This is a genomic window from Pseudoalteromonas sp. SG43-3, from assembly GCF_014164385.1.
GTDB classification, from domain to species: Bacteria; Pseudomonadota; Gammaproteobacteria; order Enterobacterales; family Alteromonadaceae; genus Pseudoalteromonas; species Pseudoalteromonas distincta.
Genome location: NZ_JACJFC010000005.1, coordinates 1 through 57,671, shown reverse-complemented (window position 1 = coordinate 57,671; position 57,671 = coordinate 1). Strand labels below are relative to the sequence as shown.

Annotated in this window: 51 protein-coding genes (1 of these 51 running past the window's edge); 37 read left to right on the top strand and 14 right to left on the bottom strand. The window is 39.3% G+C overall.

Going from position 1 to position 57,671, the window contains the following annotated elements:
* From folA to H5157_RS05840, 4 genes are all read left to right on the top strand, one after another.
* A protein-coding gene (gene folA / locus H5157_RS05855) for a type 3 dihydrofolate reductase (protein WP_182715894.1) crosses the window boundary here: on the top strand, window positions 1-334 show its 3' portion. Its footprint begins 158 nt before the window's first position; 334 of the gene's 492 nt are visible here — the last part of the coding sequence; its start codon lies off the left edge, out of view; it ends in the stop codon at window positions 332-334.
* A 78-nt stretch (window positions 335-412) separates the two neighbouring features.
* A complete protein-coding gene (locus H5157_RS05850; RefSeq protein WP_024594810.1) occupies window positions 413-790 on the top strand; it encodes a DUF3718 domain-containing protein in 378 nt (125 codons plus the stop codon).
* 448 nt (window positions 791-1,238) lie between these two features.
* Window positions 1,239-2,123 (top strand): UTP--glucose-1-phosphate uridylyltransferase GalU, encoded by an 885-nt coding sequence (gene galU / locus H5157_RS05845; protein WP_165744542.1) that lies wholly within the window; start codon window positions 1,239-1,241, stop codon window positions 2,121-2,123.
* A gap of 132 nt (window positions 2,124-2,255) precedes the next feature.
* On the top strand, window positions 2,256-2,729 hold the full coding sequence (locus H5157_RS05840) for a peroxiredoxin (RefSeq protein ID WP_024594812.1): 474 nt from the start codon (window positions 2,256-2,258) through the stop codon (window positions 2,727-2,729).
* Window positions 2,730-2,834: 105 nt separating this feature from the next.
* Here the strand turns inward: H5157_RS05840 and H5157_RS05835 are convergent, their stop codons facing one another.
* Entirely contained in the window at window positions 2,835-4,961 is a 2,127-nt protein-coding gene (locus H5157_RS05835) for a S8 family peptidase (RefSeq protein ID WP_154903589.1), read from the bottom strand.
* A gap of 328 nt (window positions 4,962-5,289) precedes the next feature.
* Here H5157_RS05835 and H5157_RS05830 point away from each other — a divergent pair, with 328 nt between their 5' ends.
* Window positions 5,290-6,474, top strand: a complete 1,185-nt coding sequence (locus H5157_RS05830; RefSeq protein WP_024595536.1) for an NAD(P)/FAD-dependent oxidoreductase — start codon at window positions 5,290-5,292, stop codon at window positions 6,472-6,474.
* Between the two features lie 2 nt (window positions 6,475-6,476).
* On the opposite strand, the gene H5157_RS05825 is transcribed toward H5157_RS05830, so the two are convergent.
* The 4 genes from H5157_RS05825 to coaBC all read right to left on the bottom strand — a co-directional run bounded on the left by H5157_RS05825 (window position 6,477) and on the right by coaBC (window position 12,633).
* Window positions 6,477-7,580 carry a GGDEF domain-containing protein gene (locus tag H5157_RS05825; RefSeq protein ID WP_182724352.1) on the bottom strand — a complete coding sequence of 368 codons (1,104 nt, stop codon included), beginning with the start codon at window positions 7,578-7,580 and terminating at the stop codon, window positions 6,477-6,479.
* Between the two features lie 251 nt (window positions 7,581-7,831).
* On the bottom strand, window positions 7,832-10,600 hold the full coding sequence (locus H5157_RS05820) for a prolyl oligopeptidase family serine peptidase (RefSeq protein WP_182724351.1): 2,769 nt from the start codon (window positions 10,598-10,600) through the stop codon (window positions 7,832-7,834).
* Between the two features lie 140 nt (window positions 10,601-10,740).
* Window positions 10,741-11,328: a nucleoid occlusion factor SlmA gene (gene slmA, locus H5157_RS05815; protein ID WP_004335558.1), complete on the bottom strand. Its 588-nt coding sequence runs from the start codon at window positions 11,326-11,328 to the stop codon at window positions 10,741-10,743.
* 111 nt (window positions 11,329-11,439) lie between these two features.
* A complete protein-coding gene (gene coaBC / locus H5157_RS05810) occupies window positions 11,440-12,633 on the bottom strand; it encodes a bifunctional phosphopantothenoylcysteine decarboxylase/phosphopantothenate--cysteine ligase CoaBC (protein WP_182724350.1) in 1,194 nt (397 codons plus the stop codon).
* Between the two features lie 144 nt (window positions 12,634-12,777).
* Here coaBC and radC point away from each other — a divergent pair, with 144 nt between their 5' ends.
* The 3 genes from radC to rpmG all read left to right on the top strand — a co-directional run bounded on the left by radC (window position 12,778) and on the right by rpmG (window position 14,130).
* Entirely contained in the window at window positions 12,778-13,452 is a 675-nt protein-coding gene (gene radC / locus H5157_RS05805) for a DNA repair protein RadC (protein ID WP_024590645.1), read from the top strand.
* 274 nt (window positions 13,453-13,726) lie between these two features.
* Window positions 13,727-13,963, top strand: a complete 237-nt coding sequence (gene rpmB / locus H5157_RS05800) for a 50S ribosomal protein L28 (protein WP_004335549.1) — start codon at window positions 13,727-13,729, stop codon at window positions 13,961-13,963.
* 11 nt (window positions 13,964-13,974) lie between these two features.
* Complete coding sequence (rpmG, locus tag H5157_RS05795; protein WP_004335545.1) at window positions 13,975-14,130, top strand: 50S ribosomal protein L33; 156 nt, start codon at window positions 13,975-13,977, stop codon at window positions 14,128-14,130.
* A gap of 201 nt (window positions 14,131-14,331) precedes the next feature.
* Here the strand turns inward: rpmG and H5157_RS05790 are convergent, their stop codons facing one another.
* Window positions 14,332-15,258: a manganese-dependent inorganic pyrophosphatase gene (locus H5157_RS05790; RefSeq protein ID WP_004335532.1), complete on the bottom strand. Its 927-nt coding sequence runs from the start codon at window positions 15,256-15,258 to the stop codon at window positions 14,332-14,334.
* A gap of 118 nt (window positions 15,259-15,376) precedes the next feature.
* On the opposite strand from H5157_RS05790, the gene H5157_RS05785 reads away from it, so the two are divergent.
* Together H5157_RS05785 and mutM are read left to right on the top strand one after the other, a co-directional pair.
* Window positions 15,377-15,892: a hypothetical protein gene (locus tag H5157_RS05785; protein ID WP_004335529.1), complete on the top strand. Its 516-nt coding sequence runs from the start codon at window positions 15,377-15,379 to the stop codon at window positions 15,890-15,892.
* The gene (gene mutM / locus H5157_RS05780; RefSeq protein ID WP_182720744.1) at window positions 15,892-16,701 is read left to right on the top strand and encodes a bifunctional DNA-formamidopyrimidine glycosylase/DNA-(apurinic or apyrimidinic site) lyase; all 810 of its coding nucleotides are present in this window, start codon (window positions 15,892-15,894) and stop codon (window positions 16,699-16,701) included. The genes H5157_RS05785 and mutM overlap by 1 nt, the downstream gene beginning before the upstream one ends.
* A gap of 69 nt (window positions 16,702-16,770) precedes the next feature.
* Here the strand turns inward: mutM and H5157_RS05775 are convergent, their stop codons facing one another.
* The 4 genes from H5157_RS05775 to H5157_RS05760 are packed head-to-tail and all read right to left on the bottom strand — an operon-like array spanning window position 16,771 to window position 20,318.
* On the bottom strand, window positions 16,771-17,271 hold the full coding sequence (locus tag H5157_RS05775) for a DUF3299 domain-containing protein (RefSeq protein WP_004335523.1): 501 nt from the start codon (window positions 17,269-17,271) through the stop codon (window positions 16,771-16,773).
* Between the two features lie 14 nt (window positions 17,272-17,285).
* Entirely contained in the window at window positions 17,286-18,545 is a 1,260-nt protein-coding gene (locus tag H5157_RS05770) for an ABC transporter permease (RefSeq protein ID WP_182724349.1), read from the bottom strand.
* The gene (locus tag H5157_RS05765; RefSeq protein WP_024597019.1) at window positions 18,542-19,240 is read right to left on the bottom strand and encodes an ABC transporter ATP-binding protein; all 699 of its coding nucleotides are present in this window, start codon (window positions 19,238-19,240) and stop codon (window positions 18,542-18,544) included. The genes H5157_RS05770 and H5157_RS05765 overlap by 4 nt, the downstream gene beginning before the upstream one ends.
* 7 nt (window positions 19,241-19,247) lie before the next feature.
* Window positions 19,248-20,318 (bottom strand): CDP-glycerol glycerophosphotransferase family protein, encoded by a 1,071-nt coding sequence (locus H5157_RS05760; RefSeq protein ID WP_182695555.1) that lies wholly within the window; start codon window positions 20,316-20,318, stop codon window positions 19,248-19,250.
* 178 nt (window positions 20,319-20,496) lie between these two features.
* On the opposite strand from H5157_RS05760, the gene H5157_RS05755 reads away from it, so the two are divergent.
* The 7 genes from H5157_RS05755 (at window position 20,497) to H5157_RS05725 (ending at window position 28,037) form a co-directional block, all read left to right on the top strand.
* On the top strand, window positions 20,497-21,600 hold the full coding sequence (locus tag H5157_RS05755; RefSeq protein ID WP_182724348.1) for a phosphoribosylaminoimidazolesuccinocarboxamide synthase: 1,104 nt from the start codon (window positions 20,497-20,499) through the stop codon (window positions 21,598-21,600).
* A 122-nt stretch (window positions 21,601-21,722) separates the two neighbouring features.
* The gene (locus H5157_RS05750) at window positions 21,723-22,385 is read left to right on the top strand and encodes a methylamine utilization protein (RefSeq protein WP_182194018.1); all 663 of its coding nucleotides are present in this window, start codon (window positions 21,723-21,725) and stop codon (window positions 22,383-22,385) included.
* On the top strand, window positions 22,378-24,693 hold the full coding sequence (locus H5157_RS05745; protein WP_182712864.1) for an EAL domain-containing protein: 2,316 nt from the start codon (window positions 22,378-22,380) through the stop codon (window positions 24,691-24,693). The genes H5157_RS05750 and H5157_RS05745 overlap by 8 nt, the downstream gene beginning before the upstream one ends.
* Window positions 24,680-25,513, top strand: coding sequence for a DUF3034 family protein (locus H5157_RS05740; RefSeq protein ID WP_182716626.1), 834 nt, complete (start codon window positions 24,680-24,682; stop codon window positions 25,511-25,513). The genes H5157_RS05745 and H5157_RS05740 overlap by 14 nt, the downstream gene beginning before the upstream one ends.
* Complete coding sequence (locus tag H5157_RS05735) at window positions 25,513-25,932, top strand: group 1 truncated hemoglobin (protein WP_182716625.1); 420 nt, start codon at window positions 25,513-25,515, stop codon at window positions 25,930-25,932. The genes H5157_RS05740 and H5157_RS05735 overlap by 1 nt, the downstream gene beginning before the upstream one ends.
* A gap of 177 nt (window positions 25,933-26,109) precedes the next feature.
* On the top strand, window positions 26,110-27,204 hold the full coding sequence (locus H5157_RS05730) for a capsular biosynthesis protein (protein ID WP_259399350.1): 1,095 nt from the start codon (window positions 26,110-26,112) through the stop codon (window positions 27,202-27,204).
* Entirely contained in the window at window positions 27,204-28,037 is an 834-nt protein-coding gene (locus H5157_RS05725; RefSeq protein WP_182724346.1) for a sulfurtransferase, read from the top strand. Before H5157_RS05730 ends, H5157_RS05725 begins: the two co-directional genes overlap by 1 nt.
* A 594-nt stretch (window positions 28,038-28,631) precedes the next feature.
* Here H5157_RS05725 and H5157_RS05720 read toward each other — a convergent pair.
* Complete coding sequence (locus tag H5157_RS05720; RefSeq protein WP_182724345.1) at window positions 28,632-28,991, bottom strand: DUF5522 domain-containing protein; 360 nt, start codon at window positions 28,989-28,991, stop codon at window positions 28,632-28,634.
* A gap of 43 nt (window positions 28,992-29,034) precedes the next feature.
* On the opposite strand from H5157_RS05720, the gene H5157_RS05715 reads away from it, so the two are divergent.
* Window positions 29,035-29,361 (top strand): hypothetical protein, encoded by a 327-nt coding sequence (locus tag H5157_RS05715; protein ID WP_182724344.1) that lies wholly within the window; start codon window positions 29,035-29,037, stop codon window positions 29,359-29,361.
* Between the two features lie 94 nt (window positions 29,362-29,455).
* Here H5157_RS05715 and H5157_RS05710 read toward each other — a convergent pair whose 3' ends face one another.
* Window positions 29,456-30,424: a class 1 fructose-bisphosphatase gene (locus H5157_RS05710; protein WP_033038639.1), complete on the bottom strand. Its 969-nt coding sequence runs from the start codon at window positions 30,422-30,424 to the stop codon at window positions 29,456-29,458.
* A 154-nt stretch (window positions 30,425-30,578) separates the two neighbouring features.
* Between H5157_RS05710 and H5157_RS05705 the strand changes: the two genes are divergently transcribed.
* Window positions 30,579-33,008: a zinc-dependent metalloprotease gene (locus tag H5157_RS05705; protein ID WP_182724343.1), complete on the top strand. Its 2,430-nt coding sequence runs from the start codon at window positions 30,579-30,581 to the stop codon at window positions 33,006-33,008.
* A gap of 98 nt (window positions 33,009-33,106) precedes the next feature.
* Here H5157_RS05705 and H5157_RS05700 read toward each other — a convergent pair whose 3' ends face one another.
* Both H5157_RS05700 and rapA read right to left on the bottom strand, forming a co-directional pair.
* Window positions 33,107-33,880, bottom strand: a complete 774-nt coding sequence (locus H5157_RS05700) for a YggN family protein (protein WP_024595182.1) — start codon at window positions 33,878-33,880, stop codon at window positions 33,107-33,109.
* A gap of 326 nt (window positions 33,881-34,206) precedes the next feature.
* On the bottom strand, window positions 34,207-37,101 hold the full coding sequence (rapA, locus tag H5157_RS05695; protein ID WP_182724342.1) for an RNA polymerase-associated protein RapA: 2,895 nt from the start codon (window positions 37,099-37,101) through the stop codon (window positions 34,207-34,209).
* Window positions 37,102-37,406: 305 nt separating this feature from the next.
* Between rapA and H5157_RS05690 the strand changes: the two genes are divergently transcribed.
* From H5157_RS05690 to H5157_RS05605, 18 genes are all read left to right on the top strand, one after another.
* Window positions 37,407-38,774, top strand: a complete 1,368-nt coding sequence (locus tag H5157_RS05690; RefSeq protein WP_182724341.1) for a PhoH family protein — start codon at window positions 37,407-37,409, stop codon at window positions 38,772-38,774.
* Complete coding sequence (locus tag H5157_RS05685) at window positions 38,771-40,153, top strand: PhoH family protein (protein ID WP_008464132.1); 1,383 nt, start codon at window positions 38,771-38,773, stop codon at window positions 40,151-40,153. Before H5157_RS05690 ends, H5157_RS05685 begins: the two co-directional genes overlap by 4 nt.
* A 192-nt stretch (window positions 40,154-40,345) precedes the next feature.
* The gene (locus H5157_RS05680; protein ID WP_024595179.1) at window positions 40,346-40,708 is read left to right on the top strand and encodes a hypothetical protein; all 363 of its coding nucleotides are present in this window, start codon (window positions 40,346-40,348) and stop codon (window positions 40,706-40,708) included.
* A gap of 208 nt (window positions 40,709-40,916) precedes the next feature.
* Window positions 40,917-41,954 (top strand): hypothetical protein, encoded by a 1,038-nt coding sequence (locus H5157_RS05675; RefSeq protein ID WP_013465892.1) that lies wholly within the window; start codon window positions 40,917-40,919, stop codon window positions 41,952-41,954.
* Window positions 41,951-42,268: a hypothetical protein gene (locus H5157_RS05670; protein ID WP_182724340.1), complete on the top strand. Its 318-nt coding sequence runs from the start codon at window positions 41,951-41,953 to the stop codon at window positions 42,266-42,268. The genes H5157_RS05675 and H5157_RS05670 overlap by 4 nt, the downstream gene beginning before the upstream one ends.
* Window positions 42,269-42,280: 12 nt before the next feature.
* Window positions 42,281-42,628, top strand: coding sequence for a hypothetical protein (locus tag H5157_RS05665; RefSeq protein ID WP_016899198.1), 348 nt, complete (start codon window positions 42,281-42,283; stop codon window positions 42,626-42,628).
* Window positions 42,629-42,786: 158 nt separating this feature from the next.
* Window positions 42,787-43,164 carry a hypothetical protein gene (locus H5157_RS05660; RefSeq protein ID WP_182724339.1) on the top strand — a complete coding sequence of 126 codons (378 nt, stop codon included), beginning with the start codon at window positions 42,787-42,789 and terminating at the stop codon, window positions 43,162-43,164.
* A 107-nt stretch (window positions 43,165-43,271) separates the two neighbouring features.
* Window positions 43,272-43,769 carry a DUF411 domain-containing protein gene (locus H5157_RS05655; RefSeq protein ID WP_036956660.1) on the top strand — a complete coding sequence of 166 codons (498 nt, stop codon included), beginning with the start codon at window positions 43,272-43,274 and terminating at the stop codon, window positions 43,767-43,769.
* Window positions 43,769-45,196 carry a TolC family protein gene (locus H5157_RS05650; protein WP_182724338.1) on the top strand — a complete coding sequence of 476 codons (1,428 nt, stop codon included), beginning with the start codon at window positions 43,769-43,771 and terminating at the stop codon, window positions 45,194-45,196. The genes H5157_RS05655 and H5157_RS05650 overlap by 1 nt, the downstream gene beginning before the upstream one ends.
* Window positions 45,196-46,938 (top strand): efflux RND transporter periplasmic adaptor subunit, encoded by a 1,743-nt coding sequence (locus H5157_RS05645; RefSeq protein ID WP_004589254.1) that lies wholly within the window; start codon window positions 45,196-45,198, stop codon window positions 46,936-46,938. Before H5157_RS05650 ends, H5157_RS05645 begins: the two co-directional genes overlap by 1 nt.
* Window positions 46,939-46,952: 14 nt before the next feature.
* The gene (locus tag H5157_RS05640) at window positions 46,953-50,117 is read left to right on the top strand and encodes an efflux RND transporter permease subunit (RefSeq protein ID WP_004589255.1); all 3,165 of its coding nucleotides are present in this window, start codon (window positions 46,953-46,955) and stop codon (window positions 50,115-50,117) included.
* A 79-nt stretch (window positions 50,118-50,196) separates the two neighbouring features.
* A complete protein-coding gene (locus H5157_RS05635; RefSeq protein WP_223230573.1) occupies window positions 50,197-50,817 on the top strand; it encodes a PepSY domain-containing protein in 621 nt (206 codons plus the stop codon).
* Window positions 50,817-52,649 carry a 2Fe-2S iron-sulfur cluster-binding protein gene (locus H5157_RS05630; RefSeq protein ID WP_024596190.1) on the top strand — a complete coding sequence of 611 codons (1,833 nt, stop codon included), beginning with the start codon at window positions 50,817-50,819 and terminating at the stop codon, window positions 52,647-52,649. Before H5157_RS05635 ends, H5157_RS05630 begins: the two co-directional genes overlap by 1 nt.
* 24 nt (window positions 52,650-52,673) lie before the next feature.
* Window positions 52,674-53,021, top strand: coding sequence for a copper resistance CopC family protein (locus H5157_RS05625; protein WP_004589258.1), 348 nt, complete (start codon window positions 52,674-52,676; stop codon window positions 53,019-53,021).
* 19 nt (window positions 53,022-53,040) lie between these two features.
* On the top strand, window positions 53,041-53,928 hold the full coding sequence (locus H5157_RS05620) for a copper resistance D family protein (RefSeq protein WP_024596191.1): 888 nt from the start codon (window positions 53,041-53,043) through the stop codon (window positions 53,926-53,928).
* Between the two features lie 15 nt (window positions 53,929-53,943).
* Window positions 53,944-54,414: a DUF4440 domain-containing protein gene (locus H5157_RS05615; protein ID WP_024596192.1), complete on the top strand. Its 471-nt coding sequence runs from the start codon at window positions 53,944-53,946 to the stop codon at window positions 54,412-54,414.
* A 27-nt stretch (window positions 54,415-54,441) separates the two neighbouring features.
* The gene (locus H5157_RS05610) at window positions 54,442-56,265 is read left to right on the top strand and encodes a copper resistance system multicopper oxidase (protein WP_182724337.1); all 1,824 of its coding nucleotides are present in this window, start codon (window positions 54,442-54,444) and stop codon (window positions 56,263-56,265) included.
* Window positions 56,262-57,122: a copper resistance protein B gene (locus tag H5157_RS05605; protein WP_182724336.1), complete on the top strand. Its 861-nt coding sequence runs from the start codon at window positions 56,262-56,264 to the stop codon at window positions 57,120-57,122. The genes H5157_RS05610 and H5157_RS05605 overlap by 4 nt, the downstream gene beginning before the upstream one ends.
* The last annotated feature ends 549 nt before the right edge of the window (window positions 57,123-57,671 follow it).

Here is a 57,671-nt window from a genome sequence, read left to right as displayed (position 1 = left end):
TCCATTACCTGGGCGCCGTAATATTATTATTACTCGAAACAGCGAATATACTGCACAGGGTATTGAAGTAGTAACTACGCCAGATGCTGCATTAGAACTCGTTACTACTGCTGAAGAAGTAATGATTATTGGTGGTGGTAATATCTATGAGCAATTTTTACCAAAAGCAGAACGCCTGTATCTAACTTTTATTGATTTAGATGTTAAAGGCGATACACAGTTTCCAGATTACAATAAAGTTGCTAATTGGTACGTGAAAGAAGAGCAAGAAAAGCATCCGGATGACAAGAATTTATCTAGTTATAAATTCGTAACTTTATATAAAGAACGTTAACATTATTGCGTAAATTTTGATAGATTGATATAATATTCGATAGTCTATATAAGAACAAAGTATTATAAAGGGTTTGTCATGTTTAAATTACCAAAGCTAGTTGCACTTACTGCCGTTGTAGCTGTTAGTTCGTTTTCGTATACAGCACCTGTAAATGCTGAAGATCAATTAGCAGTATCTATTTGTGAATATATTGCGGCAGACGATAAAAACCGATTACGCAGCAAGCTTAAAAGCTCTCGTGTAAAAATTCGTAATATTTATGATGCAGTACAATGTAATGGTAATAACTTATTACGTCATGCTGTTGCTAGTAATGCAGTAGATACTGGTGAGTATATAGTTAAAAACTTATCAAAAAGTGCGTTAACAGATGGTGCTGATATTGCTTGGGCTGAAGGGAATTTTGCCAGCTCACCGCTTATTGCAGTAATTAAAGAGCGTGCAGGTCTTTAATTATAAAAAGGTTTTGTAACGCGACCTTTAGTTAGAAATTTATTGGTCTGGGTTTGTTATTTATAGCAAACCCAGGCTTTTTTCGTTTAGCTAATGTAATCTCACCCCACAACAAAATCATTAATAAACTTCATAACTTACCTGCTCATTTTAAATAACCAAAAATGTAGAGTCTCTGTTTAATAAACAGCTTCAAATTTACTTCTTCAAAAGAGGTAACTTTATTCAGCTGGTATCTATTTTGTATCTGCTAGTTTGTACCAATACGCAATAATAGTTAATTATTTTGCGGGGCTAAACGTGTCGCACCTGTGTTAAAAAATTCTCATTTAGAACAACTAAGTAGCGAATTTTTTGCCTAGCTATCAACACGTTTTTCCATCCTAAAAATAGATCACTTAATTAAGCGAATTGATATTATTTACAAACTTAATCACTAAGGACAGATATGAAAGCTGTAATTCCAGTAGCTGGCTTAGGGACGAGAATGCTCCCTATGACAAAAGCTATCCCAAAAGAAATGCTCCCAATAGTCGATAAGCCTCTAATTCAATATATTGTCAGCGAATGTGTGTCCGCTGGTATTAAAGATATTGTGTTAGTTACGCATAGCTCTAAAAATGCAATCGAAAACCACTTTGATACAAGTTATGAACTAGAAGCGACTCTTGAGAAGCGTGTTAAACGAGCTTTATTAGATGAAATTCGCTCTATTTGTCCAAATGATGTAACTATTATGAGTGTACGCCAAGGTGAAGCTAAAGGGCTAGGGCATGCTATTTTATGCGCTAAACCAATAGTTGGTGATAACAACTTTGTTGTGCTCCTGCCTGATGTGATACTTGATGCCTATACTGCGGATCAAGAAACTGAAAACTTAGCGGCCATGATTAAACGCTTTAAAGAAACTCAAGCAAGCCAAATAATGCTTGAGCCAGTAGCTAAAGAAGACGTTAGTAAATATGGTATTGCGGATATTAATGGGGTTGATCTAATGCCAGGCAAAAGTGCTGCAATAAAAGCAATGGTTGAAAAACCTGATGCAGATTTAGCGCCTTCTAACCTAGCTGTTGTAGGGCGATATGTACTGAGTAAGAACATTTGGCCTCTACTTGCAAAAACGTCTGTAGGTGCTGGCGGTGAAATACAACTTACAGATTCTATTGACGCATTAATGGCACAAGAAACCGTTGAAGCATTTCATATGAGTGGTCGCTCTCACGATTGTGGAGATAAGTTAGGTTACTTAAAAGCAATTGTTGAGTACAGTCTGCGAGATGAAAAGCTAGGTAATGATTTTTCAAGTTTTATAAATGATTTGAATTTACCTTAATACAGAGCGTATTCTTCGTTCTATGGTAGGCTATTTTGAGCTACTAAGTTAGCCGTACTTTTTATACCTAGTAGTGTAGGCTACGTAGTACGATTGTTACTTATTCTGTATTAATCTTTTCAAGGAATTACCATGATTGAGCAAGGCCAAGAATTACCAGCAGTGACGTTAACGCAATTAACTGACGACGGTATGCAATCTCTTACAAATAAAGAATTGTTTGAAGGTAAAAAAGTCGTGTTATTTGCAGTACCTGGTGCGTTTACACCAACGTGTTCAAATGCCCATTTACCTGAATTTATTACCCTTGCTGATAAAATTAAAGCAAAAGGTGTTGATGCTATTTACTGTGTATCTGTTAATGATGCATTTGTTATGAAAGCATGGGGTGACTCACAAAACGCGCAAGAAATTACAATGCTTGGGGATGGCGATGGAAGTTTCACTAAATCTTTAGGGCTTGATAAAGATACTGCTAGTTTTGGTGGTATACGTTCAACGCGTTACGCTATGATTATTGAAAATGCGCTAGTAACAGGTTTATTTGTAGAACAAGACAAAGAGTTTGTTGTAAGCCGCGCAGAATCAGTACTAGAGAAGCTATAACAGTAATAAAGTGTAGATTTTAGCTTTAACTAATCTGCTAGTTATTATTGAAAAACCGATGTTGGCAACAACATCGGTTTTTTTATTAAAGGCCCAAACTTTAAATTACGGTTGGTATTGCCCGCTAAGCGTTAAACCAGAGAAAGTGCTATAAGCGTTAACGCTTAAGTGCCAAGTACCAGCTTGTGGATTAGTAAATGTACATGTTTCTGCATTGCCATTTTTATAAGGGCGGCAATCGTATGAGCTTGCTGTTGGTTGGCTACCGTATTTTACAAATAAATCAGCATCGCCACTGCCACCCGATGTTGTTACTGTAAACGTAGTCATTCCAGCTGGTACATCTAACGTGTAATGTTTCCACTGCCCAGTATTGGCTGACACATCGCTTATAGTGCCGCCACCTGCTTGTGGAGTACCTGAACCGCCACCCGATGATGAACCACCAGTAATATTACCTACTAAGCTAACAGCTGAATACGCAGAGTAGCCGTTAAGCATTACGTGGTAAGTTCCCGCAGTAGGGTTATCAATAGAACACTCTTCGCTATTACCGCCTTTATATGGACGACAATCATAGGTAGTAGTTGTAGGTTTACTGCCTGCACGTACGTATAAATCAGCATCGCCAGTACCACCACTCATAGTGAATGTTACGTTAGTTGCACCGCTTGGTACTGTCATCGTGTAAAATGCTTGTGCATTTGCAGCCCCACTTAAACCTGTTTTAGCTTCACCATTAATAAGCTCGCTATCGCCACCGGTAGGTGGAGTAGTGCCGCCACTTGCTGCTGCAACAGCTGCGGCAGCATCAACAATACCCGTACCACAGCTAGTACATGTTGCAGGGAACGAACGGGTAGTTGATTTTAAAATACTTTCTATTTCGTCAGGCGTTGCATCTGGCTTTGCTTGCTTAATAAGTGCCGCAACACCTGCTACGTGGGGCGCAGCCATTGATGTACCTTGTGAAAAGCCATAGCTGTCGCTTGAAGGTGTAGACGAACCTGAATTGTAAGTTGATAGAACGCCTTCAGAGTCGTTTGCAAAGCTTTGTGCGCCACCTGGTGCTGCAACATCAATATTGCTACCGTAGTTTGAGTAATAAGCTCTGCCGCCATTACGGCCCACTGAGGCTACGTTTACTACACCGTTACAGTTACCTGGGTTGTAGTTTGCTGAGTTATCGTTATCGTTACCTGCAGCAATAACTACCACAGTGCCGTTACTACGTGCTGTGTTAATTGCATTTTGAGTTGTAGAGCTACATGAACCGCTCCCACCTAAACTCATATTAATTACATCAGCAGGGTTTGAGTTAGCAGGAATACCTGAAACACTTCCACCAGATGCCCAAATAATACCGTCTGCAATATCAGAGGTTAAACCACCACACTTACCTAGTACACGAACAGGCACTACTTTTGCGTTATAAGCTACGCCTGCAACACCTTCACCGTTATTGGTTACCGCAGCAACTGTGCCTGCTACGTGCGTGCCATGCCAGCTAGAGTTTTGTGCACCGTTAGTACCACATTCATTCGCAGCAACTGCATCACCAGGATCACGTGCATCGCTATCGCGACCACCACCGTCATTAGCTACCGAAAGGTTAGAGATCATATCGTAACCCGGTAAAATATTAGCGTTTAAATCAGCATGAGGGCGGTAGCCCGTATCTAGTACAGCTACAACTACACCGCTACCCGTTGCGGTATCCCATGCGGTCGGTAAGTTTAAACCACCGGCTTGCTCGTAGTAGTGCCATTGGTCATCAAAACGTGGATCGTTAGGAGTTGAAAACGGCTTTAGCATTTGATCCACTTCAATGTATTCAACATTGCCAGAATCAACCATTTCTTGCATAAACTCTTGGGCCTCAGCCGCACTTAATTTTTTATCAGCACGCATTACGTGATGATTATTAAGTGCCATTGCACGAACGTATTTTGCTTTTACTTTGCCTTTTTTAGAAGCGAAGTTTTTAACAAAGCTTTGTGCGCGCTTTTTCATGCTAGCTGGGCTTGCGTCTGCAGTTGAGAGGCTCGCCATTTCGTTATTATTTTTATATTTAATAATGAACTGAGTTTCGAAACCGCCTTGGCTTTGTAGTTTAGCCGATGTTTCAGCCATTGAACTTGAAACTGATTGAGCCATGCCAGATGTTGCAGCAAAAAGCGTACTAACTGTAATTGCAATTGCGCATCTTTTAAAAGTTTTACTTGTTGTCATAATTATCCCTAGATTTTTATTTATTATTTCGTGATGTAGGATCACGATGCGGGAACAAAAGTAAACTATCTGTTAACTAGGTTAAAATATCAATTTATTATGTACCTCTTTCATTTAGTTATAACTCAGGTTTTTAGCGGTTTACTCGTTGTTTAGTATTTGTCATATGAATTAAAAATAAGTATAAAGGGTTGGTTTATTGTGCGGGTAATTATTCCCGACTTATTACTGATGCGTTTTTGTTGTGTTATTGCTAATAATTTAAATGCTACGTTGTTAGCTATCAAACTTTGCTATAATCGGAAAAATTTTTTAGTAGGGTAAAATAATGAGTCAAGTAGATGTAATTGTAATAGGTGCGGGAGCTGCAGGATTAATGTGTGCAGCGCAAGCTGGATACCGTGGCCGAAGCGTTACAGTACTTGATATGGGGAAAAAACCAGGTCGTAAAATTTTAATAAGTGGTGGTGGGCGTTGTAATTTTACAAATGAAAACGCAACCCCTGATAACTACTTATGCGCAAATGCTCATTTTGTTAAATCATGTTTAAGTCGCTATACACAGCATGACTTTATTGAGCTGGTAGACAGACATGGCTTGGCGTATCACCATAAAACACTAGGTCAGCTTTTTTGCGATAACAATGCACAAGACATTGTTGATATTTTACTGACCGAATGTGAATGGGCCGGGGTAAATATAAAACTACGCAGTGAAGTGATCAGCGTATCAAAAACCGAAACCGGCTATAGCGTTACCACAGAGCAAGAAACCTTAAGCTGTGAGTCGTTAGTTATAGCATCAGGTGGCTTAACTATGCCAAAACTAGGGGCTACACCAATAGGTTATAAAATTGCAGAGCAGTTTGGCTTAAGCGTGTTACCAACTATGGCTGCACTTGTGCCGTTTACTTTGCATCAGCATGATAAAGAGCGTTTTGAAGGGCTCTCGGGAATTAGTATCCCTTGTGAAGTTTCAAGCGAAGACGGCACCGTATTTAAAGAAAACATCCTCTTTACTCACCGAGGGTTATCGGGCCCAGCAATATTGCAAATAAGCTCATTTTGGCGAGCAGGGCAGGCTGTAACTATAAACTTATTACCTGAAATTGATTTAAGGCAGCAACTTGCTGATTGGCGAGAAACGCAAGCCCAAAAGTCCTTAAAAAATAGCCTTGCAACTATTTTACCTAAACGCTTTATAGAAATACTGCACGAAAGCAAAGCGATACCAGATTGTAATATTAATCAGCTTACCCATGCTCAAATAAATGAGTTAGTAAATTATATTCATGCGTGGCAAATTAAACCCAATGGCACAGAAGGTTATAGAACAGCAGAAGTAACATTGGGCGGTGTAGATACCGACGAGTTGAGCTCAAAAACCTTTGAAGCTAAAAAAGCTAAAGGCCTATACTTTATAGGCGAAGTAACTGACGTAACAGGGTGGCTTGGAGGCTACAACTTCCAATATGCGTGGAGCTGTGGATTTGCTTGTGGGCAGCACGCTTAAGTTTAGGCTATAAACCCATCTAAGTAAGTTGATTGAGCGATAACGGTTGAATCGTTATCGCTAACACATACTTTATTGCGTCCATTATTTTTAGCCTTATATAGCGCTGTATCAGCCCGCTCCAGTAGTTTTAGCACTGTATCGTCTTTTTGTATCGTTGCTAATCCAATACTTATAGTAAATGCTACATTTGTAACTGTGTTTTCGGCAATATACTTTATCAGGTCATCGGCTTTTTTAGCGCTATCATTTAAAGAGGTGTTGGATAAAATAATAGTGAATTCTTCTCCACCCCATCGCGCAATAAGTGCGTCATTTCCCATACGGCTTTTTAATATTTTTGCAAATTCAGTTAGCACGTTATCACCAACCAAATGCCCGTAGGTATCGTTTATATTTTTGAAGTGATCTATATCGCAAATAAGTAAGCAATGTGGGGTTTTAAAAACGTCATTTTTAGCAATTAACTGTGATAATTCAAAATCAAATTTTTGCCTGTTATAAAGCCCCGTTAACTTATCGGTTTCTGCTAAGTGTTGAATTTCTAAGTTACGGATAGATAATCGAGTGTATGCCGAAAACCGTGTTTTTTCGTAAAACCTAAAAATTAAAATATGAGCAAGGCTTACCTCTATAAGATTAAATAAAGAGCCTAAGCCAATTGTTACAGTTTGCTGTTGTTGTAAATACACAAGATACGCACAAATAGCAAAAGCGACTGCACTAAATAGGCTTCCCCAGTTTCTTCCAACTAAAAAAAAGCTAAAAGGCGGGATTAACGTCGCCCAAAATAAAGAATGCGCATGCCCACCTACAGAAACCACAAACATCATTATTAAGCTAACGACCATAAGGGTAACAGCCCACGCTGCTGCATTTACGTTGGCTGTTTTATTAAACCAAGTATAAATACCTAACGATATCGTAAGTCCTAAGGCATCAATTAAAGCAATGTCATAGCTTTTAAAATAAAAAAGATTGAGGAGTGTTAAAACTAAAAAGTAACATGTAGTTATTAGTAAAGAGTGGGCTATTAAGCGAGTACGCCAAAAATCCTTATGGTCTTTTGGGTATTGTGGAAACTCTTTGTACCAAAAACCTAGCATAATGAACGACTCTTTAACCTCTGAATTTAGTGATTATTACTTATATTAGGCTTTTATTATAGTTTTTTACTTTGATTAAAACGCTTATATACGGTGGTGTTTATAAAAGTTTAAAGATCATTACAGCATTTTTCAAAGGTATGAAGGACTAGGTAGTGACTGATTACTTAAATGTAATATGCCTCGCCTTGATTTAATTGACGCAGAGCTCGCCGTTATCGCTTACGTAGAGCTCTGAATAAATGCTATATCTATTCCTCTATAAATGCTTCGCCTTGTGTCATCCACTTAGCAGCAGGTTTGCCTTTTAAGTAATGATCAAAGTACTGCATCATACGCACTGAAAAATCGACCTGATTAGGAAACTTTTTCAAGTGGTGTGGTTCACCTTCGTATTGTAAAAAGGTTGCATCTTTACCTGCGCGACGAAGCGCTAAGTAGTACTGCACGCCTTCGTGCCAAGGCACTGCATCGTCTTTATCGCCAAACATAATTAAAATAGGGGTATTTACTTTATCTGCAAAAAACACCGGTGAGTTTTCTATGTACAGCTCTGGTGCTTCAAATAAGTTTTTACCTATACGGCTTTGCCCTGTTTCGTATTGAAACTGACGAGCAAGACCTGATTTCAAACGTATGCCACTGTAAGCACTGGTCATGTTTGATACTGGCGCGCCAGATACAACCGCTTTAAACATATCTGTTTGGGTTATCATAAACGCACTTTGATAGCCTGCCCAAGAGTGACCTTGTAAGCCTATTTTATCTGGGTCGGCTATGCCTAAATCTATTAATTTTTGGGTGGCGTTGATCATGGTTTGCGTTGACGATTTACCCGGGTGACCTATTTCAAAACGAATGTCAGGTAAAAATACCGCATAACCGTTTGAGGTAAACATAGGGAAATTAGGGCGATGGTTTAATTCCATTTTAGGAAAATCAAACATGCGTTGACTCATGTAACGATAAAAATACACAACCACAGGTACTTTATCGCCTTTTTTATATCCCGCTGGTTTTATTAATACACCTTGTAAATCTTCACCGTCAAAGCCTTTATAGCTTATTAGTTCTGGCTTTTCGCTCCAGGCAAAATTACTAATTTGTGGGTTTAGCGTGGTCACTTGTTTTGGTGAACTAAAGCTAAAATCTGTTTGGTAGTAATCAGGAAATTGGCTATAAGTTTGCGAGGTAAATAAGTACTTGTCAGCCTTTTTGGCTTTTTTAACCATATCAAAGCGTTTATCACCGCTAAGCACCTTAGTTAGTGTGTTAGTGGTTAAGTCGAGCTTTGCAACTTCGCTTTGTTTAGTTTGTAAGTTAATAGCAGAGACAAGTAATGTATCGCCTTTTTTAAAGCCCACTTGGGTTTTATCAAGCTTAATAACACGGTACTGCGTATTGCTTTGCTTACCATTAGTTAGGCGTTTAGCTTGCTGCGTTTTTACGTCAAATGCCCAAATATCGTATTTACTATAAGCAAGCACTTGGCTGCTATCGGTCATCCAACCAGCAAAACCATAACCAGGTTGAGTAGATGGGTAGTCGTGTTTATCATCAGCAAAGGTTGCCTGAATCGCTTTTGTAAGCGGTGTTACTTTATTATTTTTTAAATCTTTTAACTGTATTTGGCTATCGCTAAAATAAGCTGCAAACTCACCATTAGGGGCAAGGCTCGGTCTAAACGGGTAATTACTTATAATTGGAGTTTGTTTACCGGTATTTATATTCACTGCAAAGTAATCAGCAAAAAAACCGCCGTACATTATTTTTTCTAGGTAGGGGATGTTAGATGAGCCAAGTAAAGACACTTCTCGCTGAGGGTTTAGTGCAACCTCAGGCATGTTTGGTGTACTAAGTTGCGCAACTTTTTGCGAGTTAACGTGATACACCGCACTGTAATGGCGATTTTTATTAACTTCGTTCCATTGCTGCTCTTCACGTGGTTTTATTTGCGCATCGTTGTTGTGCCATACATTAAGACCTTTATGCTCACGTATGGTATCAAAGTCGTACAATGAAGCTTCGTCGGTATACTCTTTAGCTTTTACTTTAGCTGCTAATTTAGGATGGTTTTCAAAATATAAGCGCTCGCCATTTTCTGACCATTCAAGGGTGGCTGTTTTCCCTAACGTCCATGCTTTATTAGGTGAATCTATAGTTGAGAGCTTCTCGTTTTTATATAGCTGTAAAGTGTAGCTTCGGCGGCGCGTGTCATCATTTACATAGTTACCCAATGTAAACGCTGCAATATTGTCAGTGGGGTGCCACGCTATTTTATTTGCGATTACGCCCGGTTCATCAATTAATACGCTGCTATTAAAGTCACTGAGCTCAATTAACGCTATTTGGTTGTTATTACCATCGCTGTAACTTTGACTCACTAATAGCTGGCTGTTAGCTGAGTTAATAGCGTAGCTAAATACGTTTTCTATTGTATGAGTGCGTTTATCAGATAAATTTACGATAACAAGCGCATAGCTCTTATCTTTTTTATCGGGCGTGATAGCGTTGTCTTCTTCGTTTTTAGTGCTATCGGTTTTATCTTCTACTTTTGCGTCATCGTCTTTTTTATTTAAACGATAAGCAAGCCACATACCGTCATTAGATAACGTGTAATCTTTTACATCAGCAAAGCTTTGTTGGGCACCTGATTGTGTGTTTACGAGTACCAGATTGTTTTTAAGTGTGTCTTTTTTTTTGGTTGTTTCTTTTTCAAGTAAGGTAGGTACTTGTGTAAAGGCGACCCAGTTAGCGGCTTTATTAATATGAGGCTTAGTGCCGCGTTCTACTTCTGCGATGAGTGTATTGCTTTGTAGTGAGTAAACTTGACCAGTTGCATTTCCACGATACGGCGTTGCACTAAAAGTGAGTACTTGACCATTGTCAGATAGTTGTGTGCTTTTAGCTGATTTAAAACTAAATACGTCTTTAAATTGTAGCGATTCTTTGGCGTGTATGCCGGTGCTAGTTAAGCTGGCAACGAGTGCCGTGCTTAATAAGGTGAGTTTTGTTTTCATTATTGATTCTCGTATTATGACATTGTTTCATTGTAACGAGTTTGGTTCATAATTCGAGCGGATCAGATAAATGGCAGCTACATACGACAAAACGACCCGCAGGTCGTTTTTTAGTATTCAATTTATTAATTTAGCAAACATTACAGCCAAATTTTTTGTAGCTCAAGCCATTGTTTTTCAAATTGAACACTAGGTTTTGCTTTAAAGTCGCTACGTACAAACTGATTCATTTTGCCTTCAACGTAGGCAAGTAAAAAGTTTGCAAGTGTAAGCTCATCACTTTGAAAGTTTTTACCTTCACGTAATTTGCGCTCACGAAGCACTTGTTTAAACTGAGTTTCTAGTTTTTCAAACAAGGTTTGTACACGTTCGCGTAAACGTTCTTGCTCACCTTGCAGAGCATCGCCCGTTAAAATACGAGTAATACCTGGGTTTTTTTCAGCAAAGGTTAGAAGTAATAATAGAATGTTATAAATGCGCGTTTGGCTTTCTTTTTCGTTTTCAATAATAATATTTATACGAGATAAAAGGGTATCTTCAATAAACTCAATTAAGCCCTCAAACATACGCGCCTTGCTCGGAAAATGACGGTATAGCGCGGCTTCAGACACACCCACCTCAGCAGCTAGTTTTGCTGTGGTGATGCGTTGTCCTAAATTAGTTTCTAACATTTGTGCGAGTGCTTGCAGTATTTGCTCTTTGCGATTACTTCTTTTTGTCGCAGGCATGAACATTCCTTTTTATTAGTTATTCTTAGTGGCGCAGTTAAGAACCCTAGTCATTTTTTGTTCAAATGATTGGCGTATGTTAATGTTTTATTCAGTTTGTTTCCAGCCTTTTTATAGATGTTTAGCCAGCTGTTCGATCACCTTGCGAGCTATTTCTACTTTACTTGTTGTTGGTAATTCTAGTTGTTCATTGTGCCAGTACAGTGTTAAAGCATTATGATCGGAATTAAACCCTAAGCCACTTTTTGATACGTCATTAGCGCAAATCATATCTAGATTTTTATTTTGTAGTTTACCTTTAGCATAGCTTTCTACATTTTGAGTTTCGGCGGCAAATCCAACCGTATAGGGGCGGTTTTGTGTAAGGTTTGCAATAGCTGCAATTACGTCAGGGTTTTTAGTTAAAGTAAGGGTGAGTTCGTCGCCTTGCTTTTTCATTTTTTGAGTCGCAATGTTTGCAGCTCGATAATCCGCAACAGCAGCGCAACCTATAAAAGCATCAGATTGTGATGCATAGGTAAGTGACTCAGTTAATAGCTCCTCAGCGCTTTCTATATTAATAAGGTTTACGCCAGTAGGGGCTTGTATAGTGACAGGGCCCGAAATTAAATTAACTTTAGCACCGAATTGCAAAGCGGCTTCTGCCAGTGCATAACCCATTTTTCCAGAACTGTGATTTGATATAAAACGTACCGGATCGAGAGGCTCACGCGTTGGGCCTGCCGTTATTGTAATTGTTTTTCCTGCAAGTAATTGCGGTTGCTCTTTTGCTGTACATAGTGCAACTAGCTCATGTGGCTCTAACATGCGCCCAGCGCCGATATCGCCACAGGCTTGTTCACCTTTACCTGGGCCCCAAATAAGTACGTTACGTGCTTTTAATGTGGCTAAATTTGCTTGTGTAGCTGCGTGTGCATACATTTGCTGGTTCATGGCTGGTGCTACAGCTACTTTTGCAGGCGTTGCTAGCAGTAACGTTGTTAGTAGGTCGTCAGCAATGCCGGCTGCCATTTTAGCAATAATATTGCAGGTAGCTGGGGCAACTAAAATTAAGTCAGCCCATTTTGCAAATTCAATATGCCCCATTGAAGCTTCAGCAGAAGGGTCTAGTAATGAGTCAGAGACTGTTTCTCCACTAACGGCTTGCATGGTCAGTGGTGTAATAAAGTGTTTAGCTGATTCAGTCATAACTACTTTTACTTCACAACCAGCGTCTTTTAATCGCCTAACGAGTTCTGCGCATTTATAAGCTGCAATACCGCCGGTAATACCTAGTACAATTTTTTTGTTTGTTAAGTTAGTCATGAATGTTCATCAGTTTTTATTAAATCTTGGGCTTAAAATAACAAATCTTTACCCGTACAGCGAAGTTTTTTAATTCGAAATAACAGGCTAAATTTTAAATTTGCATTACATTTATAAGACACTTTCGCCTCTCAAGGATGAACAATGCAACTTACTTCACTTCCAAACTCACTTCGACCTCGTGAAAAACTCATCTCCAAAGGAGCTAAAGCGCTTACTGATGCTGAGCTCCTTGCCATATTTTTACGAACAGGGTTACCAGGAATGAATGTAATTGAGTTGGCTCAGCATCTATTAAATGAAAATAAAACCCTACATAATTTGTTTAATGCCAGTATTGAGGAGTTTTGCTCTCAAAAGGGGTTAGGGACCGCTAAGTATGTGCAACTACAAGCTGTATTAGAGCTAAGCCAACGTTATATGCAGGAGCGTTGCCAACGAGATGCAGTGTTTAATTCGCCTAACTCAGTTTATGACTATCTGACAATTCAAATGCGAGGCTTGCAACAAGAAGTATTTATGGTGTTATACCTAGATAGCCAAAATAGATTAGTAAAAGACGAAATACTTTTTTATGGCACAATTAATTCTGCCAGTGTTTATCCGCGTGAAGTGGTAAAGGCTGCCCTTAAAAATAATGCAGCCGCTGTTATTTTTGCGCATAATCACCCAAGTGGTATTGCAGAACCGAGCCAAGCAGACAAACTTATTACTAATAAATTGCAGCAAGCACTGCAATTGGTCGACATAAGTGTGCTCGATCACATCATTGTTGGTGGAGAAACCTGTGTTTCGTTTGCCGAGCGAGGCCTGATTTAGCTTTGTTAGACACATAAGTGTGTTAAAAATGAGCTGTTTAACGTGTTTTGGCAAATTAGTTTAATTTAAATGCAGTTTTTACTTTCCCTAAGGGCATTCGATCTTTATAATTAGCCGCTATCAAATTTACATATATGAGCTGATTGGATAGATCAGTGTTTGATCTTTGCCTGTAAAAGCTGTATAAAGAGCGCCCTTCGATTTATCTCTAGGGCGGAAATACACGGCCTTAGATTAAATTAAGCTCGAGCGAAGTTATTGGAGATATATAGACATGTCTAAAGTATGTCAAGTTACAGGTAAGCGTCCAGCGGTTGGTAATCACCGTTCACACGCGAGAAACGCGACTAGACGTCGTTTCCTACCTAACCTACAAACACACCGTTTTTGGGTTGAAAGTGAAAAACGTTTTGTAACATTACGCACTACTACTAAAGGTATGCGTATTATCGATAAAAAAGGCATCGACACGGTTCTTACAGAAATCCGTGCTCGCGGCGTTAAAGTTTAAGGATCTGAATCATGCGCGATAAAATCCGTTTAGTTTCAACTGCCGGTACTGGTTTTTTCTACACTACTGACAAAAACAAACGTAACATGCCTGAGAAGATGGAAATCAAAAAGTTTGATCCAAAGATTCGTAAACATGTTCTTTTTAAAGAAGCTAAAATTAAGTAATTTTAGTTCTTCTTTTAGAATTTAAAAACCCAGCTTAGGCTGGGTTTTTTGTTTTTAAACTATGATTAGCAAATTGACATAAAAAACCTCGTTGGCATAACCAACAAGGCTTTTAAATCAAAAAACGTTATACCAATAGCATTAAATTAGTGATTTATTTAATGCGATAAAATAATCATGTTTTTAATAAAATTGGTATCATTAGATTTTTGTGAATGCATCTTGTAGTGGTGGTACTACTTGCTTTTTACGGCTCAGTACACCATCTAACCATACTTTATCATTCTCTGGTTTTACACCGTAAGCCTGCTCAACTAAGTTTGCATCGTCAGATACAATTAGCATTTCTGAGCCTTCTTTCATTATATCGGTAAGCAGTAAAAATACAGAGTGGCGGTTGCCCTCAACTTTTAGCTTAGCAATATCGGCTGCAAGGTCTGCTTTAATATCGTCAAAAACAGCAAGGTCGATTACTTCTAGCTGGCCAATGCCTACTAGGTTACCGTTCATGTTGAAATCTTTAAAGTCACGCATTACTAAATCACGTGCTGGTGTGTCTTCTACCGCAGATTTAACGCGGAACATATCCATACCAAGTTCTTTAAAGTCTTCGATGCCTGCAATTTCAGCTAGCGCTTCAACACATTTAATATCGGCTGTGGTACATGTTGGCGATTTAAATATAACTGTGTCGCTTAAAATTGCACACATCATGATACCAGCGATGTCTTTAGGGATTTCTACGTTGTAGAAGTCATACATCATTTTAATAATGGTGTTTGAACAACCAACAGGGCGAATCCAACATTCAAGCGGAGTCGATGATGTTAAGTCACCTAATTTATGGTGATCTACCACACCAACAACGCGAGCTTGGTCGATATCATCAGGTGCTTGTGTTTTTTCTGTGTGATCTACAATATACACATCTTCACCAGCGTAGCTTAACTTAAGCTCTGGTGCTTCAAAACCAAATCTATCAAGGATAAATTGAGTTTCAGGTGAAACTTCACCAAGACGAGTTGGAATTGCTGGCTCATCAATTTGGTTTTTTAAATAAGCCAGTGCAATTGCACCACAAATAGAATCTGAATCTGGGATTTTATGGCCCACTACATACATAGACATTGACGGAACTCCTTTAAATTTGCCGATATTCTAACAAAGTCTGCGGCCTTTAACATATAGACAGCGCAATTAAGTTTTAGTTACACTTTAAAATCTTGAATTTATTAGGTGTATTTATATGCGACTGGGCCGTAAAGGTTGGAACAACGTTATAATATTTTCGATGTTGATTATGATCTTCTTTTTAAATGGCTGGCATAAGCAATTTTTAGGAGGTGAGGATAAACCAGCGTTACAAGCTGTACTCCCCCAGCAAAGTTTTGTACTCACACTGCAATTTGTTGATCAAAAAATTGAGCGCATAGGAACAAGTTGGCGTACAACACCACTACAAAAAGATATACCGCTCGTGTGGAAAGCTTCTGAGCAGCAGCTTAGTGATTTAGTTAACCAATGGCAAAGCGCGGCGCTAATGGGGGTTAATGAGTCTGTTGTTTTTAATCCTAATGCACCTTTATACGTTGCTACATTTGAGTTGGCTGGCGAAAGTATGCCGTGGGTATATTTGCTCTACAAAGGCGATGGACAATATTATTTACTCGAAAAGAGAAGCCAGCGAATACTCGCACTCGATTTAAAAACTGCTCAGCAGTTATTCCCTAGTTTTGATTTTTCACAAAGTGAGTCTAATTAATGCCTGAATTACCAGAGGTAGAAGTGAGCCGAATGGGTATCACTCCCCACGTACAAAACCAAGTTGTTACAAAGGTAAATATTTACAATGCCAGTATGCGCTGGCCAGTGCCCGATGATGTGTATCAACTTGAAGGGCTAATTGTTACAAATATTGAGCGACGAGCTAAATATTTACTTTTACATTGTGAGCTTGGGAGCACTATTTTACATTTGGGTATGTCAGGCAATTTGCGTGTAGTAGATAAAAGTGAGCCGCTTAAAAAGCATGACCATGTAGAGTTTATTTTTGGCAACGGTAAAGCGCTGCGCTTAAACGATCCTCGTCGTTTTGGTTGTTGCTTATGGCAAGAGCCCGGTGAAGTGCATAAGCTACTCTCTAAGCTTGGTCCTGAGCCGCTTACCGATGATTTTTTTGCTAAACGCGTGTACGAACAATCGCGCAATAAAAAAGTACCCGTAAAGCAATTTATTATGGATAACGCAGTGGTGGTTGGTGTTGGTAATATTTACGCGAATGAATCGTTATTCAAAGCGGGTATACATCCAAAGCGAGAAGCGGGAAAAGTATCGCTCAAACGTTATCAAGCACTTATCCCTATTATAAAAGACACGCTTGCGGCGGCTATTACACAAGGTGGTACAACGCTTAAAGACTTTGCACAAAGTGATGGTAAGCCTGGGTATTTTGCCCAAGAGTTATTAGTATATGGGCGCAAAGGTAAGCCATGTATGACGTGCGAAAACGAATTAGAAGAAATTAGATTAGGGCAACGCAGTACTATTTTTTGCTCAAATTGCCAAAAGTAGTTATTTGAATTTTACTGACTCTAAATTTAATGAGATTTAAGGGCCAGCTTTAAAAGCGGGCCCTTTATTTTAAAGCTCGAACGGTGCTACACCGACTGCCTTCATTTTATATCCTACCTGCGCGATTTCGCCCGACCATGTTTCTGTGCTTATTATTCCGGTTACAACGATTGCGTCGTATAGACTATCTATAGGCACACCACCTTTAATCGTTACATGGACTATTTGATTTGGCGGTGGTGGTGGTACGTGTATACAGGCGCCAAAATAAGGCACGAGTAAAAACTCAGTAATGACTTCGCTATCGCCCTCAAGTGGCACAACAAAACCTGGCAAACTTACCGATTGACCATCAAGCGCTTTTACCACTGGAGCATCTAAATCGGGTTGCACCCAGTTTTGATCGCTGCCTTCGTGATTAGCTTGTGCTTGAGTGTCTATTTGCATATGACCTTTGGGAATTAAGTCTTCCCAAAAAATTTCTTTTGGTGGATTGGCATAGCTCGCTACGCTTATAAATAATAAGCTAATAGCAGCAATGTATTGAAAAGCTGTTTTAAAAAATGTCATAAAATACCTAAAAATTATGCTTTTATACTCATGCCATCGCTGAGTGAATAAAAATAAGCGCGAGTAGCGGGTATTAAGCCAATAACAAAACCTGCGGCCATAATAACCCCGATTAAGCCCAGTTCATAGTAAGAGAGCATTGTGATATTTACGCTTATACCGGCATGGCTTTGTAAGTAACCGCTGGCTGAAAAAATAACTAAATAGTAAAGCGCACTACCCACTAGGCAACCAAGTAAAGTTGTCAGTAATGACTCAATACTTATAAGTGTAAATAAATGCCAAGGGCGAGCGCCTACTGAGCGCAATATAGCAAGTTCGCGACGTCGCTGGCTCAGGTTTGCAAGCAATGTCGTTAACATACCAAGTAAGCTAACTAACACGACAACAGCTGAGAATAGTAATAGTATTTTTTCTACTATGGCGAGCATTTCCCATAACTCTTTAAGTGTTACGGTTGGCATAATGCCAAGCAGGGCTTCTGGCTTATATTGATTTATATTGCGCCTAATTTGTAATGTATACAAAGGCGAGTTAAATCCCATTAAAAATGCTGTAATTTGCTTTGGGTGACCGACTAGGCTGTTATGTTCGTCATGCTCATGCCCATGCTCATGCTCATGCTCATGGCTCGCTTTACCGCCGTGAATTAAATCGATTGCAGCCAAAGGAATATGCAGCGTTTTATCAACTGGCGTGCCTGTTGGGTTTAAAATGCCGACGACTTTAAATGGGTTATCGTCATGATGATGAAAACTGGTGTTCCCCATGCCGTGCGATATAACAATAGAGTCGTTAAGTTTGTAGCCTAGTTTATTTGCAACTTCGCTACCTAGCACCACTTCGTTAATTGCGGCAAAAGGGTGGCCTTTGTTAAAGGTTAAATTTTGTTTTTTTGCAAAGCGATAATGGCTAAAGTAATCAAGTGTTGTGCCTAGTACCGCTTGGCCTTTATGGCTGTCGCCTAGGCTTATAGGTATGCTCCATTTTACGCCTCGCTGACTTGTTATGTATTGATAACTTTTCCAACTTACGCCGTTATTAGTATGGCCAATTCTAAATACTGACGAAAGCAGCAACTGTATATCGCCGGTACGCGCACCAACAATTAAATCAGTGCCCGAAATAGTATTACTAAAACTACTTTTAGCATCAATTCGTACACGTTCAATACTCAAAAGTAGCATTACACTAATTGCGATAGTAAATAATGTAAGCAGTACACTTGCGCGGCGATTTAATAAGCTTTTGTAAGCAAGTTTAGCGAGAATCATACCTGCTCCTGCAAATTTATAAGATCAATGGAGCGGTTAAATAAAGGCTTTAGTGTTTCATCGTGGCTCACAAATACCAGCGTACTATTAGATAACTTTGCTTGTTCAAACAGTAGCTTTATAAAGCTCTCACGGTTATTTGTATCGAGTGCAGATGTGGGCTCATCAGCAATTATTAGTTCAGGGCTGCCTATAAATGCGCGAGCGGCAGCAACGCGCTGTTGCTGTCCAATACTCAGTGTCGCTACATCTTTATGGTGATACTGGGCAGTAAGGCCTAAAGCATTTAATAACCGTATCGCTTCTTTTTGTAAGGCAGAGTTTTTATTTGATGATTTCTTTAATATTTTTTGTTTTCGGCTTTTTGAAAACTCACACCCAAGCGTTATATTTTCAATAGGAGTTAAATAAGGAAGCAGGTTAAAGTTTTGAAAAATGTAGCCAATGTGATCCGCTCTAAAAACATCACGGGTGGTATTGCTTAATGTAGTTAGGTTTTGGTCTAAAATTGATACCTCACCGCTGGTGGCTGTATTAATGCCAGCAAGAATCGCTAATAAGGTCGATTTACCTGAGCCACTAGGACCGTGTAAAAAAATATGCTCACCTTTTTCTATAACTAACTCTTTTATGTTGAGCGTGGGTGAGCTATCGCTTTTATGCCACTTAAAAGTTACGTTTTTCAGGTTTATCATTATCAGATTACCAACCCCAGTAGTTTAGATCTTTACGCATTTTTAGCTGTCTTATTATATTTAATGGCTTGGGTTTTAGTTTTTCGTTACTTTGTAAAAATTCATTAGCTGCATTTAATACGCGTTGGCTAGATTGGCCATCGGTATACGGATGAAGTTCCTGGCAATAGCTTTCAATATTTTGCATTAAATCACTAGGTTTAGTAAGCACGTGTTCAATAGCTGCTTCTACTTCATCTGCGTCGGTAATATCAAGTAAATGAGGAAGTGGTTTTTGATTACAAAACGTGACTACCGGTTTACGTAGTAGTAAAAACATTAAAAGAACTGACGATGTATCGCACAGCATAACATCAGCAGCTTGCAGTAACGGCAAAACGTTATCGGTTTCAATAAATGTTAGATTTTCGTTACTCAGCGCTTTATATTTATTAACCCATTCGGCAGGCATTTTAGGATGAAACTGCATCAAAATACGCCACTTACCTTGCTCACTAAAATGTTTTATTTGCTCATATAATTTAGGAGCAAGTGATAGCTTTCGTGAGAAAGTAGAGCATATAAGTAAAGTAGGGCGAGGGTCGTCGCTTACATAAGGATTATTTGAAGTGTTACTAAAAAGTGGATCGAGTGTTGGCCAGCCAGTTTCAGTTACTTTAAAGAAACCATGCTGCTTAGCTAGCTCTTTAAATCGGGTTGTTGTATTTGGGCCTTGCGTACAATATAAATCGTAACAACCACGAATAGTAAAATGACCACGATTACCTTCAGAGCTGCGCTTTTCAGAATTAAAACCATGAAATACAGCTACTTTTTTACCTGGAATAAAGCTAGGTACTATATTACCCGGTATAAACGTAATGTTTGGAGCCCAGCTTTTTACATCTTTTATGGTATGTAAACGTGGCTCGTCTGTGGTTAAAAAATCGGGGTTTACTTCGCTACCCGCTAAAAACCAGCGTACTTCACCACCATGTGTCAATATTTGCGCCTGCAAAGGTCTCAAGATAGCGTATGAATAATTCTGAGAAATATACATTAAGTATTTTTTATTTTTAGTGGCAGTTAAGTAGTTCAAGCTATCTCCTCAGGCTGGTTAGCACATTAAGTTTACCCCATTGCGACTCGCTTATAAATATATGCCTTTATTTGTTTTAAGCATCCGATTGAGCTTTGAGGTTGGCTAGATTATTATACAGCCCATATAACCCCATACCATACTTTGCTCAAAGAGCATCCCTAACCCCGGAGATAGCATGACTAGCTATAAAGTTTTAGACGTAAACGATGATTTACCCATTCGTACCAAAGGTGAAGTACACAGCGGTAAAGTTCGTTCAGTTTATTGGTTAACTGATGAAGACAGCGCACGATTAATTAAAGATAAAGGCTACCAAGTACCGACAGGTACTGAGCTTGCTATTATGGTTATTTCAGACCGAATTTCTGCATTTGATTGCATTTGGCAGGGCGAAAACGGTTTAAATGGCGTACCAGGTAAAGGTATAGCGCTAAACTCAGTGGCAGCCCATTGGTTTAAGTTATTTGATAAAGCGGGTCTTGCGGGTAATCATATTGTTGATATTCCGCATCCGTATGTGTGGATTGTACGCAAGGCCAGTACCGTAAAAGTAGAGGCAATTGCTCGCCAATATATTACGGGCAGCATGTGGCGTGACTACGCTAAAGGCATACGTAACTTTTGTGGTATTGACTTGCCAGAAGGTTTAAAAGCGAACCAAAAGCTTGATAACGTTTTAATTACGCCATCAACAAAAGGTATTATTGAAGGCGTTGCTGATATTCCGCCAGTTGATGATGTAAATATAACTCGCGCTAACATTACTAATAACTTAGATGTATTTAACTTTAAATCGGCAGATGACGTAACCAAATACGAAAAACTGTTAGTTGAAGGTTTTAAATTAATTAGTGATGAGCTAGCGAAGCTTAACCAAATTTTTGTAGATACAAAATTTGAGTTTGGTTATGTAGAGGGTTTAAATGGCGCGCAACAGCTTATATATATTGATGAAGTAGGCACGCCTGATTCGTCACGTATTTGGGATGAAGCCGCTTACAAAGACGGTAAAATTGTTGAAAATTCTAAAGAAGGCTTTCGTCAATTACTGATTAATAACGTGCCAGAGAGCGACGTATTATTAAATAAAGATCGCATGAGTGAGCGTGAGCAGTTAGCTAAAGGTTATATTTTACCAGAATCAGTAATGCTTGAAGTGTCAAATACCTATGTTGGCATAGCGAGTAAAATTGTTGGCAGAGATATCGTGATCCCTGAAGATCCTCGCCAAGAAGTTATTACTATTTTAGATAACGATTACGGATTAATTGTTAAATAACAGCACTTAAGTGCTAATAAAGCCAGTAACTAAATCTTTATTTTTAGTTACTGGGCTATAATTCTTGCAATTAGTGCTCGTCTCTAATTAACTTAACCTAATATTAATGTTTAGGTATTGTTATGTTTGAACGGGCATTGCAAAAGTTTGCTAAAAGTCATTACTTTTTAGCTATAGGTTTGTTTTTTAGTCAGTTTGCTTTAAGTGCAAATGTTGAATTAGTAATAGAAGATCAACACGGCCAAAAGTTATCAGGTGCTGTGGTTGAGCTTAATATTGCTGGTAAACAAGCCACACCATCAAATTTGCCCATTGCTATAATGGATCAAGTCCATAAGCAGTTTTTACCCGAATTATTAGTTGTACAACAGGGTCAAAAAGTTAACTTTCCTAACAGCGATAATATTCGCCATCATGTTTATTCTTTTTCACAAGCTAAGCCTTTTCAACTAAGATTATATTCAGGCCAACCAAAAGAGCCCATTACGTTTGAGCAACAAGGGGTTGTTGTTTTGGGGTGTAATATACATGACTCTATGGTTGGCTATATTTATGTAGCTAACAGCGAATTCGTATATAAAACAGATAAAAAAGGCTATGTAAATTTGCCTATTAATACACTGCCTGCACAAGTGAGTGTGTGGCATCCATTACAAACAGCACCATTGGAGAATAAAAAAATGATAACAATTAATTCTCAAAAACAGTTACAGATAACAGTAAACACATCAACTCCAGCACCCAGAAATACCTTTGGTAGTAAGTTTAAGGCTGGTAATGACTAATAGTTTACGAAATCGCATAACCATTTTATGTGTTGGCTTAGTGTTATTAACCACTATGGTCAGCTTGTTTAGTTTTTGGTGGTCTACGAGTAAATTTCAAGAAGAAAAAGTAAATCAAGATATTACCGTAGCGCAAAATGTTTATAAGCAATATTTAAAGTCAAAAGAAAGCCTACTGTTAACCGCTGCAAAAGTACTCACCTCCGATTTTGGTTTTAAGCAAGCTGTAGCAACGCGAGATGCAGGTACAATCAGCAGCGTGTTGTTTAATCACAGTCAGCGTATTGATGCCGAATTAATGTTGTTACTTGATTTATCGGGTAAGCTAATTTCCGCCAATACTGACGAAGACGTTTTTGCACACAACTTAAAGCCCTTGATGGAAGAGCTTTTAAGTGCGCCAGAAGAGTCTAGTTTTGTGGTGCTTAATAACGAGCTGTATCAAATTATTTTATTACCTGTAAAAGCGCCACGTACAGTAGCCTATAGTTTGGTGGGCTTTAAAATTGACGACAATGTAGCCCATGAACTAAAAAGCTTAACAGGCATGGATGTAAGTTTTATAGGCAGTGCTGACGATATTGTTATTAGCTCATTAGCTAATCGTCCTGAGCAATTTGAACCTGTTAGCTATTTTAGTACCGTAACCACATCGCGGTTTTTTGGTGAGTATTTAGTGTTTCGTAACCGAGAAATAGATTTACCATCGTTGTTGACCCATCCCATAATTATTTTGCTGAGTGCCGATTTAACACAAAGTTATAGTGATTTCGAAAAACTGCTTTTTACACTTATTATTTTAGCTATTTTAACTATGTTTGTAGGTGTTATTACGAGCAGCATATTTGCAAATAATTTAACTACGCCACTTACTCAACTAGCTGTAATAGCAAGGCAATTTGCACAAGGGAATTATGCTTTTGAATTTAAAGGCCAAAGGCAAAGTACCGAAATAGACACGCTAGTCGCAGCGTTTGATAGCATGGGTAATGATATTAATCAGCGCGAGCAACAAATTAGCTTTCAAGCCCGTCACGACTCCCTAACAGGCTTTTATAACCGCTCAGCAATGCTTGAGGTGCTTGATGATGAGTTAGATTCATCAGCCGAGTACACGCTCGTTGCAATAGACATAAAAGGTCTTCGCCATATAAACGATAAGCTCGGTCCGCGCATTGGTGATGACTGCCTAAAGGCCGTTGCTTGCAGAATAAGTGAGTTTTCGGATGAGTTAGGGGGCTTTCATGCCCGTATTGGCGGCGATGAGTTTTTAACTGTGTTTCCGACTGCGGCAGCGCGTGAACACAAAAGCGGTATTGTTGGCTTAATGGCACAATTACAAGCGTGCTACACCATTCAAAAACTAAAAATTAACTTACGCTTTAGTGCAGGCATTGTGCAGTATCCTACACAAGGTATTGCAAGTGATGACTTAATGCGCCGTGTGCTAATTGCAGTTGAAAGTGCTGCAAACACACAAGAGAGCATACATTACTATCAAAATGGCGAAGACGAAGCGCACTTAGAGCGCTTAATAATGCTTGATGAACTAAAGCAGGCTATTAGTGATGACGATGGTCAATTGTTTATGACTTATCAGCCAAAATTACATTTGAAATCGCAAAAAATAGATAAAGTTGAGTCGCTTATTCGCTGGCAGCGAAAAGATGGTAGCTGGGTTAATCCTGAACTGTTTATTGACTTAGCCGAGCAGTCGGGGCTTATTGTTGAGCTTACTGGGTGGGTTGTTAATACGGTTGTAGCACAAGTAGCTGATTGGCAGTCTAAAAATATAAACTTACAGGCTGCAATAAATGTATCTGCGCAAGATATAGCATTTCCGGGCTTTCACGCTGCATTAGTTCGCACGCTTAAAAAGTACAAATTAGATTCTAAGCTGATCACTATTGAGCTTACTGAGCGCGATATGATCGAAAACGAAGAAAAAGGTATTAAAGCGCTCGAAAACCTAAAGGCAATTGGCGTTAAAATATCATTAGATGATTATGGTGTAGGGCAAACATCACTTGGTAGATTAAAAATGCTGCCTATTGATGAGCTTAAGCTAGATAAGTGCTTTATCCTAAAACTTGATGAATCGCAAAAAGATCAATTTATAGTGCAATCATCAATTACGTTGGGACATCAGCTAGGTTTCTCGGTTGTAGCTGAAGGGGTTGAAACGCTTGGCTCATTAAATTTACTTAGAGGCATGCAGTGCGACCATGCACAAGGCTATTACTTAAGTAGGCCTTTAAAAGCAGAACTATTAGAAGAATGGCTGGAGGAATACTATGCAAAAAATTAAATACTTATTAGCAAGTTTGTTTTTAATAGTTAGTGTGCCGAGCATTGCAAGCAATGGAAAACTGCTAGCTACGCCGGGAGTTTCTCAAATTGAAGGCAGTGGCGGCGGGGGGATTGTACCGTGGGCACAACTTGCTGGGTACGCAAGTGATGATGAATTTTCGGTAAATGGCTTTTGTAGTCGCGCAGATGTAACCGACTACACACTTGACGTATGTGGTGCACAACTTAATTTATTTAATCGTGTTGAGCTTAGTTATGCCCAACAGCGCTTTGATGTACCAGCACTTGATGCTGAAATAGAGCAATCAATTACAGGTGCTAAAATACGTTTGTACGGCGATATTGTTTACAGTGATTGGCCACAGCTTAGCTTAGGGATTCAGCATAAATCACTGGATGATGGCAGTATTGCAACACTTGTAGGCGCAGAAAAGACTAGCGGTACTGACTACTACCTCGCTGCTAGTAAATTACATTTAGGGGCTATTGCTGGCTATAACTGGTTTTGGAACGTAACTACAAGATACAGTGAAGCTAATCAACTTGGTTTACTTGGTTACGGTGGAGAAAATACTAGCGGAAAAGTATTATTTGAAGGCAGCACAGCACTATTTTTGAGTCGCGAAATAGCCGTAGGTGTTGAGTATCGTCAAAAATCAAATAACTTAAACTTAGGCGAACAAGATTGGAAAGACTTATTTGTAGCGTGGATGCCTAACAAGCATGTGAGTGTGACTGCGGCTTACCTTGATTTAGGAAGCATTGCAGGGGCTGACGATCAAACAGGTTGGTATTTATCGGTTACAGGGTATTGGTAATGAAAAGCGTTGGTATTTTTTTGATTTGTTTAGGGTTGCTTAGTGGGTGTGCAAATTCTACTAAGCTCTCACTTTATCAAAAGCTGGATGGTAAAGCTGGGATAGGCAGAATTGTTGATAGCTTTATCTATCAAATAGGCAATGACGAGCAGATAATTCATTACTTTGAACACAGCAATATAGCGTACTTTCGCCAAGGGTTTATTACTCATATGTGTATGTTAGTAGAAGGCCCATGTACATACGATGGCGACTCTATGGTAGCAATCCATACAGGTATGCATATTACAGAGAAAGACTTTAATCATGTGGTTGATTTACTTATAAATGCAATGAATGAGCAGAACATTAGCCATAGTTTGCAAAACGATATTCTCTCTAGAATGGCACCACTTCGTGGTGAAATTATAAAAATGTAGCCATAAAGGCTTTAAAGTAATTATTAAGTAAAGGGAACCTTGCTTTGATGTCATTGTCCACTTAGAATTATTTCATAAAAACAATAATTGGCAAATATAGCTTGTATGGCTTATCTATTCATCTCTCGCAAAAATGTACACGCAAAATACTATAAAAAAATAATCAAAAAATTGTCGATGGATTGCCAATTACATATCATGGGAGCTCCTAAGCTTTCTGCTGTTAAGTATTTAAAAGATGCGTTTCAAGTTAATTTTACTGATGTAGTTAACTCTCAGCTAAAACGCAAAAGAGCACGTAATGCTATCTGGAATAGTCCTATTATTGCTGCTGTTTACAGTGCTGGGTTAGTTTTATTTGAACGATTACGATACGCTAAGTATTTAGCCTTATTAACCGAGACTAATCCTGACTGCATTGTTATTTGGAATGGCAATAAACTTCCAAATACAACCGTTGCTATGGCTGCAAAAGCATTAGGTGTAAAGCAGTTTTATTATGAAAATGGTTTACTACCCGGTACAAGCAGTTTAGACCCTAATGGTATTAACTATAATGCGTCGTTAAGCCGTGACCCTTCTTTTTACCTAAATTTTGACCCACAAAATAAGTTAAACTTTTCTGCGCCGGATTTAATTCCAAGAGCTGATCATAAAAAGCGCTGTGAATTTGAGTGCGCCGATGTGCCAGAACGCTATATATTTGCGCCTTTTCAAGTACCTCACGATACTCAATTAGCTAGCTTTTCTCCGTGGATAAACTCTATGGACATGTTTTACGACGAGGTGATTAAAGCCGTCAAAAGCTTAAATGATCCAAGTTTAAAAGTGGTTTTTAAAGAGCATCCGTCGTGGCATAAACATTACGCTCATCTTTATGAAAAAGATCCGATTGCAATTTTTGCTAATGGAAATCAAACGAGTGATTTGATTAAGTGCGCAGAAGCCGTATTAACGATTAATTCAACGGTCGGCTTAGAAGCATTACTGCTAAATAAACGAGTTTTAACTCTTGGACAAGCCTGTTACAACATTGAGGGCTTGGTACAGCATGCGAGCACTGCCGAGCAGCTTGCAGCAAATCTGAACGAAGTAATGCAGGGCTGGCAACCAAATACATTATTAAAGGATAAGTTTTTTAGCTTTATTGAACATGTATATTGTATTCCTGGCGTTTGGAAACACACTGAAGATAAACACATTAAAGCGATTGAAGCGCGTTTTACGGGTAATGATGAGTTTGCTAAATATCATGGTGATAAGGAATCGTAGTGAAAAACCTAATTAGCTGTCAGCAATTACACGAGCAAATTAATAATCCTGCATTAGTGATATTTGATGCAGGTATGCTGCGCCCAGGTGTTTTGGGTACTTATTCGCCACAAGCAATGCTGCCCAACGCTAAACGTTTTGACATAAAAAACGAGTTGGCCGATAGATCAAATCCCTTACCAAGTACGGTATGCAGCGAGCAGCAGTTTACCCACGTGATGCAAAATGCAGGAGTAAATAACGATTCGTTTATAGTTGTATACGAAGATGGCGGTTTATTTAGCGCAGCAAGGGCGTGGTGGATGTTTAAAGCTATGGGGCATCACAACGTAAAAGTACTCAGTGGTGGCCTTAAAAAGTGGTTAGAGAGCGGTTACGCCACACAGCAAGGTTATAGCAAATCGTTAGGTAAAAGTGATTTTACGGCAAGCTATAATTCTGAGTATTTTATCAATAGCCAACAAGTGGTTGACGCAATTGATGAGCCCAGCATTGTATTGCTAGATGCACGTGCTTATAAGCGTTTTACAGGCGAAGAAAGTGAACCCCGAAAAGGCATGCGTAGCGGGCATATCCCAAATAGTCGCTCGTTGCCTTTTATGGATTTACTTAATAAAGGTGAAGCCAAACCACTTGCCGAAATTAAAGCGATATTTAGTGACGTGGTTGATGATGCGCGGCAGTTACAGTTTAGCTGTGGCTCAGGTATTACAGCGTGTGCTTTAGCGTTATTTGCTACTGAATGTGGTTACAGTAATTTAAGCGTTTATGATGGTTCGTGGAGTGAGTGGGGTGCAAGTGATTCATTACCCATCGCCACAGGAGAAAAGTAGATGTGTTGTGGGTTTAGAGCTTGCTCACGTTAAAGCCGCAGCGTCTCTAAACCTCTTTGTAAATAACAGTACTTAAAAATATTACTCACAAGGAGAAGTGAAAGAGAAGAAAATGAGAAGGTAAAAACCAGTGCTTGCTCGTATTTGAATACTCTTTTTATACAATCACTTACTCTAAAAGCGCAGCGCCTCTAAACCTTCTTGTGAATAACAGTACTTAAAATATTATTCACAAGGAGAAGTGAAAGAGAAGAAAATGAGAAGGTAAAAACCAGTGCTTACTCGTATTTGAATACTATTTTTATACAATCACTTACTCTAAAAACGCAGCGCCTCTAAACCTCTTTGTGAATAACAGTATTTAAAAATATTACTCACAAGGAGAAGTGAAAGAGAAGAAAATGAGAAGGTAAAAACCAGTGCTTACTCGTATTTGAATACTATTTTTATACAATCACTTACTCTAAAAGCGCAGCGTCTCTAAACCTCTTTGTGAATAACAGTACTTAAAAATATTATTCACAAGGAGAAGTGAAAGAGAAGAAAATGAGAAGGTAAAAACCAATGTTTGCTCGTATTTGTATTAAATAGTTTTTACTTTCTAAAACCATAAGGGCAATTTTTACAACCATTTTTGCAGCACGAACCACGCTTTAAAAAAAACCACTTACTAAATACCATGTAACCATTTTGCATGGTGTAGTCGAGCCCTTCGATTAAATTGTCGTTACCTCTAAATTGTTTTGCAAAGTCTATTTGGGTTTTAATAGGTTGTGTATAAACACCCTCTAAAAAAGTATTTATTTTATTCAGCGTGCACTTGCGGCATAAACAACTTGTTGCTGTGGTATCTAGCGGTAAAATAGCAGGCAGTTCGTTGCACCAACACGCTGATATATCGTCTACATTACACGTTAGAGTACTGTGGCATTGAGTACAGTTAAGTTGAGTCATTATAATTCTTTTTAGTAACAGTGAGCCAAGAATAACAAATATTATGAATACACAAAAAGCATTAGCTGAATTTATTACATTTGGAGAGCAAAGGGACAAAGCTATATCGGTTATTGTTTCAAGCCCTGCTGATAGCAATAAAGCTCACTATACTCTCTCAACCGAGGTTTTAATTGATGTGCTTAAACGCTGTTTAAGTAACGAAATAGACTTAGATGATTTGGAGCTTTGGGCAAACGTAATTGAATCGCGAGATGACATTGATTGTACTGAGCATGAAGGTTTTATTTATGCGCTCAGTAATAGCGAGCAAATGGGAGAGCTTAATCATCAAAAGCTTGCTCAAATAGTTGCGTTAGTAAAAGTTTGATTTGTTTAAAAAGCGAGGTGTAAAACCTCACCTAAAAAAAACCGCACTTCAATTGAATGCGGTTTTTTAAATTGAGGACAACCGTTTTAAGCGATTATTTATGATATCCCAAGCACGTTTCTACTTCGTTTTTAGAACCTAAAATAACGGCTACTCGCTGGTGGATTGCATCAGGCTGAATATCCATAATACGCTCGGTACCGGTTGATGCGATACCGCCAGCTTGCTCTACTAACATAGCCATTGGGTTTGCTTCATAAAGTAGGCGTAATTTATTTGGCTTTTTAGGATCTTTAGTGTCGGTAGGGTAAGTAAATAAACCGCCACGGCTAAGCACGCGATGTACATCGCCCACCATTGCTGCAATCCAGCGCATATTAAAGTTTTTAGCGCGCGGGCCTGTATCGCCTGCTAGCAAATCATTGATATAGTTTTGCATAGCTGGCTGCCAATGGCGTTGGTTAGACGTATTAATGGCAAATTCGTTTGTATCAGCAGGGATTTCGGCAAAATCTTGTGTAAGTAAAAAGCTGCCTTGTGTTTTATCAAGGGTAAACATGCGCGTGCCTTTACCTGTAGTCAGCGCAAGCATTGTTGATGGCCCGTAAAGTACGTAACCAGCTGCAACTTGCTTATGGCCGGGCTGCATAAATATGCTTTGATCAGCAGCGTCAGAACCTTCAGGCGCTTCCATAATAGAAAATATAGTACCCACAAGTGAGTTAATGTCCGTATTTGACGAGCCATCGAGTGGGTCAAATGCTACTATAAATTTAGCGTCTGGGTTACCTGCTACTGTGTAGTCTTCTTCTTCAGAGGCGATTGCTTTAACCGTACCTGATTCCAGTAAAATATCTTTTAACAACTGATTAGATAATACATCGAGCTTTTTTTGAGTTTCACCTTGAATGTTTTCATCAAGGGTTGAGCCTAATACGCCAGAAAGCGCGCCTTGACCAACGCGAAACGAAATTTCTTTACATGCTGCTAAAATTGTTCGAATTAATGATAAAAGTTCTCTTGAACAACCATCTTCAAGTAATACTGGAGGGAGTCTACGCATTCTATTTTCCTGATAACGTGTTAAAACCAATCATAATGTGAGAGAGATTAGCTTAGAGCGCTGAAATTCGTCTTAAATAACTGTATTGTTTAAATAGCACCCTATAATGGGACCACCTAATCGTACTTAAAACACAAATAACAAAGATAAGATTATGAAAAAAATACCACTACTAAGTTACATATTCTTTACTGTGCTGTGCTCTATCATAACTCAAGCGCACGCAGCAATTAAGTCAATTGATGAATTTACTACGCAAATGAATCATTTTCCGGGCTATTATTCGTTTTTTTACGATACCCAAAACGCAAAAGTATATTTAAAAATTGATAAGTTTGAACAACAATTTTTACTGCAGCAAAGCTTGCCTTACGGTATCGGCTCTAACGATATAGGCCTTGATAGAGGTCAGCTTGGTAATACTCACCTTGTGCAGTTTGAGCGTTTTGGCGACAAAGTAATGCTGCGGGCTGTAAATACTTACTATCGTGCTAACACAAGTAACAATGCCGAACAGCAAAGTATTAAAGAAGCGTTTGCATCAAGTATACTTGCTGGTTTTAAAGTAGTCGCAGAAGATAAAGCCACAGCACTTATTGATTATACGCCTTATTTATTAAGTGATGTACATGGCGTAAGTCGCAAGCTTGCTGCACGTAAGCAAGGGAACTTTAGCCTTGATGAATCACGTAGCGCCGTTTATATGAATCGCTCAAAAGCATTTGTAAAAAACACCGAGCTTGAAGCCGTACTTACATTTAAGGGCACTAAACCAGGTGAATTTGTTCGCCAAGTAAGTGTCGACCCTTATGCGCTTACTGTTCATATGCATCATTCACTTATTCAATTACCAGATGATAACTACACACCTCGTAAGTTTAATCCGCAATCAGGTTTTTGGAGTATAGAACATAAAGATTACGCAGCGCCGCTTGGTGACTCTATGTACGTGCGTTATATACCGCGCCATCGTTTAACTAAAAAAGACTCAAGTTTACCTATTAGTGAACCTGTTAAACCAATTGTTTATTACCTTGATCCTGGCGTACCAGAGCCCGTTAAAAGCGCTTTGCTTGAAGGTGGGAAATGGTGGAACGACGCATTTACTGCTGCAGGATATAAAAATGCATTTATAGTAAAAGTGCTGCCAAGTAGCGCCGACCCTATGGATATTCGTTACAACGTCATTCAATGGGTACACCGTGCAACGCGTGGTTGGTCATACGGTAGTTCTGTAATTGACCCGCGTACAGGTGAAATACTTAAAGGGCATGTAACACTTGGCTCATTGCGTGTTCGCCAAGATATTTTAATAGCTGAAGCACTCGCTGCTCCTTATTTAAAAGGCAATGAAGTTGCTAAAAACTTGCAAGCAATGGCGCTTGATCGGATTCGCCAATTAAGCGCGCATGAAATTGGTCACACGTTAGGTATTGCTCATAACTTTGCGGCATCGGTAGGTGATAGAGCTTCTGTAATGGATTACCCACATCCGCTACTTAGTTTTAATGAACAAGGTAAGCTTGATGTAACGCGCGGCTATGCAACAGGCATGGGCGTGTGGGATACCCAAGTAATTAAATATGGCTATAGCGATTTCACTAACCAAGATGAAAGCGCAGAACTTGCTGCTATTTTAAAGGAGAACAAAACTAAAGGCCTTGAGTTTATATCAGATAGTGATGCTCGTGCTAAAGGTGGCGCACATCCAACAGCTCATCTATGGGATAACGGCACTAATCCTTCTCAGGAGCTTTTAAGAGTTCTCGACGTACGTAAAAAAGCGCTTTCGAAGTTTGGTATTAATAATATTAAAACGGGCGACTCATTATCGCAATTAGAGGAAAAACTAGTTCCGCTTTATCTGTTTCACCGTTTTCAGGTTGAGGCTGCGGTTAAGCTTATAGCCGGTGTTGATTACGAATACGAAACACGTGGTGATTCACCCGTAAAAGGCGCACAAGTCGTTAATAAAAAAACACAGCAAGAAGCGGTAAACGCTATTTTTGCAACGCTTAAGCCAAGTAACTTATTACTTCCTGAATCGGTACTATCGCTAATTCCGCCAAAAGCGTATGGCGAGTCTAAGTCGCGCGAGAGCATAGTGGGGCGCACAGGGTTAACGCTCGATGCAATGGCATTACCCGAGGTTGCAGTGCAGCACAGCTTGTCGCTTTTATTAAACGCACAACGTTTAAACCGCCTAGCGCAGCAGCAAGCGCGTAGTAATGACTTTTATAGTTTAGATGAGTTGCTTGAGGAGCTATATAGCCAAGTGTTTAACGCGTCATCACCTAATACAATGACAGGTAAAATCACTCAGCGCGTGCAATTTTTAACTGCAAAAGCCATGGCTGATTTAGTAGCAAGCGATAGTGTAAGCCCTGAAGTGCAAGCGCAGTTACGTTACTACTTAGTTAAGTTAAGTGAAGACTTTAACCAAAACTCAATGCTGAGCCATACAAGTACTGGCGAGAGTGCGTTTAAGCAATATTTAGCTGAGCAAGTAAATCAGTTTTTAATTAAAGGGCAATGGCCAAACAACTTTAAAGTGCTGCCAATCCCGCCGGGCTCACCAATTTAGAATAAAAAGTAGAAGCGCTTAGTTTTAATCAATTACAAAGCAAAACACCGAGTATATTTATACTCGGTGTTATTTTATTCTAAAAACGAATACGTACTCTAAGATTTTATTTGCACTAAATCGTAATCGGCCATACCAGGTACTATTGCCTGTAAGCGAGACTCGGTTACATCGAGTGCATTTAAACATTCGCAATACTCAGAAGCCTTAAGCTCTAATTGATGCGCCTTTTTTTGTAGCGACTTATCAATTTCTCTTGAGATAATATCCATGCGTTGCCCCATGTCGTTAATGCGATCTTCTATATTACCTTCACGCGATTTAAACGCATCTCCAAGTGATACCAAAATAGCACCTAACGATCCATGAACAGCAGAGTGAATTTGCTGGCTGATCTCTTTAGTGAAAAAATCATCTATTTGCGAAAGTGATTGAGGGGCTATAAAAAAGAAGTCATCTCCGCGCTTAAACTTATCCATTAGCGCGCGCTCTACATACTGCAATTGTGTTTTAAGTACTTCAGGTTCTTTGTCTGACATACCTTCAACTACGTGTTCAATAGCGCTTAAACCTAAGTTAACACCATCGGTAGCAAGGTTTACTAATTCGGGGACTGTGTGGCGAATACCATTACTAAACTGTTCGAGTACTTTGCTTTCGTCATCGCTTAAATCAACCCAATAACCGCGAATAAACAGTTGGTTATTGTTATTAATTTGGACACGAGTTTGGCCTTTATCTAATATGCGAATTGCATCGTCAGTAATAATTAAACCATGACGTAATTCAACATCGCATTGGGCTTGAGCAAAGACACTAGTGCTTGAGAGCGCCATGGATAACGCCAATATCGAACGAGATAGAAACGCCATAAACACCTCAAAAAGACTAAAATGGAAGGCGAGTAGGTTAACAAAAAAACAACTTTATGCAAGGGAAAATAAACCTATCAACTATCTCACAGAATAGTTGTATAGAGTGCAGCTTGAGTTTTTAGATACGGTTATGTTGGGCAAAATCAACAGTCCAACAAAGGGCTTAATATATAGCTAGAGAGGGTAGAATTGGCTCATAATAAAATAAGAACACGTGGTTTTTAAATGAAGTTTAAAAAGATACAGCTATTTATATCAATTAAGCTTAATAGCCGACTCTAAATTTACTCTGGAGTCGGCTCAAAAGACTAAAAACTAAATATTTAGTGTGAAACCACTATTAAGCGAATTGCATCAAGTTGTAGCTGCGTTTTTTCAATATACGTAGTTAGGTCGTTACGTTGCTTATCGTAGAAGGTAATTTCTTCTTGGCGAATATTCGGATTAATTTGCTTCAGGGCAACAAGTCGCTCTTGCTCTTCACTGAGTGATGTTTGCATTTTAGCAAGTGACGCTGCGCGAATAACTTCAAGTTTTTCTTGTGCCATATCTTTAGCGGTAGTGATCATTGGGTGAACAGCGCTTTGCAATGCACCGGCAAGCTTACTTGCTGTTTGGCGGCCTACGGCTGATAACTGCTGATTAAAGCCTTCAAATGCCACGTTTTCACCTAGGTTATTACCTGCTTTATCGAGCAATATACGAATTGGTGTAGGCGGTAAAAAGCGACCAACTTGTAATACTTTTGGTGCCATTGCTTCTGCAACAAAAATAAGCTCAACAAAAAAGGTACCAGGCGGTAACTTTTTGTTTTTAAGTAATGCTACTGATGCGCTACCAAAGTCGTCGTCACAAATCATATCCATGGTGCCTTGCACCATAGGGTGATCCCAGCTGATAAAGTGTACATCTTCTTGCGAAAGTGCAGTGTCGCGATCAAAGGTAACCGTCATACCGTCTTCTTTAAGCGATGGGAACGATGCATTTAACATATGTTCCGTTGGCTTTAAGATAATGGTGTTTTCGCCTTTATCTTCTTGGCTTACGCCAAATGTGTCAAACACGTTGATCATGTAGCTTGGCAATTCAAACTGGTTATCGAGTTTTTCGATATCAGTCACAAGCGAGTCGGCAGCACCTTGACCCGATGAATGTAGCTCTAGTAAACGATCTCGTCCGCTTTCCATTTTTTTACGCAGTACCGCATTTTGTTGTGCTACTTGCTCAAGTAATGGATCGAGTTCGTCTTCATCGCAGTTATGCGCAGAAATATGCTCAAGTAGGTCATCACGGAACTCTTTATAAAGCATTTGCCCCGTTGTTGATGTAGATTCGAATGCATCTAGACCTTCGTTATACCAACGTAGCAGTACTTCTTGAGCGGTGTTTTCAAAATATGGCACATGAATGTTCACATCTTGCGTTTGACCTATACGGTCTAGTCGACCAATACGTTGCTCGAGCAAATCTGGATTTAGTGGTAAATCAAACAACACTAAGTGATGCGAAAACTGGAAGTTACGACCTTCTGAGCCAATTTCTGAACACAGTAATATTTGTGCATTATCGTATTCGTCTGCAAAAAATGCAGCAGCGCGGTCACGCTCAATAATCGACATGCCTTCGTGAAATACCGACGCTTTAATTGCTTCACGTTCACGCAGTATTTGCTCAAGGCTGATAGCTGTTTCAGCTTTAGCACATATAAGCAGTACTTTTTCGCGCTTAAGTGTTTTAAGGGTGTCGATTAACCAATCTACACGTGGATCGAATAAACCCCAGCTTGCGCTTTCGCCTTCAAATTCTTGGAATATTTTTTCAGGAAACAGAGCACGGTGTGCACTTAGTTCAGGGTTTTGAATACCGCCCATATTACCAAGAACCGACATAGCCGTTTTATACTGCTTTGGTAATGCCATTGGGTAGGCGTGTAATTTACGGCTTGGGTAGCCGTCAATGCCGCTGCGGCTATTTCTGAATAATATACGACCTGTGCCGTGGCGATCGAGTAGCATGTTAAGTATTTCTTTACGCGCTGGTAAATCACCTTGCTGTGCTTTTTCAAGAATATCAGTAATGTCGGTTTCTTTTAATAGCTCAATTAGCGTGGCTTTGGCTGCGTCGTCCAGAGCTTGCTCTTGCAGTAATTGATTTGCCGCTTCAGCAACGTCTTTATAATTTGCTTCTTCTTCTTTAAACACGTCGTAGTCGTAAAAACGATCCGGATCGAGTAACTGTAAACGTGCAAAGTGACTGCTGTGACCAAGTTGATCAGGCGTTGCTGTAAGCAAAATAAGACCCGGAATATCTTGGCTAAGCTCTGCCATACGTTGGTATTCTGAGCTTGGCTTGCCGTTATTGATACTTAGGTGGTGGGCTTCATCTATTACTAAAAGGTCCCAATCAGCAAGCGTTGCTTGTTCAAACCAACGTTTTTTCTTGGTTAAAAACTCAAGGCTGGTAAGTACTAGTTGCTCTGTATCAAATACGTTTGGAGAATCTGCAAACGCTTCATCGCAGCGCTCTTCATCAAAAATAGAAAAACGTAAGTTAAAGCGGCGTAGCATTTCTACTAACCATTGGTGTTGTAGATTTTCAGGCACCACAATAAGTACGCGGCTTGCACGGCCACTAATAATTTGTTGATGTAGTATCATGCCCGCTTCAATTGTTTTACCAAGGCCTACTTCATCTGATAAAAGTACGCGTGGGGCAAAACGTTTACCCACTTCTTGTGCAATATAAAGCTGGTGCGGAATAAGATTAGCACGCTGACCAATTAAACCTTTAATAGGCGATTGTTCACGTTCAAATTTATGTAACCACGTTTGGTAGCGAAGTGTGTAGCGATCAAAACGATCTACTTGGCCTGCAAATAAACGATCTTGTGGTTTATTAAATTTAATAAAATGATCTAAAAAGGTTTCTTTAAGTTTAGCCGTTTCGCCATTATCAACACGGGTGCCGTGATAGCAAAGTAACTCGCCTTGTACTTCAATAGACTCTACTTCTAATTCCCATTCTTCAACGCTTTTGATCACATCGCCAGGATTAAATGCCACACGGGTAACAGGTGCTTCTGCACTAGAATAAACACGGTTTTCACCACTGGCAGGAAATAATATGCTGACCTGACGGCCTTCAATGGCAACAACGGTGCCTAATCCTAAATCTGACTCTGTATCACTGATCCAACGCTGACCTAAGGAAAAATTCATGTATGTCTCGTCTATGATGAAAAAGGCGGCTATGTTACCTGTAAGCTAACACCACTGCAAGGCGCTATTTGGCTCACTTTTAATTAATTTTGTAAGTGTTAATTATTACTATTAAAACAGCTTGTTTATGACTCTTTTTTAGGTAAATCAAAACTAATTACAGTTTGTAATAAAACGGACTTTTATGACAAATAGACTAAACTTACATTATGCCTTAGCAATTAAGTATTGCAGGTTTAAGTTTTGCCCGTTTTACTTAGTTATTTTGGTATAGCATAAAAATCATAAAACGTAAGGAAAGTGCTATGGAAAAAGCTTCGAACCTTGAAAGTAAAATGTATGTGCTAGATACCAACGTACTACTTCACGAACCACTCGCTTATTTGTCTTTTCAAGAGCATGACGTTGTAATTCCGATGACGGTGCTTGAAGAACTTGACCATATAAAAGACAGAAAACACGACGTAAGCCGTGATGCGCGCGTCGCTATTCGTGGATTAGATGAAGTTCTTAAAAATGCAACGCCTGAACAAATGCTACAAGGCGTGGCGCTGCCGAGTAACAAAAAGGCAAAAGCGAGCTCTGCCGGTACCCTAATTATTGTAAACGACCATTTATTTGCCGACTCTATTTCTGGTCTGCCGGGTAACGAAAACGACCATCGTATTATTAATTGCGCCGTGTATTTACAAAAGCAGCACAGTGATTCAAAAGTTATATTAGTAACAAAAGACATAAACATGCGTTTAAAGGCCAAAGGCGCAGGGCTTAAATATGTTGAGGATTACCGCACCGACCAACTTATTGATGACATAAGCCTGCTCACTAGTGGTTATAAAAAAATTGAAGGTGATTTTTGGGATCATGTTGGGGAGTGTAATACGCAGCAACACGGACGAGATACGTTTCATCATGTGCCTAAAAACTTAATCCCTGATGTATTTTGTAATGAATATTTACTTGATGGAGGGGATCAGTTTGCGGCGCGCGTTAAATGCTACGATGACGAGCACATAACGCTCAAAGATATTGGTGTTGAGCGTTTAATGCATCAACAAGCATGGGGCGTTAAGCCCAAAAATATTTATCAAGGGATGGCATTAGATGCACTACTGGATACAAGTATTGAGCTTGTTATTTTAACAGGACCAGCAGGGTGTGGTAAAACCTTGTTAGCACTTGCCAGTGCCCTTGAAATGGTCATCGAAAAAGGTATTTACGATAAAGTAATAGTTACCCGTAATACGCCAGAAATAGCAGAGTCTATTGGCTTTTTGCCAGGCACGGAGGAGGAAAAAATGGCGCCATGGCTTGCAGCTATCACTGATACGCTGGAGGTATTGCACAAAGGCGACGAAAATCCAATATCGAGTCGAAATTACATAATGGAGAAGGCTAATGTACAGTTTAAATCGGTTAACTTTATGCGCGGGCGTAGTATTCAAAATGCGGTGGTAATTTTACAACCCCGAATTGGAAAGATTTTAAAGTTTTTACCCCCTTGTTTTTATTGGCCTGTAGAAAAAGTAAAAAGAATTTCTCTAAACATGGATTTTTGTAACGACTTTAAGCATTCCCACAATAGCCAATCTTTACAGAGTATTTGTTATTTGGGATGTAAGTACAACACGCATTCTAGCAACGATGCAAACTTTTGGAGGGCTGCGTCATGAAAAGCTCTGTTGAAAACCGAAACCCTCGTGTTCTTGACACGTCTGCGTTGGTTCATGATCCAAAAAGTATCCTGTCATATCAAGATGATATTTACATCTGTCTAACAGTTCTAGAAGAATTAGATAACTTAAAAGAAAGAACTAACAAATCGGTTAGTGCTGATGCTCGTGTATGTATTCGTATGCTTGAAGATATAATAAATGGGCACAGTGCAGAAGAGATGGAAGCTGGTATTCCACTGCCTTCTACTGAAACAGCTAAACGAGGAAAACTGTTTATTGGAATTGATACCCAGCTCGATATGGCTAAAGAGTTAAAGCACGGTATTGGAAGTGACGCTGACAATAGAATAATTAACTATGCACTGTATCTTCAGAAGGACTTAGATAAAGACGTAGTAATTGTTAGCCGTGACATTAATATGCGCTTGAAAGCTCGAACCGTAGGGGTCATGGCAGAAGACGTTGCCGTAGATAATCAAATATCAGATATTGATCTTTTATACACAGGGGTACAAGCCTTTAAAGGAGATCTTTTTGATCGAATTAAATCAGACAAAGACTTCAAGGTTTCAGGAGAAGTTTATACTTTCCCAATAAGTCTATTTAATGATGAAGTTCAGCCAAACATGTATTGGTACGATGAAGCTGGACACATTGGGCGAATTTCAGAAGTAACAGATACTGAGGTATTCACAAAGTTATTGCCTCGTAAACAAGAAAAAGTATGGGGCATTTTGCCTAAAAATCAGCGTCAGGCAGTAGCTTTAAGCCAATTAACAGATCCATATTATGACTTAAATATCATCCTTGGCCCTGCTGGCTCCGGAAAAACTTTTTTAGCAGTTGCTTCGGCGCTGCATCAAGTATTGGAGTTAAAAAAGTACAAAAAAATCGTTGTGGTGCGCTCCAGAGACTTTATGGACGATGATCCGGGGTTTTTACCCGGTGACCTGACAGAGAAATCAATGCCGTTATTAGCAGGTATAACAGATGCGCTTATATCAATGCATTCAGGTGATAACAATGAAGGTAATATTAGTGCAACTGTTGAGCATGTGATCGAAAAAGCCAATATAGAATTTACTAGTATGGCTTACTTCCGAGGTCGTTCAATAGACGATGCTGTTTTAATCATTGATGAAGCTCAAAACATGACTAGAGCGCAAATTAAGGGCATGTTAAGCCGTGGTGGCAAAAATTGTCGCACAATCGTGTTGGGCAACTTAGCCCAGATTGATGATAAGTTTGTCACACCCGCATCTTCAGGTGCTAGCGCGGCTGTTAACGTGTATAGAAACTATGAAAAAGGCTCAGTATTGATATTTGATGAAGTAGAGCGTAGTAGCTTGGCTGAATTCACTGAAAAGAACATGTAGGCATCAAACTACAATTCACATTTCCTTATAATATTGCGACAATAGCCACTGCTTTTTGCAGTGGCTTTTCAGAGAAGCCCGTTCCCACGAAAACAGGACGAAATGGATTTACTCTGAACTAAAAGATTAAATATTCACAAAAACTGAGTGACATAGGTGCGTGGCCTAGCGTTGCCGTTTTTTGGTGTATTGATGTCTTTTAATAAAGAAGACCTGCTAGTAAATATAAAAAGGCAGGCAAAACGATTATCTAAATTATTAACTATTCCCCTTGGACAAGCCCAAGAAGCCCTAGCTATTTGTCTGTATGACTGTAACAGTTACAGCGATTTACTAGTAAAAATAAAAGCTGAATCCTTTGACAACCCATTGATAGCACTGTCTGCTCTCTCACCAAACTCGGAAATATTTTTAGTAAAAATATTAGCTAGCCACCTAGATAGCATCATTGGAAATTTTGAAAAAAAATTTCCCGGTTCCAATATAAATGAAGAATTAGTCATATCCCTTTTCGGACTTAGCTTTGATGAGTTCAAAGCCAAAATTTCTGACTGATTTTGTACAAATCCGTAAGTTGCCATTTAAAAATTTAGCGATATTATGAGTGAAAGGTTGTGCGGACAGCCTACGCCTACACATGTTTTTCGCCTTGAAAAACGTGAACAGTGAAGCGGAGCATCCGTAAAAATTTGGTTATTTGAACAATAAATAAAGCAATGTGTTGGTAGGCCATTGTTTATTGGAAAGTTGTTTGGAGAACTAAGTGATCTCACTTTATCAATTAAAGAATAAGCTCAATAAACAAGCAAAAGAGTTTGCTGAGTTATTAGAGTTTCCTGATCTTTACGCCCAAGGCCTGTGGGCTAGAGGTGTTTATAACTGCCCTCATTTTTCTGATACCCATAAATATCTCTCTGAAGTATTTGAAAAGAAAAAGCTGGACTCAATTCTAAAGCACGATTCCCTGAAATATTTAATGATCAACGAATACGATGATCAAGAAATTATTGAATCGCTTCATAAAGAAATTGAGTCAATGGCAAACCGTATTGAAAGCCTGATGCTGGTAGATATCGAAACATTAGAGTTAGTTTCAGTGATATACCAAGTTTTAGGGTTGCCTGAAAATGCCAAGTTTATTGTAAATACAGGTGCAGACTTCCGCTTAGAGTGGCGACCATACTTTGATGCCTTTGATGATCCGTTGATAGTTCAATATGCAGATTTAAAAGTTCATGGTTGTTATTTCAGGCTAATCGCTTGCAAGTTTCCGTTTGAAAAGCTTTCCTTGGATGACATTAGAAAATACATGTACATCAATCATGTAAACCATAATGGTGAGTTTGAAGGCTGTATTTCTGAAGGAAATACATTTTCTAAGCATGTGCACTGGCTGGTGTTGACACTTGAATTATTCAGTAGCGGCAAAGTAAATAAGGCTCAGTTCAATCCAACAACCTTCAAAATCGAAGGTATGCGCTATTTGGTATATGGCTTCCCATTGATTCCTTCCTTTGTATCTGATTGGCACAAACCTGATTTATGTCTACGAGTCAAAAATCTAGATGGCGATCAGAAGTTCATTGTTCGTATCGAACAGCAAGATCTTGTTTTTTATGCGAGGCGCGTTGATACCAACTTTTTTAACACAATCGATTATGAAAAATACATTTCGTTGTATCAATCTAGTGTTCTGTCACATTTTGATGCTGACAACAATTTGCTTAAAGTTGATGGGGTTAAATATCTAAGTTTTTTTCGTCCTTTTTCTGTAGAAGATATGAAAGGAGTTCAAGCATGAGACCTAGAGTAAAACTAACCAACGCAAAACTTATCTCAATTCAATCTGATACAGAGGAAAAAGTTGAACGGGTGCTTTACGGCACATTTGCTGACGAAAATGAAAATGGTAAAGAAGGAGATGCTTTATTCACGATAAAGGTTTTGGAAATCAATGGTCTAGAAAGTAAGTACTTTGGTGTTGACTTTTATATCTTAGATGCTGAACCTAAAGAGTTTGATGTAAATGCATTTGAGTTTAATTTAATGCATGAGTGTATGTATTCTCCTAATGAGTTATTAGAGCTGCGAGATATGCTCCCGGCTAGTTATTAGTAAGGGAATACGTTGGATAGAATATATTTAAAGGATGCCTACATAGTATCTGTTTACGACTATAAAGAATTTGAAAAAATATTTCTTGGCGAGTTTTTATCAGGGGGGGTTATTGAAGATGAAACATTCAGGTTTCGGCCATTTCAGCAAATCGTGACTTCAAAGATTGTTAGCAAATCTGCTGATGAGGATAAGTTAGAAATATACACACATAGTGGGAGTTGTTATGTGATTGATGCTGACCATAAGTTAATTGATATTTCGTTTGTTGAACTGGTTGTTATGAGAGCAGGAGCTTATTCGGCAGATCGAGTTTTAGAAATGAGAGAGCAACTTAAGTCTCAAAATAAAAGCCATTGAATAGCGAAGATAAGAAGTCTGATGAGATTATTATTTGTCACTTACCTCTTTGAAAAAATTGACGTTAGTCAATTTTTTCATAAATGTTTACATGACATCAATTTACTTATTCGAAAATTTGTATTATCATAGACAATGTATATTTTTATGAGAATTTTATGTCTAAAGCATTTTCAAAAGTCTTAGTAATAACGCTTATGCTGGTTGCCTTTGTAGGGCAAGCATTTGCGTATTCTGCTATGCCTTGCGAAATGTCATTAGGTTCTCATGAATCACACATGAACATGGAACATTCCAAGATGAGTCATCATGAAGGAATGGAGCATGGTGATATGAATAAAAGCAGTAACGGTCAATCAGAAGATTGTTGTGGCGTTTGTGTTTGTCCTACAAATGCTTGCTCATCTACGACAGTCCTAAATTCCAGTATTGATTCGACAGGTATTCAAATATTCAGTGAATCTGTAGCTGCTCTGCAATCTAAACAACCTCATTCAATTTCCACTTCCCTTTATCGTCCACCAATTTTTGCCTAATACAGGATTAGTGCGTCCAAATTTCTCGCACATGTAATTAATTTTTCTGTTAGTCAATATAGCGTCGTAGCGCTATAGATATTTTCCAGCGATGTCTGGGGGCAAAAATGATCAATAAGTATTTAAAAATAGCAGTAGTAATGCTGCTTTCACCTGCGTTTGCAAACGCCAACGAACATAACCATGCAGACAATCACGACGTAACACCTTTGGAGTTAATCGTTTATAAAACCCCTACTTGTGGGTGTTGTAAAAAATGGATAACTCATATTGAAGACAAAGGGATCGTTGCGCATTCCAAAGATTTCCGAAACATCGGCAACATCAAAACTAAGTATGGTATCAAACCTAATTACCGTTCATGCCACACGGCAGTGAGTAGAAATGGATTTGCCTTTGAAGGTCATATACCTGCTAAATTTATTCAGCAGTTCTTATCAGAAGAACATCCCAATGCGATTGGGCTTTCAGTTCCAGCAATGCCAGTTGGCTCTCCCGGTATGGAAGTCGATGACCGCTTTATGCCATACAACGTGTTAATTCTATTTAAAGATGGAACGAGCAAAGTCTATGCAAAAGTTAAGACATACGAGGAGCAATTCTAATGAAATTGAACTCTTCAAACCTTACTTCACTTTCAACTGCATTAATACTCGGCTTATCTGTATTCTCAGCTCAAGCTGAGAAAGTAGTGTCGCTTGAACAAGCTATCACCTTAGCTCAGCAAAATGATCCTTGGCTTCATGGTAGCCGATTGAAACAAAGTGCAGTTGAAAATAGAAGTATTGCTTCAGGTACTTTGCCTGATCCGAAAGTATCGCTAGGGATAATGAATTTACCAACAGATACTTGGGATTTAGATCAGGAAGGAATGACTCAGCTAAAGGTTGGCGTCTCTCAAATGTTTCCGAGAGGCGACAGTCTAGAGATCAAGAAAGACCAGTTACAAATTGAGTCCACGAAATTTCCACTGTTACGAGAGGATCGTAAAGCTAAGTTGAAAAGCCAAGTGTCACAACTTTGGTTAGATGCTTACTTAGCCCAACAAACTATTAAATTGATTGAAGATGATTGGTCTCTCTTTGAGCAGATGGCGGAAGTGGCTAAAGCTAGCTATTCAAACGTTGTTGGTAAAACTAGACAGCAAGATGTTATTCGTGCTCAGTTGGAAATCGTGCAGTTAGATGACAGATTAACTTCGCAAAAGCAGAAACTAGAAACGACAATCGCTCGTCTCAATGAGTGGCTTCATATTTACGATGCGGATCGTTTGAATGAATCATTCAACTTTGACGCGCAACCATTAGAGTTTAGGGTTTCTAAAAAGTTACCTGCAATTACTTTGAATAATCCAACAGTCCTAAAAGCATCTAATTACTCAAGAAATCTATTGGCTCAGGAGCTTTCGAATCACCCAGCCATACTTGCAATTGATATAAAACGCAAAGCTTCAGAAAAAGGTGTTGAATTAGCTAAACAGCAATATGAGCCGCAATGGGGTGTTAATGCTAGTTATGCCTATCGCGACAATATGCCCTCTGGTGATAGCCGAGCTGATTTATTTTCTGTTGGGGTAACGTTTGATTTACCCTTGTTTACCGAGAACAGACAAGATAAGCAAGTTGCAGCTTCTATTGCAGATTCAGAGACTATTAAAACCGAGAAACTATTACTGACAAAGCAAATGATCAGTGTTTTAGAAAAAGAACTAAGACAGCTTAAACGCTTATCAGATAGACAATCTATCTATCAAGAACAACTCCTTAAACAAACTCATGACCAAGCAGAAGCGTCATTGACAGCCTACACAAATGATGATGGCGATTTTGCCGAAGTTGTTCGAGCAAGAATTGCCGAATTAAATACCAGAATATCAGCTTTAAGAATTGATGTTGACGCACTTAAAACAGTTGCTCGTATCAACTATTTCTTTGCGCATTCTCAATCTAACTCAAATGCTGAACATAAGTCGATGCAAACTTCACACAAAACTAATCAGCACTTATCCAGTCAGCAATTTGGAGAAAAATAATGTCAACGAATACAAAAACAATTATTGCCATCATCATTGGGGCAGCACTTGGTGCTGGAGCATTGAGTTTATATCAAGGTACTGGCTCAAACAGTAATAGTAATGAAGCAACATCAGGAGAAAAAAAGCCTCTGTATTGGGTTGCACCGATGGATTCTAATTACCGCCGGGACAAGCCCGGTAAGTCGCCTATGGGGATGGATCTAATTCCAGTGTATGAGGAAGGATCATCTGGTGATGACTTTGGCCCCGGAGCAGTAAAAATTGCGCCTCATGTAGTGAATAACCTTGGGGTTCGCACTGCACCTGTTGAACTGAAAAATATGCATACTGAAATCTCAACGGTAGGTTATGTTCAATATGATGAAGATAAGCTAATTCATATCCACCCACGGGTTGATGGCTGGATTGATAAACTTTACATCAAAGCAGCAGGTAACCCTGTAGAGAAAGGGCAGCCTCTTTATACACTATATTCTCCTCAGTTAGTTAATGCTCAGGAAGAGCTGTTAATAGCGTTAAAGCGCAACAATAGTTCTTTAATTTCAGCAGCCAAAGATCGCCTAAAAGCGTTACAGCTTTCAGCAGACTTTGTTCAAAAGCTAGAAAAGACACGAAAGGTTCAGCAAACAATTACCTTTTATTCACCACAAGCAGGTGTTGTCGATGGTTTGAAGGTTAGAGAAGGTTTTTATGTAAAGCCGGGAAACACCTTATTAAGCATTGGCCAGCTAGATCAAGTTTGGGTTGAAGCAGAAGTGTTTGAACGTGACGCAGCCTTAATTAAAAAAGGACTTCCTGTATCAATGACACTGGATTATTTACCCGGTGAGGACTGGGCTGGTGTCGTTGATTATGTTTATCCAACATTGAACAGTAAAACACGCACACTCCGAGTGAGATTGAAATTTGATAACACAGACTATCAATTAAAACCAAATATGTTTGCACAAGTCTCTATTCACGCTAATCAAGCTGATAGCACCATCCTCGTGCCTAAAGAAGCCGTTATTAGAACAGGTAAACAGGACAGAGTAGTACTTGCGTTAGGTGATGGGCAATTTAAATCTATTGAAGTGACTATTGGCCGGGTTGATATCGACAGCATCGAAATATTAGACGGCTTAAATGAAGATGACGTTGTGGTGACATCTGCCCAATTCTTGATTGATTCTGAATCAAGTAAAAGCTCTGACTTTAAACGAATGACTCATGATGAAGTGCCTAACTCTGTTTGGATGCAAGGGGATGTTAATAGTGTTATGGCAGGGCACCGCATGGTTAATATTTCACATGGCCCTGCTGAAGCTTGGGATTGGCCTGAAATGGTTATGGATTTTACTGTGGCTGAAAAAGTCGATATTGACTCATTAAAGTCAGGTCAATCTTTGCACTTTGAAGTGAGCAAAACCGAAGACGGTGGATATGAAATTACTGGAATTCATATCATGAGTGAGCCTGAAGTATCATCAGCAACAGTATCTGGTTTGATTAATGCGATTGATATTGATACACGGATTCTAAATATTAGCAGAGGCCCAATAGAGAAATGGGATAGACCTGCTGCGACGATGGATTTTATCGTCGCGGACAATATAGAAATGGTTGATTTCAATGTCGGTGATAATGTCACTTTCACTTTTGAGGTTAGAGATGACTTAGTTATCACTGACATTTCTCTTGAATCAGATGAACAACACGGCAAGGAAAATAAAGCTGCTGTTGATCATTCTAATCATTAAGTGGGAGAAAAATAATGATTGAATCAATTATTAGATGGTCTATCGGCAATCGTTTCTTTGTTTTGTTGATTACCTTAATTATCGCGTTTGGTGGTTTGTATTCATTACAAAAAACACCAGTAGATGCACTCCCCGATCTTTCTGATGTGCAGGTGATAATTAAGACGAGCTATCCGGGACAGGCACCACAAGTAGTGCAGGATCAAGTGACATTTCCTCTTACTACAGCGATGTTATCAGTGCCGGGGGCGCAAACTGTTCGTGGTTACTCATTTTTTGGTGATTCCTACGTCTACATTATTTTTGATGACGATACTGATTTGTATTGGGCTAGAAGCAGAGTACTTGAATACTTAAGCCAAGTAGCATCAAGCCTGCCTGATTCGGCAAAACCTCAATTAGGACCTGATGCAACAGGTGTGGGTTGGGTATACATTTACGCTTTAACAGATAAGTCTGGAAACCATGATCTAAGCCAATTAAGAAGCATTCAAGACTGGTTCTTAAAGTATGAACTACAAACTGTTCCGGGCGTGTCCGAAGTTGCCGCCGTTGGTGGTATGGTTAAGCAGTATCAAGTGCAAGTAGATCCTGATAAATTGAGAGCTTACGATATTCCTCTAAGTTTAATACAAATAGCCTTACAAAAAGGGAACAAAGAAACTGGCGCATCCGTTGTGGAAATGGCTGAAGCTGAATATATGGTTACCGCAACGGGGTATATTCAATCAGTTAGTGATATAGAGAAAATCCCACTTGGTATTAACGAACAAGGCACGCCATTGCGTATTGGTGATGTTGCTACCGTTAATTTAGGGCCTCAAATGCGCCGTGGTATCGCAGAGCTTAATGGTGAAGGCGAAGTTGTTGGTGGTGTTGTCGTTATGCGCTTTGGTGAAAACGCTCAACAAACCATAAACGGGGTAAAAGAAAAACTTGAATCGCTTAAATCTTCTCTACCAGAGGGGGTGGAGATTGTCCCTGTTTATGACAGATCGAAGTTAATAGATCGTGCTGTTGATAATCTTTGGAGCAAGTTGCTAGAGGAGCTTGCAGTCGTTGCTATTGTCTGTGTGGCTTTCCTATTTCATCTTCGCTCATCTATTGTGGCAGTTGTTACTCTGCCATTAGGTATCTTGGTGTCGTTCATTATCATGTATATGCAAGGCATCAATGCCAACATTATGTCTTTAGGCGGTATCGCTATTGCGATTGGTGCGATGACTGATGGTGCAATAGTGATGATTGAAAATATGCACAAGCATATGGAGAAAACACCACTAACAGATGAAAATCGCTGGCAAATTGTTGCTAAGGCTGCGAGTGAAGTAGGCCCTGCACTATTTTTTAGCTTACTGATCATTACAGTCTCATTCTTACCTGTATTTATCTTGGAAGCGCAAGAAGGAAGAATGTTCTCTCCGCTCGCCTATACAAAAACCTATGCAATGGCGGCATCAGCAGGTTTGGCGATCACATTGGTGCCTGTTTTGATGGGCTACTTTATTCGAGGCAAAGTTGTTTCTGAAAAGAAAAACCCGTTAAACCGATTATTGATTGCTATCTACATGCCTGTTTTAAAGCAAGTCATGAAGTTTCCAAAATCGACAATAGTAGCAGCAATATTAGTGACTATCGTTGGCTTTTGGCCTGTCGATAAAATTGGTAGTGAATTCATTCCGCCATTGGATGAAGGCGATCTCATGTATATGCCTACTACCTATCCCGGTATTTCAATTGGTAAAGCAAGGGAGTTATTGCAGCAAACAGACAAGCTTATTCGCACTGTGCCAGAAGTTGAAACTGTATTTGGTAAAGTAGGAAGAGCTGAAACTGCAACCGATCCTGCACCTTTAACCATGATTGAAACCTTTATTCAATTGAAGCCACGAGAGCAGTGGCGAGAGGGTGTGACTACTGAATCGTTAAAAGCTGAGTTTGATAAATTGGTTAAGTTTCCGGGCTTAACGAATGCTTGGGTTATGCCAATCAAGACCCGAATCGACATGTTAGCAACAGGCATAAAAACGCCTGTGGGTATTAAAGTCGCCGGACCAGAGCTTGATGTGATTCAGGAAATCGGCCAACAAATAGAGCAAATTTTACCCGAAGTTACAGGCACAGCATCAGTTTACTCAGAGCGAGTTGCAGGTGGACGATATATCAAGGTTGATATTTCACGCGATAAGGCAAGTCGCTTTGGGTTAAACATCGAAGATGTTCAACAAGTGGTTTCTACAGCTATTGGTGGTATGAACGTTACCCAAACGGTAGAAGGTCAAGAGCGTTACCCTGTTAACTTACGCTATCCGCAAGACTATCGAGACTCTCCTGAGCAGCTATCACGATTACCTGTTGTAACACCAAGTGGTCAACGCATTGCACTAGGTGATGTCGCAGATATTCGAGTTGAGAACGGTCCGCCGGGAATTAAGAGTGAAAATGCTCGTTTAAATGGCTGGACGTTTATCGATATAGACGGTGTTGACGTAGGTACTTATGTTGAAAGTGCAAAAATACACTTGGCTAATAATCTAAAACTACCAGCAGGTTATTCAATTACTTGGGCTGGGCAATACGAATATATGGAAAGAGCGAAAGAAAAGCTCACCTATGTATTGCCTTTAACACTCGCCATTATTGTTATTCTACTTTACTTAAACTTCAGAGCGTTTAGTGAGGTGGCTATCATTATCGTTACCTTGCCGATGGCGATGATTGGTGGCTTATGGTTGATGTATCTGGAAGGGTTTAACTTCTCTGTGGCTGTTGGCGTGGGCTTTATTGCTCTAGCTGGGGTAGCGGTTGAGATTGGTGTGATAATGTTGGTCTATCTCAATCAGGCACTTGCTGAGCTTAAGGAAAAAGCTGAAGAGCGAGCTGAACCTATCTCTGATGATGCATATCAAGATGCATTATTGCACGGTGCAGGCTTACGAGTTCGTCCAGTAATGATGACAGTTGCAACAATCATTATCGGCTTGATGCCCATTTTATATGGTACAGGAACAGGTTCGGAGATTATGAGTCGTATTGCTGCACCTATGGTAGGCGGAATGACAAGTGCTGTGCTACTCACTCTTATTGTGCTCCCAGTAATTTACTCAATCGTTAAAAAGCCAGAATTAAACGCCTTTAACAAGGAGCTTTCTAAGGCGGAGCTAAAAAGTAATGCTTAGCACGGCTAGAAAATATCACAAATGGCTAATGGCATTTGTCGGAATACAATTCCTCTTCTGGTCTATTACAGGCGTGTATATGGTGACTATGGATATTCACTATATACACGGCGAAACCTTGGCTAAGAGTGAGGAAGCCAAAATAGATTTAGCAAGTATGGATTACTCCATTGTAAAGCTAGCTGCGGATTATCCTAAAGCTAGCCAAGTTACACTTACTCAAAGTATGGGCCGTCCTTTGTATTCTTTTATTAATGGAGAAAATGGAAAAGTAGCAATAGATGCTAAAACTGGAGCTGTTCAGGCACTTGTAGATGAAATCAAGGCTAAAGAAATCGCACAATACCATTATGCGCTGAATCATCAAATCGACAGCGTAAGGTTGATTAAGTCAGCGACAAACTTGCCTGCTGAGTTGTCCCCAAGGCATTTACCTGTTTGGAGAGTGACGTTTGAGCAATTCTCCACACCGACATTTTATATAAGTCAACAAACAGGATCACTTGTTGCCAAGCGTCATGATTACTGGCGATTGTTTGATTGGATGTGGCGGTTCCACATTATGGATTACTATGATGGAGAAAACGTATCTAACTGGTTTTTGTTCTTGGTCGCAACTCTAGGTCTAATGGGAGCAATTACTGGCGCAGTATTGACTTATTACCGAGTGCTTTCCCCAAATAAAAAGGGAGTCATTTGATGCGACTATTTAAGTTAAATACAACGATACACAAGTGGCTTTCTTTATTTGTTGGTTTACAACTGCTTATTTGGTTGGGAACGGGCCTTTACTTCAATTTGATGGATCACAGTAAAGCCAGTGGTAATGAACTTAGAGTTCATTCTCATCATGAAGGTAGCATTACAGGCTTTGACCTATTCCCTATTAAAGACATTACTAGTAATGCTCCGCAGGAAGTAAACCTTATATGGGTTTTACATCAGCCTTACTATCATTTTGTGTTCGATAAGGGGCAGCATAGCTATCAAGAACGCCACTCAAAGCTATTTGATGCTGTAACAGGAAAGCCATTTAATTTGTCTGAAGAACAAGTACTAACTTTGGCAAAAAACTCCTACTCAGGACAGGGTAAGTTAACTACTCCAGTGTTATCTCAACCTCCGTTTTCTGATCACGTAAGGCAGCAAAATCCTATGTGGCAAGTTGCCGTTGAGGATGAGAACAATACAACTATTTATTTAGATAGTATTACAGGTCAAGTACTTCGCCATGCCAATGATGATTTCAGATTGAAAGATCTGATGATGAAGCTTCACTTTATGGACTATGGCAATTCTGGAGGATTTAACCATTGGTTGATCATTGCATTTGCTTTTGCAACGCTATTCCTTTCAATTACTGGTGTTACTTGGCTGATACAACAGTATCGAAGTGGTTTACTGAAGCTAGGTTGGGGCACTAACAGGCAAAAAGTGGCAGTGACGTTTTCCAATGAAAATACTATTACTGACATCTCAGCAGTTGGTCGCTCAACTGTACTAGAAGGGCTAGCTAGTTCACATGTATACCTTCCTTCAGGTTGCGGTGGTGGCGGTACTTGTGGCAAATGCGTGTTCTTAAGTTCAACTAAATTACCTATCACACTATCTGAACAGGAACATTTATCTCAGGAGCAACTTAAGGAAGGTTATCGGCTTGGATGTCAGCATAGGTTCTCTGAAATTAGTTCGATTGAAGTTAATACTGATCGCAATATTGAAAATCATGAGCTAGTTGTGGTTGCGACTAATTTCATTACTCCTTTTATCAAGGAAGTGAAATTTAAGCTGAAATCAGGCAAACAGTTGGCATTTAAAGCTGGTGCATATATGCAATTTGATGTGCCAGCAGGGATGAATAGCTTACGTCCAGATGATATGCCAGAGTGCTATGAAAAATACTGGGATAGCTACTATCATGGAAAATTTTCTCATAACGGTGTAACTCGCCACTACTCATTAGTTAACTTTGACGAGGAGTCTGATGAGTTAATGTTTAATATCCGTTGGCAGACCGCAAAGAATGGTTTTAAAGCAGGAATAGGTTCAAGTTATTTAGGTTCACTCCAAGTAGGTGAAACGATAACTGCAAAAGGCCCTTTTTCTGATTTTTATGCCACTTCAAATAAAAAAGTTAGTCGCGTGTTTATTGGTGCGGGTTCAGGACTTGCACCACTGAGGTCTATTATTTTTGAACAGTTGAAAAAGCATAAAGATAAAAGTGGTTTGACTCTTATCTATGGTGCGCGAACTGAAGATGACTTGCTATACCATAATGAATTGAAGTCACTGAGTGAGAAGCATAAAAACTTCTCTTATATTCCTACTCTTTCTAATCCTTCAGAAGAATGGCAAGGGCACTCAGGCTATGTTCAAAAAGTACTTCTGCCGTATATGAACCAAAAATCAGAACTGCTTTTGGCTGAGTTTTACTTGTGCGGTCCAGAAGCAATGATGAGTGAAGTGGAAAAAATAATTACAGATGCTGGGATTCCAAGTAATCAAATTTTCAAAGATAAATTTAGTCGTTAATCCATTAAATAAATAGAGGTATATATGAAAACATTAATTAAATTTTTAACCGTAATCAGTGTCGTTTTTAGTAGTGCGGTATTTGCGCATGTGCATCTTGAAAAAAGTGTGCCTGCTGATAATGCAATGCTAATGAATCCTCCAGAAGAGTTAACTTTGGTGTTCACCAAAGAGGTACGGGTTGTAAAAGTTTCATTGGCCAATAAACAAGGCGAAGAATTTAAATTTGGATTCGAGCCTTCTAAAGTCGCTACTAGCAAATTTACATGGAAACTACCTAAATTAGCTCCTGCAAACTATGCTGTGGATGTAACCTTCTTAGGTAACGATGGTCATAAAATGAAACATAGCTTCGGCTTTATGGTTCACTAAAATAGGCGGTGTGATTGATATGGAAATGTATATCTGGAATACAGTCATTGTACTGTCAAAAATTGTATTTTACGTCGGCTTTGCCTGTATTGCTGGTTATACATTTTTCAGGCAAATATTTGAGAATAATGAATCTCATACTAATGCTGTAATAGCGAATTTAACGTGGACAAGAACTTATATAGTTATGGCTTTGATCGCTAATATTACTTGGTTCTTTGCCAGTACTGGTGCAATGGCAGAAGAGGGAATTCAGGGGGCGATAGACGCTGATATATTGGCTATTATGTGGGACTCCTCTGTCGGCACTGGAGCTTTGCTTCGAGCGCTTGGGCTAGTTACCGCAATAATCGCTTTAGCTTTAAGGTTCAAACTCGCTGTGAACTCGTACTTAAAACAAAGCGCTTTAATGTTGAGTTTATTAATCCTTGCATACTCATTCACGTTACTGGGTCATATTTCTGAGTTAGGCACAATTGAAAAAGGCTTGCTTATTTTGCATGTGCTCGTTATGGCATGGTGGTTTGGGGCGTTATTGCCACTAAAACAGGCTTGCCATCAGCTAAGTTATGCAGAACTTCATTTGCTGATGGAAAGCTTTGGCAAACAAGCAAGTTTTACATTGAGCCTATTGTTGGTAGCAGGCCTCTGGCTCGTGATTCAATTGGTCGGAAGTCTTGATGCACTAATAAGCTCAAGTTACGGACAAACACTGTTGTTTAAATTGGCCCTTGTAGTGTCTATTTTGGCACTTGCTGCTAAACATAAACTAATACTCGTTCCACAACTTAAAAATAGTCAAGGCAGAGAGGCTTTATCTAAATCTATCTCGATAGAAATGGTAGTAGCTTTTGCCATTTTATCTGTAACGGCTGGGCTTACTAGTGTTGTTGGCCCTGCAAATTAAAACCTAAAAGAGAAAATGAAAATGAAAACAATAAATATCCTACTCGTTTTATTAATGACGTTTAGTTTCGCAGCAAACGCTCATGGTGATAAGAATAAAGACAAAGGATTGTTTAAAGGTGTAGATACACCAGCCGCAAAAGTTGTTTTGGCATTTCATCAAGCACTTGAAACTGGCAATCAAAAACAGGCTAGAGCGCAGTTAGCGGATGATGTCACCATTTTCGAGGGAGGCCGCGTTGAAAGGAGCGCTGATGAATATGCTCATCATCATATGTTGTCGGATATGAAGTATTTAGCAGCGATGAAGAGCGACACACTTGAACATCAAGTGACGATACTTGGAAATACAGCTATCTCTGCCTCGCGTAGTCAAACTAAAGGTACTTACAATGGTGAAGAACGTGATTATCAAGGGATGGAAACAATGGTTCTCGAAAAGCAAAACGGTGAATGGAAAATTAAGCACATTCATTGGTCACACTAATTTATTGGTCAAACCTCGGAGAGTAAAATGAGAATTAAAGATCCATTACATCAAATTTCTACACCGCGTAGACGCTTTGTACAAGGTTTAGCTGCTGGCGGTATATTAGCTGCTTTTCCAAGCATTCTTCATGCTGCTTCATCTTTAGTGGCTGGAACAATAACAGGTACTGTGCCCGAACTAAGTGGAGAAATAATAGATCTGGTGATAGATGAGTCACCCGTAAACTTCACAGGTGTTGTAAGAATGGCTACAACAATCAATGGCTCAATACCAGCTCCTACCTTGCGCCTCAGAGAAGGTGATGACGTTACTATCAGGGTAACTAATAAATTATCAGTGCCGAGTTCAATTCATTGGCATGGGATCATTCTTCCGTATCAAATGGATGGCGTACCGGGTATTAGCTTTAAAGGTATAATGCCGGGTGAAACCTTTGTTTATAAATTTAAGCTGCAACAAAGCGGCACATATTGGTATCACTCACACAGTGGCTTTCAAGAAATGACAGGTATGTACGGCGCATTAATTATTGAGCCAAGAGAAAAGGATATTATTAGTGCTGACAATGAGCATGTTATCCAATTGTCTGATTGGACTGATGATGACCCAATGGATTTGTTCCGCAAGTTAAAAGTACAGAGCGATGTATTTAACTTTAATCAACCTACTGTTCCAGAGTTTTTTGATGACATTTCAAATAGCAGCGTTTCAAATGCGCTACAACGCCGGGAAATGTGGAATAAAATGAGAATGAACCCTACAGATCTTGCAGACTTATCAGCATCTGCAATGACTTTTTTAATGAATGGTTGTGCGCCTTTGACAAACTGGCGTGGAATGTTTAAAGCTGGCGAAAAGGTTAGGCTTAGATTTATTAACGGTTCTAGCAATACGTTTTTTGATGTAAGAATACCTGAGCTGAAGTTAACAGTTGTACAAGCTGATGGACAAAATGTTGAACCTGTGACAGTAGATGAATTTAGATTTGGTCCCGGTGAAACTTATGATGTACTTGTCGAGCCAAAAAATGATGCATATACGATTTTTGCACAAAGCATGGATCGCTCAGGTTATGCTAAAGGTACTTTATCAATGGCACCTAACGTTGATGCACCAGTACCTTCTTTAGACCCCGTTGAGTGGTTAACGATGACAGATATGATGGGCAATATGACCCATGATAGTGTGCATTCTACAATGGCTGATACGGCAGGTATGTCGGGCATGAATTCTAATAAAATGGATCATAGTGCAATGGGTCATGGAGCGATGGCAATGGATCATAGTCAACATGGAATGACTAAAAACCCATTAGCTGTTGCTAGCACTAAAGTGCGTCATGCAAAAACAGAGTATGGAGCTTCTGTTGATATGCGTGTTGATATGCCTAGAACAAACCTTGATGATCCCGGTATAGGTTTACGTAAAAATGGACGCCGTGTTTTAACACTTGCAGATTTACATTCTCTTGAGGGAATTACAAACCAGCAAGAGCCAGAGGCTGAAATTGAATTACATTTAACTGGAAACATGGAGCGTTATAGCTGGTCATTTGATGGCTTGGAATTTGGAAAAAGCACGCCAGTTCACATGAAGCATAATCAACGTTTAAGAGTTATTTTACAAAACGATACAATGATGACACATCCCATGCACCTGCATGGTATGTGGAGCGATTTGGAGAATGAAAAAGGTGATGTACAGGTTCGTCGCCATACTATCCCTGTACAACCAGCGCAAAGAATTAGTTTTTTAACAACACCTCATGACGTAGGTCGCTGGGCATGGCATTGCCATTTATTATTCCACATGGATGCAGGTATGTTTAGAGAGGTAGTTGTATCATGAAAAAATTAATACTAACCAATACCTTAAGACTATTATTAATAGGTTTGCCCCTTATAAGTGTATCTGTATCTGCAAAAGATGAGATGACTGAGATGGGTGATCCTAAAATGCAAGCACAGGGTGGAGATGCACCTAAAGATGCTAGAGACCCCCATGCTTATGCAGCAGGTACAACTTTGACTGAAGGCCCTTATGCACTCAGTAGCGACAAACGACTGACTTTGGCAGATGAGCATTCATTTTACGCGCTACTAGGGGATCGTCTTGAATATAATGAGCAAACAAACGCAGGTGTTTTTGACTTTCAGGCATGGTATGGCACTACTTTTGATAGATTAGTCATCAAAACTGAAGGAGATTTTAGCGAAGGTAATTTAGAGGAGAACCAAACAGATTTTCTATGGGGCCACGCAATATCTGCTTATTGGGATACACAAGTCGGTATTCGACTTGATTACAATAACGAAGGTGAAAACCGCAAATGGCTAGCTTTTGGTTTACAAGGTCTAGCCCCCTACTGGTTTGAAATTGATATGACTGCGTATTTAGGAGAGCAAGGTAATAGTGCATTTTCGATCGAAGCTGAGTATGAGCTATTACTTACTCAAAAGTTAATTGTTCAACCACGAGCAGAGTTGACGCTTTACGGTAAGGATGACGTCCAAAATAACCTTGGTAGTGGCTTGTCTAGCAGTGCTATTGGTTTTCGGGTTCGTTATGAGTTTACCCGCCAGTTTGCTCCCTATGTTGGCGTTGAGTGGACAAATAAATTTGGTAATACAGCCGACTTTGCGAAGTTAAATGGGCAAAGTACTCGTGATACTGCTTTTGTTGCAGGTATCAAGTTCTGGCTCTGATATGAAGAAATACTATATTGACTTGATGAGAGCTACCGCAACTATATTGATGGTAGCTTTCGTTTTTTGGGATTTAAACCATTTTAGTTATGTTAGGAAAGGCCTAGCTAATAGTTTTTTTGGAAAGAACTAAGAGCAGTAATAGTAAGCTACTTCTTGTTTTCAATCGGTGCCAGTCTGGTGTATACCTATCAAGGTGGAATATCAGCTAAGAAGTAAAGTTGGCGAATGGTTAAGGTTAAAGAGTCAAGGCAAAAAACATCGCCATTGAAAGACGTACAATAGGCCATTTTATCACTTTTGATGAACGGGAATTGGATGTGCCCGGGATAGAACCGATTGTTGCAAAGTACTGCGCTTAAAGCTGAACAATTGGAAAAATGATCCATTACTCAATACCTAGTTATGAGCGTAGGGTTTTTATTTCTTTTAATGGTGCTCATGCTTGGCTTCAATCTCATGAGTATAAATTAGACACCCCTTTTATACTTGTGAAGTTAAAGCTGTTTAAAAAAGTAAAAAGTAAAAAGTAAAAAGTAAAAAGTAAAA

Bases quoted from the DNA above. Each gene is read 5' to 3' on its own strand.
- H5157_RS05850 (WP_024594810.1), top strand. From the start codon at position 413: ATGTTTAAATTACCAAAGCTAGTTGCACTTACTGCCGTTGTAGCTGTT.
- galU (WP_165744542.1), top strand. From the start codon at position 1,239: ATGAAAGCTGTAATTCCAGTAGCTGGCTTAGGGACGAGAATGCTCCCT.
- H5157_RS05840 (WP_024594812.1), top strand. From the start codon at position 2,256: ATGATTGAGCAAGGCCAAGAATTACCAGCAGTGACGTTAACGCAATTA.
- H5157_RS05835 (WP_154903589.1), bottom strand. From the start codon at position 4,961: ATGACAACAAGTAAAACTTTTAAAAGATGCGCAATTGCAATTACAGTT.
- H5157_RS05830 (WP_024595536.1), top strand. From the start codon at position 5,290: ATGAGTCAAGTAGATGTAATTGTAATAGGTGCGGGAGCTGCAGGATTA.
- H5157_RS05825 (WP_182724352.1), bottom strand. From the start codon at position 7,580: ATGCTAGGTTTTTGGTACAAAGAGTTTCCACAATACCCAAAAGACCAT.
- H5157_RS05820 (WP_182724351.1), bottom strand. From the start codon at position 10,600: ATGAAAACAAAACTCACCTTATTAAGCACGGCACTCGTTGCCAGCTTA.
- slmA (WP_004335558.1), bottom strand. From the start codon at position 11,328: ATGCCTGCGACAAAAAGAAGTAATCGCAAAGAGCAAATACTGCAAGCA.
- coaBC (WP_182724350.1), bottom strand. From the start codon at position 12,633: ATGACTAACTTAACAAACAAAAAAATTGTACTAGGTATTACCGGCGGT.
- radC (WP_024590645.1), top strand. From the start codon at position 12,778: ATGCAACTTACTTCACTTCCAAACTCACTTCGACCTCGTGAAAAACTC.
- rpmB (WP_004335549.1), top strand. From the start codon at position 13,727: ATGTCTAAAGTATGTCAAGTTACAGGTAAGCGTCCAGCGGTTGGTAAT.
- rpmG (WP_004335545.1), top strand. From the start codon at position 13,975: ATGCGCGATAAAATCCGTTTAGTTTCAACTGCCGGTACTGGTTTTTTC.
- H5157_RS05790 (WP_004335532.1), bottom strand. From the start codon at position 15,258: ATGTCTATGTATGTAGTGGGCCATAAAATCCCAGATTCAGATTCTATT.
- H5157_RS05785 (WP_004335529.1), top strand. From the start codon at position 15,377: ATGCGACTGGGCCGTAAAGGTTGGAACAACGTTATAATATTTTCGATG.
- mutM (WP_182720744.1), top strand. From the start codon at position 15,892: ATGCCTGAATTACCAGAGGTAGAAGTGAGCCGAATGGGTATCACTCCC.
- H5157_RS05775 (WP_004335523.1), bottom strand. From the start codon at position 17,271: ATGACATTTTTTAAAACAGCTTTTCAATACATTGCTGCTATTAGCTTA.
- H5157_RS05770 (WP_182724349.1), bottom strand. From the start codon at position 18,545: ATGATTCTCGCTAAACTTGCTTACAAAAGCTTATTAAATCGCCGCGCA.
- H5157_RS05765 (WP_024597019.1), bottom strand. From the start codon at position 19,240: ATGATAAACCTGAAAAACGTAACTTTTAAGTGGCATAAAAGCGATAGC.
- H5157_RS05755 (WP_182724348.1), top strand. From the start codon at position 20,497: ATGACTAGCTATAAAGTTTTAGACGTAAACGATGATTTACCCATTCGT.
- H5157_RS05750 (WP_182194018.1), top strand. From the start codon at position 21,723: ATGTTTGAACGGGCATTGCAAAAGTTTGCTAAAAGTCATTACTTTTTA.
- H5157_RS05745 (WP_182712864.1), top strand. From the start codon at position 22,378: ATGACTAATAGTTTACGAAATCGCATAACCATTTTATGTGTTGGCTTA.
- H5157_RS05740 (WP_182716626.1), top strand. From the start codon at position 24,680: ATGCAAAAAATTAAATACTTATTAGCAAGTTTGTTTTTAATAGTTAGT.
- H5157_RS05735 (WP_182716625.1), top strand. From the start codon at position 25,513: ATGAAAAGCGTTGGTATTTTTTTGATTTGTTTAGGGTTGCTTAGTGGG.
- H5157_RS05730 (WP_259399350.1), top strand. From the start codon at position 26,110: ATGGATTGCCAATTACATATCATGGGAGCTCCTAAGCTTTCTGCTGTT.
- H5157_RS05720 (WP_182724345.1), bottom strand. From the start codon at position 28,991: ATGACTCAACTTAACTGTACTCAATGCCACAGTACTCTAACGTGTAAT.
- H5157_RS05715 (WP_182724344.1), top strand. From the start codon at position 29,035: ATGAATACACAAAAAGCATTAGCTGAATTTATTACATTTGGAGAGCAA.
- H5157_RS05710 (WP_033038639.1), bottom strand. From the start codon at position 30,424: ATGCGTAGACTCCCTCCAGTATTACTTGAAGATGGTTGTTCAAGAGAA.
- H5157_RS05705 (WP_182724343.1), top strand. From the start codon at position 30,579: ATGAAAAAAATACCACTACTAAGTTACATATTCTTTACTGTGCTGTGC.
- H5157_RS05700 (WP_024595182.1), bottom strand. From the start codon at position 33,880: ATGGCGTTTCTATCTCGTTCGATATTGGCGTTATCCATGGCGCTCTCA.
- rapA (WP_182724342.1), bottom strand. From the start codon at position 37,101: ATGAATTTTTCCTTAGGTCAGCGTTGGATCAGTGATACAGAGTCAGAT.
- H5157_RS05690 (WP_182724341.1), top strand. From the start codon at position 37,407: ATGGAAAAAGCTTCGAACCTTGAAAGTAAAATGTATGTGCTAGATACC.
- H5157_RS05685 (WP_008464132.1), top strand. From the start codon at position 38,771: ATGAAAAGCTCTGTTGAAAACCGAAACCCTCGTGTTCTTGACACGTCT.
- H5157_RS05680 (WP_024595179.1), top strand. From the start codon at position 40,346: ATGTCTTTTAATAAAGAAGACCTGCTAGTAAATATAAAAAGGCAGGCA.
- H5157_RS05670 (WP_182724340.1), top strand. From the start codon at position 41,951: ATGAGACCTAGAGTAAAACTAACCAACGCAAAACTTATCTCAATTCAA.
- H5157_RS05660 (WP_182724339.1), top strand. From the start codon at position 42,787: ATGTCTAAAGCATTTTCAAAAGTCTTAGTAATAACGCTTATGCTGGTT.
- H5157_RS05655 (WP_036956660.1), top strand. From the start codon at position 43,272: ATGATCAATAAGTATTTAAAAATAGCAGTAGTAATGCTGCTTTCACCT.
- H5157_RS05650 (WP_182724338.1), top strand. From the start codon at position 43,769: ATGAAATTGAACTCTTCAAACCTTACTTCACTTTCAACTGCATTAATA.
- H5157_RS05645 (WP_004589254.1), top strand. From the start codon at position 45,196: ATGTCAACGAATACAAAAACAATTATTGCCATCATCATTGGGGCAGCA.
- H5157_RS05640 (WP_004589255.1), top strand. From the start codon at position 46,953: ATGATTGAATCAATTATTAGATGGTCTATCGGCAATCGTTTCTTTGTT.
- H5157_RS05635 (WP_223230573.1), top strand. From the start codon at position 50,197: ATGGTGACTATGGATATTCACTATATACACGGCGAAACCTTGGCTAAG.
- H5157_RS05630 (WP_024596190.1), top strand. From the start codon at position 50,817: ATGCGACTATTTAAGTTAAATACAACGATACACAAGTGGCTTTCTTTA.
- H5157_RS05625 (WP_004589258.1), top strand. From the start codon at position 52,674: ATGAAAACATTAATTAAATTTTTAACCGTAATCAGTGTCGTTTTTAGT.
- H5157_RS05620 (WP_024596191.1), top strand. From the start codon at position 53,041: ATGGAAATGTATATCTGGAATACAGTCATTGTACTGTCAAAAATTGTA.
- H5157_RS05615 (WP_024596192.1), top strand. From the start codon at position 53,944: ATGAAAATGAAAACAATAAATATCCTACTCGTTTTATTAATGACGTTT.
- H5157_RS05610 (WP_182724337.1), top strand. From the start codon at position 54,442: ATGAGAATTAAAGATCCATTACATCAAATTTCTACACCGCGTAGACGC.
- H5157_RS05605 (WP_182724336.1), top strand. From the start codon at position 56,262: ATGAAAAAATTAATACTAACCAATACCTTAAGACTATTATTAATAGGT.